Genomic DNA, 43,328 nt, shown 5'->3' on the forward strand with positions numbered 1-43,328 from the left:
TACTGGAATTTGTCTGTCTAGCATAACCTAAATAGACTGCCGTTAAAGCGATGAGAAAAGGATTTTATTAGCATACTGTAAGGATACTATGATGCTTAACCAGAAAAATTTTAAATTTAAAAAACTATTTAGTTATCTCAGTACTTTCTGCTTTATGACTGTTAGTGGTTCCGCCTCTGCGTTTTACGATGCCTACCCTGAAAGTGAGGGACCTTATACAAGTAGCACCGCTGAAAACCAACCTTGGTTAGGTGAAAACTTCGAAAGCTATCAAGACGCACAACTGCTTGAGTGTTCCAATAATAAATCTTCCATTCAACATTTTGATATCACTTCGGGTTGCCTATCTACAAAATCTGCCTCTGATGTGGCCAACGGTTGGCAGCAGGGTTGGACTGATGACAAAGTATTTCGTGTTGTTGCTATCGCTAAGGATAGCGAGGGTAATGAACTAAAATACAGCGATCAAACTAATCAATATCGCGCCAAAATTAAAGCGTGGAAAAACCAATCAAACATTCCTCTTTGGTCTGGCTTGCATGCCTTTACGCGTTACCAAACATCGGATGATCTCTATGTCGCCTCTGTCCGTTATGATGGAAATGTCACGATAAAGGTTAAGTATCAAGGCAGTTATACAACGCTTGGGCAAACAACGTTAAGCAATGGTGTTAAAACCTACCTTGATGAAAGTGGGCATTTAGCCGCTGGGCAGTGGTATAAAATTAAATTTTCAGCCATCGGTAGTGTATTGACCTTAAGCTTAGATGGCATTGAACTGTTATCGGTAAATAATGACTTGTTAAGCGAAGGCACTATTGGTATTCGCACCGATTATGTAAAAACTTATCTGGATGATTGGTTATTATTACCCACGGGTGTTGATGGCGTTATTACTCCGGTAAATCCTGATGTGCCGGCTATTCCTGATGTTGAAAAACCACTTCCTATTACTGAGTTTATTCCTGGCGAAAGTAAAATAGATAATGGTGATAGCATTTCTTATAACGGAAATTGTTACCAAGCCAAAAATAATCCAGGTATTTGGGAAATACCCAAAGCTAATTCCTGGTTCTGGTCTAATGTTGCCTGTGACGATAACCCGCCAGTCACTGCGCCTGTTATTCCTGTAGAACCCGTATTACCGGTGAAACCTGTAGAGCCGAGTCAGCCTAGTGATGCCAAGGAATTTGTTGTGGGTTCCACTAAAGCGAACAATGGCGAGCTGGTTATTTATAAAGGTAGCTGTTATCAAGCTAAAAATAACCCCGGTAGTTGGGAAACGCCCACCGCAAGCTCATGGTTTTGGGACCAAGTCAGTTGCTCGTAACGGCTTAGTTTAAGGTTTTTAAATCAATATAGAAAAATGAACGTCACGAGATCTCGGTGACGTTTTAGTTTGCGCTGGTGGAGTGATAAAAGCTTCTAGCTTCTAGCTTCTAGCTCGCAGTTCGCCACTCGTAGCTCTTAGCTCGCAGCTCTTAGCTCTTAGCTCGCAGCTCTTAGCTCTTAGCTCTTAGCTCGCAGCTCTTAGCTCTTAGCTCGCAGCTCTTAGCTCGCAGCTCTTAGCTCGCAGCTCTTAGCTCTTAGCTCTTAGCTCTTAGCTCTTAGCTCTTAGCTCGCCGCTCTTAGCTCTTAGCTCTTAGCTCGCCGCTCTTAGCTCTTAGCTCGCCGCTCTTAGCTCTTAGCTCGCCGCTCTTAGCTCTTAGCTCGCCGCTCTTAGCTCTTAGCTCGCCGCTCTTAGCTCGCAGCTCTTAGCTCTTAGCTCTTAGCTCGCCGCTCTTAGCTCGCCGCTCTTAGCTCGCAGCTCTTAGCTCTTAGCTCGCAGCTCTTAGTTATTGGTTGCGCTTGCACCGCTCACTTCACCTTCACTTTTTATCGCCTCATTCGCCAGTTCAACGACAGCATGACTGGCCGCTTCAATAGCTGCTAATCGTTCAATCTCAGCCTGTTTTTCAGCTTCTTCTTTTAATGCTTTCATTCGTTCATAAACAAACCAGTTTAGCGTCTCTAAATATTGGCGAATATTATTCACATAATGTTGTGCTTCTCGGCCTCGTGCATAACCATAACGGGTTTTTTTATACCATTTTTGTTGATGTAATAGCGGTAAATTATCTTTTACGTCAGACCATGAATTAGGGTTTTCTTTTTTCATCGCAGTGATGCGTCTGGCATCCATTAAATGGCCGTAACCAATATTGTAACTGGCTAAAGCAAACCACAATTTTTCATCTTCATGGATGCTATCGGGTAAGCGTTTTATCAATTGTGATAGATATTTTGCGCCACCTTTGATGCTTTGCGCCGGGTCAAGGCGATTCTTGATTCCCACATAATCTGCAGTGTCTAAGGTCAGCATCATCATGCCGCGAACACCTGTTGGAGAACGTGCATTAGGTTTCCAGTGCGACTCTTGGTAGCTGACTGCCGCCAGTAATTTCCAGGTTACTTCGCTATTTTCATACTTTTTAAACAACGCTTCATAGCGCGGTAATGTCTTTTTAATGCGTTTTAGAAAGATACGGGTATCGACATAATCAAAGTGACCAACATGACCAAAGTATTTTTCTTCAAGCTGTGCAATCGTTTGGTCATTATACTTATTACCGATGAACTCTATCATGCCCGAGTAAACGCTATCATCTTGATTTTTATTGATTAACCAAGCGACTGGTTGCTTTTCTGAAATTGTAAATGCTTCAGTAAGTGCAGGGTAATAACGCTGTTTTTGAGCCAGTGTTGAGCTGTCTACAATAGCAAATTTAACCTTTTTCTCTGCGATTTTACGTAATAAGGTTTCTTGATCTTCGTTATCAAGATAGTCAATTTCAAGATGTGAGTTTTCTTCTATCAATGCGTTCAATGTTTCGGCATGGCTACTGTCAGTTAATACAGTAATTGGTGCATTAACATCTGCAATCTTGCGTGGGCGGTAAGTCCCTTTGTGATAAACCAATTTCTGCGAGACATAATAATAAGGGGGAGAGCTACGATATTTTTCTGCTCGCTTTGGTGTCAGCGTGAGACCTGCGCCTGCAAAGTCTATTTGATTATTGTCGAGTGCTAAAAATAATTCATTAAGAGAATTGTAGGTTTTGATGGTTATTTTAACATCCAGGTAAGCTGCAAACTGTTTACCGAGTTCATAATCTAAACCACTATAAGTATTACCATCGTAACTATAAGTTAATGAGCTATTGATTGTGCCCATGATGATATCACCACGTTTTTGGATTTTTTCTAAGCTACTGGTTTGTACAAATGGATTACACGCAGCCAAGAAAAAAAGTGAAACGCTAATAAAAAATACTTTTATTACTCGGGAAAATAATTTAATGGGCATAACTGGGTCCAGATCTAAATTTTAAGACTGTTTTGATTGTTTTTTAATCAAAAAGTGCATTGAAGAACGAAATAAACTCTGACTATAGAGGGTTTCTGTTTAATAAAAAACGCTTTTTAAGTATAATCGCGAGCCTGAACCCAAGATCATTTTATTTATCCAACGAGAGAAATAACCTATGGAAATTTTGCGTGGGGCACCAGCCCTATCTACATTTCGTGTTAACCAGCTTTTAAAAAACTGTGAAGCATTAAATCTACCTGTTACGCAAATTTATGCAGAGTTTATGCATGCTGCTGATTTAACGGAAAACCTAGATGAGCAAGAGTTAGTTGTTTTACAAAAATTACTAACATATGGACCAAAAATTGCCGAGCACGATCCAATTGGTACGTTACTTTTTGTAACACCACGCCCAGGCACTATCTCTCCTTGGTCTTCAAAAGCAACGGACATTGCTAAAAACTGTGGTTTAAGCAAAGTTAAACGTTTAGAACGTGGTGTTGCTTATTACATTGAAACATCAGTCGAACTGTCAAATGAGCAAAGCAAACAACTTGCTGGTTTATTACATGACCGCATGATGGAAGTGGTATTTACTTCACTTGATGATGCTGCTCAACTCTTTGTACAGGGTACGCCTGGCAAAATGAGTAGTGTTGATATTATTGGCGAAGGTCGCAGTGCGTTAGTGGCTGCCAATATCAGCTTAGGTTTAGCGCTTGCTGATGATGAAATTGATTACTTGGTAGAAAACTTTATTTTGTTAGGCCGTAATCCTAACGATATTGAATTAATGATGTTTGCACAGGCAAACTCAGAGCATTGTCGCCATAAAATCTTCAATGCTGATTGGACAATCGATGGCCAAAAACAGCCTAAATCATTGTTCAAAATGATTCGTAATACCCATGAACTTCATCCTGAACATGTTTTATCTGCCTACAGCGATAACGCAGCAGTAATGGAAGGTTACAAAGCCGGTCGTTTCTTCCCAAGCGTTGATGATCGTGAATTTGGTTACCACCATGAAGATATCGATATCTTGATGAAAGTTGAAACACATAACCATCCAACTGCTATTTCACCATTCCCTGGTGCTGCGACGGGTTCTGGTGGCGAGATTCGTGATGAAGGCGCAACCGGTATTGGTTCTAAACCAAAAGCGGGTTTAGTGGGTTTCTCTGTTTCTAACTTACGTATTCCAAACTTTGAGCAACCATGGGAAACAGACTTTGGTAAACCAAGTCGTATTGTTTCTGCTCTTGATATTATGCTTGAAGCTCCACTAGGTGGCGCTGCATTCAATAATGAATTTGGTCGTCCAAACATTCTTGGTTACTTCCGTACTTACGAAGAGCAAGTAGAAAGCCATAACGGCAACGAAATCCGTGGTTACCACAAACCAATCATGTTGGCGGGTGGCCTAGGTAATATTCGTCGTGACCATGTACAGAAAAAAGAGATCCCAGTCGGCGCTAAGTTAGTTGTACTAGGTGGTCCAGCAATGAACATTGGTTTAGGTGGCGGTGCTGCTTCTTCAATGGATTCAGGTGCTTCTACGGAAGACTTAGATTTTGCTTCGGTACAACGTGAAAATCCAGAAATGGAACGTCGTTGTCAGGAAGTAATCGATCGTTGTTGGCAGATGGGTGATGATAACCCAATCCAATTTATTCACGATGTAGGCGCGGGTGGTTTATCAAACGCAATGCCTGAGCTTGTGAATGACGGTGGCCGTGGTGGTGTCTTCAATTTACGTGCTATTCCAAATGACGAAAACAGCATGGCACCACACGAAATCTGGTGTAATGAATCTCAAGAACGTTACGTAATGGCCGTTAAGCCTGAAAACCTAGCAACGTTTGAAGCAATCTGTAAACGTGAACGTGCGTTATACGCTGTGATCGGTGAAGCCACTGAAGAGATGCATTTAACACTTAACGATCCTGAGTTTGATAACAAACCAATCGATATGCCACTTGAAGTATTATTAGGTAAAGCACCTAAAATGCATCGTGAAGTGACAACACAATTAGCGAAAGGCAAAGCACTAGACCTATCTGGCGCAAGCATTAAAGATGCTGCAGAGCGTTTATTACGTCTGCCATCTATCGCTGAAAAAACATTTTTAATTACCATTGGTGATCGCTCTGTTACTGGTTTAGTAGCACGTGACCAAATGGTCGGTCCTTGGCAGGTTCCTGTTGCCGATTGTGCGGTAACCGCTGCAAGTTACGATACTTACTTCGGTGAGTCGATGGCACTGGGTGAACGTACGCCAGTTGCACTACTTAACTTTGGCGCTTCTGCTCGTTTGGCTGTAGCTGAATCAATCACTAACATCGCATGTTCTGATATTGGTGATTTCAAACGCATTAAACTTTCTGCTAACTGGATGTCTGCAACGGGTCACCCGGGCGAAGACGCTGGTTTATATGAAGCAGTTAAAGCGGTGGGCGAAGAGTTATGTCCTGAATTAGAGCTAACTATCCCAGTTGGTAAAGATTCAATGTCAATGAAGACACGCTGGCAAGAAGAAGATGGTAGTGAGAAAGAAGTTATCTCACCATTGTCTTTAATCATTACTGCCTTTGGTGCGGTACGTGATATCCGTAATACAGTAACGCCTCAATTGCGTACTGACCAAGGTGAAACAGATTTAATTCTAGTTGACCTAGGTAACGGCCAAAACCGTTTAGGTGGTTCATCACTGGCTCAAGTTTACAAACAGTTAGGTGAGTCGACACCGGATCTTGATAGCCCTGAGTTATTAAAAGGTTTCTTCAACTCAATGCAAACATTGGTTGCAGATAAAAAACTATTGGCTTACCACGATAGAAGTGATGGCGGTTTATTCTCTACGATTACAGAGATGGCATTTGCTGGTCACTGTGGTGTCACGGTTAAGCTTGATCAACTAGATAACGATGACTTTGCTGCCCTTTACTCGGAAGAGTTAGGTGCTGTTATTCAAGTTAAACGTGAAGATAAAGAAGCAGTATTAAACGTACTAGCAGGTCATGGTCTAACGTCTAACTCATTAGTGATTGGTTCATTAAATGAGACTGACTTAATTGAATTTACCCGTGATGGTAAAGATGTATTAGCGGCTAAACGTTCTGAATACCGTGGTATTTGGGCTGAAACGACGCTGAAAATGCAAGCATTACGTGATAACTCTGAATGTGCACAACAAGAGTTTGATCTTAAATTAGATGATAAAGATCCGGGTTTAAACACTAAGCTTACTTTTGATATCAACGAAGATGTAGCTGCACCTTATATTGCTACTGGCGTTTTACCACGCATGGCAATCATTCGTGAACAAGGTGTTAACTCTCAACAAGAGATGGCTGCTGCCTTTAATCGTGCGGGTTTCTCTGCGATTGATGTACACATGAGTGATATTTTAGCGGGTGATGTTCAGCTTGAAGACTTCGCTGGTTTAGTCGCTTGTGGTGGTTTCTCTTACGGTGACGTATTAGGCGCTGGTGAAGGTTGGGCTAAATCGATTCTGTTTAATGAACAGGCGCGTAACCAGTTCCAAACTTTCTTTGAACGTGAAAACTCGTTTGCATTAGGTGTGTGTAATGGTTGTCAGATGTTGTCTAACCTACATGAGCTAATTCCGGGTACTGATTTATGGCCTCGTTTTGTGCGTAATAACTCTGAACGTTTTGAAGCGCGTTTCAGTCTTGTTGAAGTACAAAAGAATAACTCGTTATTCTTAAATGATATGGCCGGTTCACATATGCCAATCGCAGTTTCTCACGGTGAAGGTCGTGTTGAAGTGAAAGATGCACAGCATTTAGCGGCTATCGAAGCGAGTGGCAATATCGCATTACGCTTTATTGATAACTACGGCAACAATACCCAAGCTTACCCGGCGAATCCAAATGGTTCACCAAACGGTATTACTGGTCTAACTTCTCAAGATGGGCGTGTAACAATCATGATGCCACATCCTGAGCGAGTATTTAGAACGGTTGCTAACTCATGGCATCCAGATGAATGGAAAGAAGATAGCCCATGGATGCGTATGTTTAGAAACGTGCGTAAACAACTAGGTTAGTCTGTTATAACGTATAAAAAGGGGATCAATTGATCCCCTTTTTTATTATTGGTCTAAACTGTGTTTTATTGCTTAAGGTATTGATTTAATAGCATAAATGAATTTTAAATAACTGAAAGGTGGTTTCTTTGTCTTTACTCGTCAAAAATGTTTTATATATTGGACGTAATGTTGCATTGGTCGAAGCGTTATTAGCTTCTCTAACAGATGACAACCAAGGTGTCTCTTATCATACAAAACATATGCTTAGCAGTAATGAAATATTAGCCGTATTAGCAGAGAGTAATTATCATCATTTTATAACTGAACAATATGTTCCTGATATTATTGTCGCTCAAGTCGAAAGCCTTTTCCCACAACTTCATGTTACTTATTTAAATCAATCCAAACCCGTTAACGAAAAAATACCGCCACTGAGCACTAAGAAGCTGATCAGTGACGATGTAAAAAATGCCCTCAACTATATAAATATCCCTATTTATTACAAAAGCAAAGATGGAAATATCATTGTCTGTAACAACAGCTTTGCAAATCATTTAGGGCTAACTTGTGATGATATTATTGGTAAGCATATTTCAGAAGTTTTACCCCCATCATTGCAAAAAGAAATTGAAAAAATAGATAGAAAGATGTTTAACGATCATCAAGTTCATCTTTTTGAATGCCAGTTACATGATGTCCATGGTTATCCCCGTGAAGTTGTTTTCCGCAAGGAGTTAATGGTCGATAGTGATATTCAAATTGGCATGATATTCGATGTTTCAGAATTAAATGAAGCTAAACGTCGCATTGAAAAAGAGCGTATTATGTTACGCGCAACGGCAAATATCTCGCCCGATTTAATCTTTTTCAAAGATTTAGAAAGCCGTTTCTTAGGGTGTAACAAGCAGTTTGAAAAGTTTATCGGACAACCAGAAAGAAACATTATAGGTAAAACGGACGATCAATTTTTTGAGCTTGAGCAGGCCAGTATGTGCCAGCAACAAGACAAAGATGTGATGTTCAATAATGAAACCTATTCAGGTGAAGAGCACCTGACCTACGTTGATGGTGAGCGTCATTTTATCGACATGAGAAAAGTGCCGTTATTGGATAGCAAAGGTGATGTGCAAGGGTTAATCGGCATCGGCCGAGATATTACGGCTAATCATCGCTTACAAAAACGCCTTAAAGTGGCTAACGCGGTATTTGAAAACAGCCAAGAAAATATTATTGTGACCGATCAAGCGGGCATCATTAATTCTGCTAATTTAGCGACTTGCCAATTAACTGGTTATAAACGATCTGAGTTATTAGGCTCTGATATTTCTATCTTATCGGCAGAAGAGCCCAATTCAACGCTCTATCAGCGAATAGAGGAAGGGCTAGAAAACAATAAACAGTGGAAAGGCGATATTACCTATCGGAACAAGCTGCAAGAGATACGTTTTGCATGGTTAGATGTTTACCGTGTTGAGTTAGAAAAGGGCATTAATAATCGTATTTATTCTTTTACTGACCTTAGCCAAAATAAGAATATCGAAAGTAAAATTCAATATTTATCCAAGCATGATCCGCTGACGGGGTTATCAAACCGTATTGCACTATTTGCCAAATTAGAAGATGCGATTCATCGTGCGAGTTTTAATGAAATAGCCATGGCCGTTGTGCTGATTGATATTAATGGTTTTAAAGCCGTTAATGACCAGTACGGGCACGATGCCGGCGATAAAGTCTTACAAGAGATCGCGGTGCGCTTGAAAAACTGTATTTTCGAAAAAGATACCATCGCACGTTTTGGTGATGATGAGTTTGTCATTATTGTTGATGGCCTTAAAAATGAACATGAAGCGGCCTTAGTTGCGCAACGAGTTGCTGAGCAATTTGAGCATAAATTTGAAATTTCTGGCATTGAGGCCTCATTGAGTGCAACGATCGGCATTAGTTTATGTCCCGATGACGGCGCCGATGTGGATACCTTATTGCTGAGTGCTGAAAAAGCGATGTGGCGTGCTAAATTAGACAAAAAAAGCCCTTACCATTTTTATACAGATCAACTTACCGAGTATTCTTCTAACCAGTTACAGTTAGAAACAGAGATGAAAATTGCGTTGCAGGAAGACCAATTTGAGCTTTATTACCAACCGCAATATGACCTTAATAAAAAGCTCATCGTTGCGATGGAAAGTTTGCTACGTTGGAATCACCCGACATATGGTGTGTTATTGCCTGATCGTTTTTTAAGTCTGGCCGAAGAAAGTGGTTTATTGATCCCAATCGGTTTGAAAATGTTAAATACCATTGCCATGCAAGCTGTTAAATGGAATAAAGCCAATATTCTCTTTGGGCGTATTGCGGTTAACTTATCAACGAGCCAACTTGAGCAAATTAGCTTTATTGCCGACATTCAAACTATTTTAAAAGACACTGGTTGTTCTGCTAAAGACATTGAGTTTGAAGTTTCTGAAAGCATTTTTGAAAGTAATAATTATACGATCCATGAAAACCTTTTTAATATTCACAAGTTAGGTATTGCCATCACTGTTGATGGTTTTGGTGCTGATATTCCTATTTTTCATTTTATTGAACCGTTAGGGATCGAAAAATTTAAAATAACGAAAAATTACATTCAAGGTGTACCGGGTCGCCTAGTCGGCGAAGCAATGATTAAGTCAGTGATGGTACTTGCAAGAGAGCTGGGTATTGACGTGGTGGGCTCGGGTATTGAAAACGCGGCGCAGGAAGATTACCTTAGAGATCAGCAAATATCGTCAGGCCAAGGGGAATTTCAAACCAAACCGATGAAAGTCAGTGAAGCCACTTTTCATTTACGTTGCCACAAGAAAAAATAACTGTTAATTTGACCTTTTTATAATACTTGTTGCTACTCAACGTGCAAAATAAAGCGCTTTGATTAGTAACAGTTATAGGTATCAAATAGATGGATTTTCTCACCTTTGAGCATGCTTGGCAGGACAGCACCATTTACGTGGTGCTTTCTGCAACGTTATACTTCTCTCTCTTATTAATGACTTCCCTACGTGTCATTATCAAACGCAAACCCATCGGTATTTCTCTTGCATGGTTATTTTTAATCTATGCAATTCCTCTGCTTGGCATTATTGGTTATTTCATTTTTGGCGAACTGCATTTAGGTAAAAAACGACAAAAACGCAGTGAATCGATGGCCATAGAGTTTAAAACTTGGTTAAAAAATGAAGTGCAAGAAAATCGCTTGCCTGAAGCACTGAGTTCTCCCTCTGTATTACCCATGCAACGCTTTGTGGAATCTTATACGGGTGTGCCTATGATGTTAGGCAATGATCACCATCTTCTTGACTCCACCCAGCAAATATTAATTGAGCTAACTGAGAAAATTAAAACAGCAAAAACACGTTGTTATTTAATGTTTTATATCTGTAATGAGGGTGGCTTAGTTGACCCGTTATTAGATGCCTTAATGCAAGCAGCTCAACGTGGCGTTGAATGTAAGTTATTGTTCGACTCTGTGGGTAGCCATGATTTTTTTAACGGGAAAAAACCACAAGCCTTAAGGCTCGCAGGCGTAGAAGTTGTAGAAGCCTTACCGGTGGGAGCCTTTCGGTTACTGTTTCAACGACAAGATTTACGTATGCATCGTAAGTTAGTGTGCATTGATGATGATGTTGCTTATACCGGTAGTATGAATCTTGTGGATCCCGCTTATTTTAAAAAAGACAAAGAACTTGGAGAGTGGGTTGATATTATGGTGCGTTGTAAAGGGCCTATTATCCAACAGATGCAGGGACTCTTTAGTTGGGATTGGTATCTTGAAACGAATCAAAAAATTCCATTGCCAAGTGCCGAGGCAGAGCGCTTCCCTATTTGTGGCAAACAAAACTCGCAGCTTATCCCTTCTGGCCCAGGTTTTGGGCGGGCGAGTATTCACCAAGTTTTATTAACCGCTATTTACGAAGCCAAATATAGCTTGGTATTAACCACCCCCTATTTTGTACCCGATGAAAGTTTATTAGCGGCATTACAGGTCGCTGCATTACGTGGTGTAGATGTGAAGGTTATTGTACCGGCTAAAAATGATTCTTTTATGGTGAAGTATGCCTCGCGCGCTTTCTTTGAAGAGTTACTGACCTCTGGTGTGAAAATCTATAAATTCCATGGCGGTCTATTACATACAAAAAGCATTGTCGTGGATGAAAAAATTGCCTTAGTAGGCACGGTGAATTTAGATCGACGTAGCTTTTGGTTAAACTTTGAAATGACCATGTTAGTAGACGATCATGAGTTTGCCGGTGAGCTACTAACCACACAGATGCATTACCTTTTAGCTTCGAAACCGTTATCACTTAATGAATGGAATAAACGCAGCTATTTTAAAAAACTACTAGAAAGCACTGTCTACCTTTTTAGCCCTTTATTGTAATAGTGTTACACAAATGATTTTAGTGTAACGAGCTTAATAAAAATAACGAGATCATAATGAACAACACTGACCAAATAGCGGCTGAGCAGTTGCTTAATAACCGCATCAAAACACCTAAAAAATTACGTTTAGCCACTGAACTAAGACCACAAAACAGTGAACAAGCATTACAGATTCAAAGTGAAACGATAAAATTACGCAGTGATGAAGTCGCGGGTTGGAAGTGTTCGTTACCGTTAAATGAAGATCAGCTGATCGTGGCGCCACTCTTTAGCGATACCGTGCAATCGGGCCAACAATGTAGCTTATTTTCTGAAAATGGAAAAGCGCGTGTTGAGCCTGAAATTGCGTTTATATTAGGCGCGGATTTACCTGCATCAACAAACGGATATAGTGAAGCAGAGATTGATGCAGCTGTTGATCGTTGTCATATGGCCCTTGAACTGATGCAAGATCGTTTTAGTGGCCAAAGTGATGTTTCATTCTATGAAAAACTAGCAGATTGCTTAGTGAATCAAGGTTTATTTATAGGCCCTGAAATCGATAAAGCGAGCGCTTATTTAGCGAATGAATTTACCATCACCTTCAATCAGGAAAAAAATAAACAGCGCTTTGCGGGAAAACACCCAAATCAATTACCACAAAAGCCATTACATTGGTTAATTAACTACATGAGCCAGCGTGGTGTTAGTTTTACAGCAGGCCAAGCCATCATTACTGGGTCTTATGCTGGCGTGGTTGAGGTTGATTTTAATTGCTTAACAGAAATCGAATATGAAGGCTTAGGAAAATACCAAGTTACTTTTATTGAAGATTCAGTATAAAAGGGGCAGTACAGAAAAATCAGCATCAGTATCAATAAATTAATTTACTCAGAAAAGGATTTTCAATGAACGACACTTTATCTATTGTGGATGGCGTATTAAGCCTAAGCTCTTTTTTCACCGTGACCATTGGCATTATTGTGTTGTTTGTTGGGCGACGAATTAATAGCGCATCAACATTATTACAGGAATTTAGTATTCCTGAACCTGTGACGGGCGGGATTCTGTTTTCTGTTTTGATTACATTGTTATTTGTATTAACGGATATCGAGATTCAATTTGATTTAACCGCGCGCGATATTCTGCTGGTCTACTTCTTTACTACTATCGGTATCAATGCAAGTTTGAAAGACTTGATAACGGGTGGTAAACCTCTGGTGATTTTATTATGTATTACTATTGCTTACATGATTCTACAAAACTTCACCGGTATTAGTGTGGCGCAGTTGCTAGGTCAAGATCCTGCTGTTGGTTTACTCGGTGGTAGTGTTTCTCTTATTGGTGGTCATGGTACTGCGATTGCTTGGGCGCCACGTATTGGTGAAGAATATGGCGTGAATAGCGCGATGGAAATTGGTATTGCCAGTGCAACTTTTGGTCTGATTTTAGCCAGTTTAATGGGCGGGCCTATTGCCAAATATTTAATCACGCGTAATAACTTAAAACCGGCTGAAGAGATTGATGCTGTTTGCTCAAAACAGGAAAAAGCAGCGGAAAAAGGGATCAATAGTTTTGAGTTCTTAGATGCGGTTTTTGCTATCCATATTTGCGCTATTTTTGGTTTTATTCTCAATGAAGTGGTTGCTGAAATGGGCTTACAACTACCTCTTTTTGTAACGTGTTTGTTTGCAGGTATTGTTATCACTAACTTATTACCTAAAAAGAAACGTCTTATTACGGGAACGCATTGGCCGACAGGCAGCCCTGCAATTACCTTAATCGCTGATATATCCTTAGGTACTTTCTTAGCGATGTCGTTAATGAGTATGCAGTTATGGACACTTGTTGATTTAGCGGGCCCTATTTTTGCCATCTTAGGCGCGCAGTTTATTATTGCGATTTTAGTAAACCTATATATCGTTTTTCCTGCGATGGGTAAAAATTATGATGCCGCTGTTGTGTGTGCTGGTTTTGGTGGAATATCACTTGGCTCGACACCCACGGCGATGGCCAATATGTCCGCTGTCTCGCAAAAGTATGGGTATTCAAAACAAGCATTTATTATTGTGCCGTTAGTGTGTGCCTTTTTTATCGACTTAGTGAATGCAGTGATGATTCCATTCTTCCTAAGCACGTTCGCTTAACCCTGCCTATTAGCGCTATTTAGATAAAAACCTTCAATTAAACGCATTAATAGCACCAACATTAACAATAGTTAATGTTGGTGCAACCTTCGCTTAACACGTCATTATTTATACTAGCCTCGAAATTTAATTTTAATCATTGAGGGTAAGTTATGAGCGCATTAGGTTACATGCAAAAAGTCGGTAAAGCGTTAATGGTGCCAGTGGCAACATTACCAGCCGCCGCTATTTTGATGGGTATTGGTTACTGGATTGATCCTGTTGGTTGGGGTAGCGAAAGCATTTTTGCAGCTTTCTTGATTAAGTCGGGTGCTGCGATTATCGATAACATGGCATTGCTGTTTGCTATCGGTGTGGCATTTGGTTTAAGTAAAGACAAAAGTGGTAACGCTGCACTATCTGGTTTTGTTGCATTTATGGTATTAACAACATTACTTTCGCCTGAAACGGTTGCGCAGTTAGAAGGTATTGATATTAGTGAAGTACCAGCTGCATTTGGCAGTATCGGTAATCAGTTTATCGGTATTCTAATCGGTATCGTATCGGCAGAAATTTATAATAAATTTTCAGCGGTAGAATTACCTAAAGCCTTAGCGTTCTTCAGTGGTAAGCGTTTAGTACCAATATTGACGTCTATTGCGGGTATGTTATTAGCCTTTGTATTCCTTTATGTTTGGCCTGTTATTTTTGAAGGTCTAAGCATCTTTGGTCAATACTTACAGTCACTTGATGCATTGGGTGCAGGTCTGTTTGGTTTCTTTAACCGTTTATTATTAATGGTTGGCATGCATCACGCCCTATACCCTGTGTTTTGGTTTGATGTTGTTGGTATTAACGATATCCCGAACTTCTTAGGTGGCGCTCAGTCTATCGCAAATGGTACTGCTATTGTCGGTAAAACGGGTATGTATCAAGCGGGTTTCTTCCCTATCATGATGTTTGGTCTACCAGGTGCTGCACTTGCTATGTACCACTGTGCAGAGCCTCGTAACAAAGATAAAGTATTCTCAATTATGATTGCAGCTGCCATGGCTTCTTTCTTCACGGGTATTACTGAACCACTTGAATTCAGCTTCATGTTCTTAGCGCCTGCACTGTATGTTGTGCATGCGGTATTAACCGGTCTGTCTTTATACATTGCTGCAAGTATGCAGTGGATGGCTGGTTTTGGTTTCTCAGCAGGTATGGTTGATTTTGTATTATCAAGCCAAAACCCATTAGCGACACAATGGTATATGCTGATTGCTCAAGGGCTTGTTTTCTTTGCTATTTATTACTTCTTATTCCGCTTTATCATTCAGAAATTCAACTTAAACACGCCTGGACGTGGTGAAGATATGAATGCTGGCGAAGAGAAAGAAGTGAATATGTCTGAACTAGCAGCCGCTTACATCAAAGAGATTGGTGGCAGTGAAAATATCGTTGAAGTTGATAACTGTATTACTCGTTTACGTTTAACTGTAAAAGACTCATCTGTTGCTAACCAAGCTGGCTTAAAAGCGCTGGGTGCTATTGCGATTGTCCCAATGGGTAAAGATGGCTTACAGGTTATCATTGGTCTTGGTAAAGTAGACAAAGTTGCTGATGCAATGAAAATTATTTTAAAAAAATAGTTGTACTCTCCTAGCTAAATCTACCGCTAGTCGGTTTAATTTAGTGAGTAATTAAAGGTGACCTTCGGGTCGCCTTTTTTGTTACTATTATTTTATCTCTCTGCTTTATTTAAACCATCATGATGGGATGAAGCGCTATAGATATTATCCGTAAAGTAATAAAGCGTATATTTTGCTAAAGGAAGCACAATGAAAATATTAGTCGTCGAAGATGACCAAACAACACGTGAATTTGTTGTTAAAGCATTAACACAACAAGGTTTTGTGGTTGATAGTGCGGGTGATGGAAAAGAGGCGCTGATGATGGTGATTAGTTGTGAATACCAATTGGTTATCTTAGATCGTATGTTACCCAGTTTAGATGGATTGAAAGTACTAGCCGCAATGCGTGCAACGGGTAATACCACACCCGTGTTAATTTTAAGTGCTTTAGACAGTGTTGAACAAAGAGTTGAGGGGTTAACGGCGGGTAGCGATGATTACCTTACTAAGCCATTTGCGTTGGCTGAGTTATTAGCGCGGGTAAATATTATTTTACGCCGTCATACGCCAACTAAGGTTAACAATAAAATCGAAATAGGCGGGTTAGTGTTAAACCTGTTGTCACAAAAAGTCACTTACCACGAACAGCCGGTTTTATTGCAAAACAAAGAGTTCATTCTACTCAGTTATCTAATGCAACATGCCGATGAGGTGGTTTCTCGTATGCGTCTTTTTGAAGCCGTATGGGATTATCATTTTGATCCAAAAACAAATGTGATTGATGTGCATATTGCTAAATTGCGTAAGAAATTAGAAAGCCAGGGGTTTAGCTCGCCGATCGAAACAGTACGTGGAGCAGGTTATGTTATTCGACAGCCGTAAGGAGCTCTCTAGTTCATCGATTTTAAAATGGCTGGTCTCATTTGCGATCGTGCTATTTCTAATGATGAGCCTGTTAATGTATCAGCTTTACCATCGCTCAGTGGAACTTTATAACGCGAATCTTGATCAGTGGCTTATTGGTGAATCAGAACAATTAGCACAAATATCTGAAGTGGATGGGCAATTAGCCCTGCAGGAAAATATTCAGGAATTAAGAAAAGATAAACGCTACATTTATCATTTTACCGGTGAGAAAAGACGCAAGATAGAACCTAGCAATAATTACCCGACTATTGCACAAATTGATACTCAGGCGGAGCCGTTACAGACAGTACAAGATTACCCTACTATGCGTGCGACAAAAGTCATACTCGCAGATGGTCGTGAATTAGTGGTGGGTATTAATCGCGAACAGTATCAGCAATTTAAAAAGGATTTGGATATATCGATTGTTTGGAGCACTTTTTATCCTTTTCTAGCGTTATTTGTGATGGCCACATGGATAGCGATGCACCTCTTAAATCGCCTTAACTTAGTTAATCAAACCATGAATCGTGTCATGGATGGCGAGCGAGGCGTGCGTTTAAGTGTGAGTAAAAAAGGAGATGAGTTTGATGCCTTAGCGACACACCTTAATAACATGTTAGACCAATTAGAAAAGAGTGAATCTAAGCTTAAATCGTTAACTGTTGATATTGCCCATGATTTGCGCACACCCATGGGGCGCATTAAGTTACGTATTGAAGACTTATTAAATAGTGGCCAATTTTTGCCTAAAAATGAATTACTGTTATCTGAAATTCAGCAAGATTTCTCGCTACTTATCGATACTTTTAGCGGCATGATGGAGCTTTACAACTTAGAAACAGGACGAGTGCCGGTTGCTAAAAAGAGCTGTGATCTCAATAAAATAGTCAATGATGTATTAGATTTTACCGAGCCATTAGCGCTGGATAAAAATCAGGAAATATACATCACCGTTGATATGCCGTGTATTTTACAGGGTAACCCGAGTTTACTGTTTAGAGCTGTGTTTAATCTGCTTGATAATGCCATTAAATACACACCTGAAAATGGTGTTATAGAGATCATTATTGACTGTTTTGGGGTGGTGATTGCTGATAATGGCAAAGGTATTAAAGCAGAAGACAGGGAGCGTGCGTTAGACCAATTGGTACGTTTAGACCCCAGCCGCTCAGTACATGGTTTTGGTTTAGGTTTGGCGTTAGTCAATACTGTGATGAAAATTCACGATGGGCAGATTGGACTAAGCAATAACTACCCTGGATTACGTGCGCGATTATTTTTTAATGAGTTAGCAGGTTAAGATCAGCTTCGAGTCTCGAGCTTCGAACTTCTATCTCGCAGCTAATCTCTCGCTACTCGTAGCTCGCTAATCCATAAACAACATTAATAACTCATTCAAATAACGATGGCCCAAATCAGTCATTAACCAATGATCACTATGTTTAATCAATAGCTGTTTATCAATCGCTTGCTGTATGGGTAATGCAATTGCATCAATGCTTAACCCTGTATATTGCTCAAACTCAGCAAAAGGAATCGGTGCAATCAAACGCATACGATTCATCATATATTCAAAGGCTAAATCTTCCTGCGCGACAGTTTGTAAATCATCTAAAAAAGGACGACTCTCGTCTAAATAACCTTTTGGATGTTTGATTTTTGTGGTGCGTATTATTTTGTTTTCTAGCGGTAACGTTAACTTACCGTGCGCCCCACAACCAATACCTAAGTAGTCTGAAAATGACCAGTAGTTAATGTTATGTTGGCACTCAAAACCTACTTGCGTATAACCTGAAATTTCATACTGGCGATAACCATGTTCAGCGAGTAGTTTTTGTCCGGCTTCTTGAATCTCCCAGAGCAATTCATCTTCTGGTAATTTAGGCGGATGTGAAAAATATTGGGTATTTGGCTCGATGGTTAATTGATACCAAGAAAGATGTGTTGGTTTTAGATCAATGGCCGTTTGCAGGTCAAACAACGCATCCTCAAGACTTTGATCAGGTAAACCATGCATCAAGTCTAGGTTGAACGTGCTTACACCACTTTCTTTTGCTTGTAGCGCTGCAGATTTGGCTTCATCAACGCCATGTATTCGACCTAAACGGGTTAGTTTCTCTTGCTGAAAGCTTTGTACACCAAAAGAAAAACGGCTAACACCCGCTTTATAAAACTCTGCTATTTTACTGTTTTCAATGGCGCCAGGGTTTGCTTCTAAGGTGATCTCTATATTTTCCTTAAACGGAATTAACTGCTCTACTTCTTTTAATAACCAGCCGATACCTTGTGCTGAAATAAGACTCGGCGTACCACCACCAATAAAAATAGTGTCTAGGATCCTGCCCTGAACATAAAAAAGATCGGTTTTAAGATCTTTTAGTAAGGCTTCTAGGTAAGCTTGCTCGGGGATTTCTCCACGTAATTTATGAGAATTAAAATCGCAATATGGGCACTTTTCAATACACCAAGGAATATGAATATAAAGACTAAGTGGTGGCAGTTGTAACATGGAGTGCCTATTTTATTGTAGGTGATTAAGGCAAGGCTAAAGCCTCACAGCCAATAACAGATGTTATATTTTGGGAAGTGAGGCTTTAGCCTTGCATGTTTTTATTTTGCTTTCTTGATTAGCCTAACTGGGCTTGTAACTGTTCAACTAATAACGCCAGTGCTTTACCGCGATGACTTAACTCACCTTTACGTTGTTTACTCAGTTGTGCCGATGAACAGTTTTCTGAAGCAACCCAAAAAACAGGGTCGTAACCAAAACCATTTTCACCATTTTGTTGCTGCGTAATCATACCTTCCCACGTGCCTTGGCAAATGATCGGTGTCGGGTCTAATTCGTGGCGCATATAAATCAATACACATTGGAAACGTGCGCTACGCTGTGCCTCACCAACACCTTCTAACTTGCTTAGTAGCAGGTCAATGTTATCTTGATCGCTGGCATTTTCACCTGCAAAACGTGCTGAGTAAATACCAGGTTGGCCACTGATAAAATCAACTTCTAAGCCAGAGTCATCTGCAATAGCAGGTAAACCGGTTACTTTTGCAGCGTGGCGCGCTTTGATAATCGCATTTTCGACAAAGGTAGTGCCTGTTTCTGGCACTTCACTGACATCAAAGTGGCTTTGTGGCAACACTTCGATTGAGAAGCTATTAAGTAGCTCACTCATCTCTTTCACTTTGCCTTTGTTACCTGTTGCTAATACCCATTGCTTGTTCATTTATAACTCCTAGAAAATACCCGCTGTTAGCTTGTTTTGTTTATTCTACGTAAAATTTGTGTTGAAATTTCAAGCGATGTGTTTTGTTTTGTGCTTTTATTTGCACATCAAACTTTACTATCTCTTCATTAGTAAACGGGTAAGTTGCGATGTAATAAATCGATTTACCCTCTTTAATCTTTTTGAATTTAAGCTGTTCAATTTGCCCGATTAGATTGCGTCCACTACCAATAAGGTTGGCTTCAATGGGCATGGATTGCTGATTTTTATCTAATACTGAAATATTCACCAAACCAGTATATTTACTGCGTTTTAAGCCGTACTGAGTGGCGATATAAGGTTCTATAAAGGTGGAAGGCAGGGCGATGTAATGCACTTCTAGATTGGAGAAGTCTTGCTTTTGCTCGGCAGTTGCAGGAAGGGCAAGAGTGGAAAAAAATATGGCAAGGATAATTTTAAACATATCAGCTCCTTAAATAGCGTCTGGTATTTGTTTAGGATTTTTTATACGTACCAATTTATGGCGATTGAGTTGGCCCTTTTCAACAATAATAGACCCCTTGGGGACTTTAAATTGTTTACTTAAGAACTTGATAAGGTGTTTATTTGCCTGTCCATCAACGGGTGGTGCGGTAATTGCGACTTTTAACTCATCACCGAGCAACCCAACAAAGGCATCACGGCTGGATTTAGGTTGTAAAACAAGACGCAGTAATAAATCATCTGCGTCTTGTTTTAGGTAAGGTTTGTTTTCAGGCAAAGAATCCATCGATAACAAGCGGCTTAAAAGAGCTTGCTTAACAGGTCATTGACTAACAATTCAACAAATTGTAAACCTAATAAAACTACGATCATCGACAGATCTAATCCACCAATCGCAGGAATAACACGGCGTACGGGTGCCAATAAAGGTTCGCTTAACTGAATCATCACAGCTTCAATTGGATTATTACCTTGGCTTACCCAGCTTAAAATAGCGCGTAATACCAATACCCAGAAAATCAGTTTAAAGACTGCAGTTAATAAAATAACGAGACCTGATATTGCAATCACCATTGGGTTAAGTGCGCTATTCATCATCAAACTAAGAGTGATGATTTTTGCACAAGCAATAACAAAACCAAATAAAATGGTCGCGCTATCCCAGCCGCCTAAACTAGGGATAACTCGGCGTAATGGCCCAACAATAGGTTGTGTGGCTTTTACAACAAATTGGCTAAATGGGTTATAAAAGTCCGCACGTGCAACTTGTAACCAAACGCGTAATAAAATGACCATGATGTATAGGTCAAATAAGGTATTCACTAAAAAATTAACTGAGCTCATAGTTCTGTTTATCCTGTTTTTAAAAAAGTTTTTCCATCTCTGCACCACGATCAGCGGCTGCTTGCATCGATTTTGCAACGATTTCTGTTAAGCCTAACTCATTAAAAGAGTTTAGCGCAGCGGCTGTTGTGCCACCTTTTGATGTTACATTTTCACGCAGTGTGCCAATGCTAATATCGGGATTATGTTTTACCATTTCAGCGCTACCTAATGCGGTTTGTAAAACAAGCTGTCTTGCTTGTTCCTCACTAAAGCCCATTTGTTGTGCTTTTGCCTGCATCGCTTCCATAAATAAGAAAAAGTAAGCGGGTGCAGATCCTGATGTTGCCGTTACAGCATCGATCATTGATTCTTCTTCAACCCAAAGCATTTCACCAACGGCTTGCATTAATTGCCCTGCAAAGTCTTTATTTTCGGCGTTAACTTGTGGTGATGCAAATAACCCTGTCATGCCTTTTTGTAATAATGCAGGCGTGTTTGGCATAGTGCGGATGACGGGGGTATTTTCACCTAATAATGATTGTAAGCGTCTCACTGAAACGCCAGCTGCAATCGAAAGTACTAATTTATTACTAAAATCCACACCGCTATCAACAAGCGCTTGGCACACAATCGCCATGATTTGTGGCTTAACTGACAATACAATCACGTCAGCCCACTGAGCAGAAGCTGTATTATCTTGGCTGCCTTTAACTGCAAACTGTGTTACCAATTTATCGGTCGCTTGTGCATTAGGCTCACTTGCACAAATAGCATCAGCTGGATAACCGTCTTTAACTAAACCGCTGATAATGCTTGATGCCATGTTGCCTGCACCGATAAAGGTAATCTTTTTATGTAACATGAATATTTCCCTATTTATTATATATATGCCCATGTGACTTCAATATGCAAAGTCAGCAAGGAAAATTGTGCCTAGATACCAGGCATAAAATTGAAGCCTAGTCATTCTAAGTCGATATTTTATAACGACGTAGATGGGTGCAAGTTACCTTGCCCTACGGGGCGCAAGCTCGCTTCTTGTTCAACCATGGCAGCCCCGCGTTACAACAATTGAAAAGTGATAACAATAAAGGGTTAAGTCCTTTATTTAACCCTACCGACAGAAGATTAACGTAGTTAAACTTCGATAGGTTACCTCATGTTGTGCCTTGCTCTGGTTATCGAGCTTGTACCTGACAAAGCATCTTGAGGTGACATGGGTATAAAGCAGGTCGGTTGTCATTGATGCCATCATTATATTACTTGCGTAAATAAAGACGGAAAAACGCTTTTAGTTTCTTGCGCCAAAAATGTCGGTGCCAATACGCACCATTGTGCTCCCGCATTTTATCGCACTGTGCAGGTCACCACTCATGCCCATCGACAGTGTATCAACTTCTGGATATAAGGTTTGTAATTTCTTGAAAATGAAATGGAGTTCATTAAGTTGTTTTTCAAGGTGTGCCACATCGTCTGTTTTTTCTGGAATGGCCATTATGCCACGTAGTTTTAAGCGAGGTAGATCACTAACTTGAGATGCGAGTTCAATAACTTGCGATAAAGTAGTACCTGATTTGCTCGCTTCTCCGCTAATATTAACCTGCAAACAAATATTAAGCTCAGGTAAGTCATTTGGACGCTGATCATTAAGGCGTTGTGCTATTTTTAAACGCTCAACACTTTGTACCCAATCAAAATTTTCTGCCACTGGGCGTGTTTTATTCGATTGCAGTGGACCAATAAAGTACCAAATAATTGGCTCTTTAAAATCACCATCAAGTTTGATTTGTTGAATCTTTTCAACGCTCTCTTGTACATAGTTTTCACCAAAATGGCGAAGCCCAGCAAGGTATGCTTGTTTAATCAAACTGACAGGTTTGGTTTTACTGACTGCTAATAGCTGAATTTGATGCGCATTACGTTGTACTTGCGCTGCCGCATGAGCTATTTTTTGAGTAACGTTATTTATTTGTTTTTGTATATTAGTCATTTCAATAGGATTTTAAGTTATGGATATCACGGAATTATTAGCTTTTAGTGTAAAGCATAATGCATCAGATCTACACCTTTCTGCAGGTGTTCCCCCAATGATTCGAGTAGATGGTGAAGTGCGTAAGGTAAATGTACCTGCATTAGAGCATAAAGAGGTGCATAGCCTAATTTATGACATCATGAATGATAAGCAGCGTAAAGATTTCGAAGAAAAATTAGAAACGGATTTCTCATTTGAGATTCCTGAATTAGCACGTTTTCGTGTTAATGCTTTTAATCAAAATCGTGGTGCAGGTGCAGTATTTCGTACCATCCCAAGTAAAGTTTTAACCCTAGACGATTTAAACGCGCCTGATATTTTCAAAAAAATATCGGAATACCCGCGTGGTTTGGTATTGGTAACTGGGCCAACGGGTTCTGGTAAATCAACAACCTTGGCCGCTATGATCGATTATATCAATGACAGTCGTCATGAACATATTTTGACCATTGAAGATCCTATCGAGTTTGTACATGAAACTAAAAAGTCGCTCATTAATCAGCGTGAAGTTTTTAAAGATACCTTGAGCTTCGATGCTGCCTTGCGTAGTGCATTGCGTGAAGATCCCGATGTTATTCTGGTGGGTGAGTTACGTGATTTGGAAACGATTCGTTTAGCATTAACCGCGGCAGAAACAGGGCATTTGGTTTTTGGTACGTTACATACAACCTCAGCGGCTAAAACCATTGACCGTGTTATTGATGTATTCCCCGCTGAAGAAAAAAGTATGGTGCGTTCAATGTTATCGGAATCACTACGTGCTGTTATTTCGCAAACGTTACTGAAAAAGAACGGTGGTGGACGAATCGCAGCCCATGAAATTATGATCGGTATTCCGGCTATTCGTAACTTAGTACGTGAAGACAAAGTGGCGCAGATGTATTCTGTTATCCAAACTGGGATGGTGCATGGTATGCAAACACTCGATCAATGTTTACGTAATATGGTTAGCAGAGGTGAAGTATCACATGCCGATGCTGCCAAAAAAGCCGCTGACCCTAAAACATTTTAATGTTTGATATTCGAACTTAAGGGAATAAGGAGAATCATTGTGTTACAGAAGTTATTAGTAAAAGTTGATGAGTTAAAAGCGTCGGATCTTTATGTATCTGTTGGTTTACCAGCGACCATTAAATTAAATGGTCGCTTAGAGTCTTTAACTAAAAAGAGTCTAAATAGAGATGAAGTGAGTGCCTTGCTAAAAGAGGCCATGGGAGAACAGCGCTTTGCTGAGTTCCTACAAACTAAAGAAGCAAACTATGCGGTAAATAGTGATAGTGCTGGGCGTTTCCGTGTCAGTGCTTTTATGCAAAAAGAAGAGCCAGGTATGGTGATTCGTCGTATTGAAGGTAAAATTCCAAGTTTCGAGGAGTTGCGTTTACCCATGCAACTTAAAGAAACTTGCATGGCAAATCGTGGTTTAATTCTGTTTGTAGGAGCAACGGGGTCGGGTAAATCAACGACCCAAGCTGCTATGATTGGATACCGTAATCAAAACTCATCGGGACATATTTTAACCATTGAAGATCCGATTGAATTTGTACATGAACATGGCGCTTCGGTTATTACCCAACGTGAAGTGGGGATTGATACAGATTCTTTTGAAGAAGCATTAAGAAACTCGTTACGCCAAGCACCAGATGTTATTCTGATTGGTGAGATTCGTACCCGTGAAACAATGGAATTTGCTATCATTTTTGCTGAAACAGGGCATCTTTGTATGGCGACATTACATTCAAATAATGCCAATCAAGCGTTAGAGCGTATTTTGCATCTTGTACCCAAAGACAGGCATCGTCAGTTCCTCTTTGATTTATCCGTCAATTTAAGGGCCATTGTTGCACAGCAATTAATTCCAACTGTGGATGGCAAAGCGAGGCGTGCGGCGTTTGAAATTTTATACAATACACCCACAATGGCAGAAGCTATCCGTAAAGGTGAATTGCATACATTAAAAGATATAATGAAAAATTCATCTGAACACGGCATGCAGACGTTTGATAAAGCCTTGTTTAATCTTTATGAGCAGGGCGTTATCGGTTATACCGAAGCACTCGCGCATGCCGATTCTGCGAATGATGTGCGCCTTATGATTAAACTCGATTCGACAGAAGGACGTAAATCGCTCGGCGGTCATATGCTGGATGATATAACACTTGATTATTGAAGCGAGATAATGATTAATAAGGGCTAACAATTCTCTGTTATAAATAAACGCCTTAAGAAGGCGTTTTTGCTTTAGGAATAAAAATGCTTATTGTACTTTCCCCTGCTAAAACCCTCGATTTTGAAACTATCGCGCCGACACCTGAGTATTCACAGGCATCATTATTATCACAAAGTGAATTGTTGATTGATCGTTGCCAAAAGTTATCGATGCAAGATATTGCGTCACTAATGAAAGTCAGTGATAAAATTGCAGGTTTGAACGTGGCTCGCTTCGCTGACTGGCAACAGCCGTTAACGCTTGATAACGCTAAACAAGCGCTGTTTGCGTTTAAAGGCGATGTTTATACTGGGTTACAGGCAGAAACGCTTGCACCCTCTGTATTAACTTATGCACAACAGCATTTACGTATTCTCTCTGGTTTATATGGCTTATTAAAACCATTAGATTTAATGCTCGCATATCGTTTAGAGATGGGCACGAAACTAGATAACTTCCGTGGTGCTAATCTTTATCAATTCTGGGGCTCTATGGTGACCTCTGAAGTCAATAAAGCACTGCAAGAACAGGGTGACTCAATATTGGTTAATCTTGCTTCTAATGAATACTTTAAAGCAGTGAAGAAAAAAGAACTTCTAGGTCAGATCATTACACCGATTTTTAAAGATCAAAAAAATGGCCAATATAAAGTCATTAGTTTTTATGCAAAAAAAGCACGTGGTTTGATGGCGCGTTATATTTTAGAAAATGAAATTACAGAGGTTGAACAGCTAAAAGAGTTTGATGTGGATGGTTATTATTTTTTACCCGCAGATTCGAGCGTTACAGATTTAGTTTTTTACAGAGATGAAAAGTAATTAAGCTGTAAGCTTTCGGCTATCAGCCGTCAGTTTTTACTGACAGCTGATAGCTAATGGCTGATAGCTGTTTTTTTATTCGCTTTCAGGTTCTACTTTAGGTCCGTTACCAGCCCAGCTTGGTTTGCCTTTGGCTTTCTTAGTACGGTGACGTTGCTTACCCATATCTTCTTTTTTCTTCTGACGCTTCGCTTTCTGCTGTTCTTTTAGCTCTTGCTCGCGTGCTCTGCCTTTTTTAGTAACCGGTTTTTTAGACTTACGCTGACTAACTTTTGCTTCTTTATTTTCAGGGCGTAAAGACTTGATAACACGACGTTTTAATACTTGGTCAGTATAACGCTCAATCTTACTTAACATATCAGCGTCATGCGCTTCAATTAGCGAGATTGCTGTTCCTTTTTTACCGCCACGTGCAGTACGGCCGATACGGTGAACGTAAATGTCTGCGCTACGTGGAAGGTCGTAGTTAATTACATGAGTAATATCAGGAACATCAATACCACGTGCGGCTACATCAGTGGCGATTAAGATATTAATCGAACCTTCTTTAAACTGACGTAATGACTCGTTACGTTTTTCTTGATCCATTTCACCACGTAGGTAATTACATGAGATTTTTAGCTCTGCAAGTTGTGCTACAAGTTCAGTTAAACGATCACGTGTTTTAACAAACACAATCATCTTCTGCTCTTGTTCACCTTCATGAACAGGTTCTTGTTGTAAAATGAAAGCCAGTAATTTTAATTTGTGCGCACCATCATCGGCAAGGTGAGCCCATTGCATTATTTTTCCACTTTCACGGCGTGATACTTCAGCTGTTAGTTGAGCTGGATTGTCTAAAATATCGCGTGAGAACTCACGTAAACCCTTACCTTCTAATGTCGCAGAAAATAGAGAGGTATGTTTGCGCCAGCGAGTTTCACCAGCAATTCTGTCCATTGTATCGATAAAGCCCATATCAAGCATACGATCGGCTTCATCAAGTACTAATGTTTCAACTTCACGACAGTCAAAGGCTTCAGCATCAATGTATTCCATTAAACGACCCGGTGTCGCGATAACGATATCAACATTAGACATGATGACATCTTCTTGTGCTTCGTAAGAAATACCACCAATGATATTGCCGACAACAAGTTCAGTCCCTTTACATAGGTTTTGTGCTACTTCGCTTATTTGAACAGCGAGTTCACGTGTTGGTGTTAATACCAAAATACGTGCTGAACCACCTTTACGGCGTGGGAAATCAATTAAGCGTTGCACGGCAGGTAGTAAAAAAGCCAGTGTTTTACCGGTACCCGTTGGCGCGCTTGCCATAATGTCTTGCTCATCCATTGCAACAGGAATGGCGAGTGTTTGAATGCTTGTTGGGCGTGTATGTCCCATGTTATCTAGGGCATTTAATAGGTGTTGGTCGAGATCAAGCGATTCAAAAGACATGGGTACTTCCAGTAATAAAAGGGGAAAAATAATATTATACCGATTGGAGTAAGTCGGTTATCTAAATTTTACGCAGAGAAAATGGCTTAATTCAAGGCGAAAGTTGACGTAAATGGTTGTTCCCTTTACGAAATTTTTAACGAAGAAGTAAGATATTTTAACCAGTAAAATAGATCAACTATTTATTCCGATTGGTATTAGAGGGTATTATAAAACAAATCCCGAGAGAATCGGGATTTTTAATGTGAAAAACGCAGATTAATTAAACACGTCTTTATATCGTTCATTTACCGAAATAATTTGGTTCTGATGTTTCCTAAAAGCAGCCACAACAAGTGGGTCAAAATGCAGTCCTTCTTGGTCGTTTATAAACTGAACTACTTCTTCCATCGGCCAGGCTTTTTTATAACAACGGTCATGCGCAAGTGCATCAAATACATCGGCAAGTGAGGCAATACGACCCACTAAATCAATCTCTTCACCTTTTAAACCATTAGGATAACCAGTGCCGTCCCACTTTTCATGATGCTGATAACTGATTAGCGCAGCATATTTCAAGATATCTTGATTTGAGTAACGCACCAATTCATAACCAATCTCAACATGAGACTGCATGATCTTCCACTCTTCTGGTGTAAATGAACCCGGCTTGTGCAGGATATGATCCGGAATACCAATTTTACCCAAGTCATGTAGTGGAGACGCTGATTTTATTTTCTCAGATTCTGGCACGCTGTAACCTAGCTCGAGCGCTAAAATACGTGAAATTTCAGCAACTCGACGGATGTGGTTACCTGTTTCTTTCGACTTATGCTCAATCGCTTCACCGAGAAGGTAGACAATTTCACGTTGCCCTTCATCGAGTTCATGGCGCAGTTCTTCATTATCAAAAGAGGTTTTAGTATTGCTGGCAAAAAGTTCTACTAAGGAAATATCTTGTTTTGAAAGCTGTGAGAAACCTTCAAAATAAAATATAACGGTTTTAGCTGAGCTACTTTGCATATTCAAAACAAATGCATTTTCATTATAGATATGACGTTGCTGTGCAATACTTTGCGATATTAAAATAGAAGCTTGATCTGGGATCTTATCTATATCATCAATATGGTTGAGGTGTGAAAAATCGCCACGTGCCTCAAGCAGTTGGAATACAGACTGATCACAATAAATACCGAGTGCAGAAAGGTTATATGCTGGTGTTTGAGTGCATTGCTTGACTAATTTACCGAGGTAATTAATCGTTTCATCAACTAACGACTCATAAGTCATCGCATCAAAAAGGGCGCTAGATGATTCAATAACAAGCTCTAAGCCTTTCTGGTTTTTTCTTAAGTTAATGATGTTCTGATAAGAACGTAATGTGGTACACATTAACGTATCAAGTTTAATGCCACTGAGTTCTGTTTTGTTTTTATAATCAGAAATTTCATATTCACGAATTATCTTACGCTCAGGCGCTTGCCCAGGCTGACCAGTACGTAATACGATACGTGTTGCTGTGTTATTAAATTCATTACGAATAGTTTCGATTAAACGTAAACCCGCGTCATCGGTTTCCATAACAACATCAATCAATGCAACGGCAATATCATCATGCTCTAAAAAAAGCTGTTCAGCTTCGTAAGCGGAGTAAGCACTGATAAAATGTAAGGGAGTGTCATCCCATTCAAAATTCGACAGAACGAGTTTTGTAACCGCGTGGACTTCTTCGTCATCATCGACAATCAAGACTTTCCAGGGTGAAAGGTGAAGTGACAGTGGCTCATCCACATTTGTTACATCATCTTCTATAAAAAGAAGATCATTATCATTCATAAATATATCTCGGAAACATTATTTAAAACTCGAAAAACAGGCTTAGAATCAAAAAAATCAGATAGCCTAGAAGATATAGTTGCTGAAATGCAACTCACGAATCATTATCATTGTATTTTAAAATTGTAATAGTGATTTGTGTACGCTTTTATTATAGTTTGTGATTAATTTCATATCTTATTCTATGTAATATTAATCCTAGTCTGAATTTTAGACGCTTTTTTAGTTACTGCCAGAATATATTTAAAAAAGGACTCATCGTGTTTGTTATTAATTCATTAATGAAGCAATTACCTCTCGAATTTCTTGATAATGTTAAACAAGTCATTGACTTGAAAACAAAACCTCAAGGAAGTCTGGGGGCTTTAGAAGGTCTGGCAAGTAAAATTGCACATATTCAGCATAGTATATCGCCTGTATTAAAAAATCCTTGTTTAATTATTTTTGCCGCTGATCACGGTATTGCTGATCAAGGTGTTAGTTTGTTTCCCAAAGCTGTTACCGAGCAAATGGTGCTGAATTTTTTAGCGGGCGGGGCTGCCATTAACTGTTTTTCTCGACAACATGATTTAGATCTCAATATTGTTAATGCAGGTGTTTGTGCAGATTTTAATATTAGTGATGCTCATTTTATTAATGCGCCGATTGCCAAAGGTACCAATAATTTTTTAGAAACCCAGGCAATGAGTGAAGCTCAATGTCAGCAAGCCTTAAATCAGGGTGCCGAAATAGTGGTTAATAAATTCAACGCGGGTTGTAATGTGATTGGTTTTGGCGAAATGGGCATTGCAAACACCACTTCTGCGGCAGCCATTATGGCGGCTCTGTTAAACCTATCGGGCGAAGCATGTGCAGGAAGAGGAACCGGGGTTGATGACAAAGGTGTTACCTTTAAAGCAAAAGTTATTGAACAAGCGCTTGAATTGCATCAATTAAGAGGTGCAACTGTAGTGCAAATATTACAAAAAGTGGGGGGCTTTGAAATTGTAATGATGGTTGGCGCGATGTTAAAAGCGGCTGAACTTTCAATGTTAGTGTTAGTTGATGGTTTTATTTGTTCGGTTGCTGCATTAGCCGCCAGTAAAATGAATGAACACTTTATTGATTACACACAGTTTTGCCACCAATCTAACGAGCAAGCGCATCAACGGGTATTGGAACATTTAGGTGTGCAACCTTTGCTTAATTTAGGATTACGTTTAGGTGAGGGCTCGGGAGTCGCTATTGCTTATCCTCTCATTGTTTCTGCTGTTACGTTTTTTAATGAGATGGCCTCTTTTGCCGATGCAGGTGTCTCTGAAAGCGAGTAATATTTTTAATTACAAAGGATTGGTCATGTTGAAATTATTAAAAAAGCAGTTAACGCTGATCTTTTATGCGCTTTCTTATTTCACTCGAGTGCCTATTCCTGCTTCTATCGAGTTTGATAACCAACAGTTTCATAAAGCGAACGCCTATTTACCTTTTATAGGACTGTTTGTTGCGATTGTAATGAGTGTGATCTTTTATCTTTGCCTACAATTATTTTCCGTTCCAGTCAGTATCATTTTGATGCTAGTGACTTCCCTATTATTAACAGGCGCATTACATGAAGATGGTTTTGCCGACTGTTGCGATGGACTTGGCGGTGGGTATGACGCAACACAGCGTTTAAAAATAATGAAAGACAGCCAAATAGGCACTTATGGTGGCATTGGTTTAATTCTGCTTTTTTTGTTGAAATTTAATTTATTAATTGAATTAGCAGATATAAGTTTTGAAACCTTAATAATTAGTTTATTGGTCGCACATACGCTAAGCCGCTATGGAGCACTTTGTATCATGCAAGCCATGCCTTATGTGCGTCTAGCAGAAGCAGGTAAAGTACAAAGTTTGACGAATAAATTAAACAGCAAGTATTTCGTTTTTGCATCATTGGTAACGGCAGTGTTAACAGTATTGTTATTATTCAGCCTTTCAAAAATAAACACATTCATCGATATTGCTGTTGTAGCGCCAATAGTTACGTTGATAGTTGCCGTGATAGTCGCTAGCTTATATAAGCTATTTGATAAAAATTTAGCAGGTTATACCGGAGACTGTTTAGGGTTTACGCAACAAAGCTTAGAGCTGTCGATTTTATTAGCATTAACCGTGCTACTTGCAAGATGAGCAATACACTCGAGTTATATCTAATTCGCCATACTGAGCCGTTAATTGAAAAGGGCGTTTGTTATGGACAGCTTGATTGTGATGTCACAGCTGATTATGCAAAACAGCTAAAAAAGATCGGGGCGTATTTTAACGATAAAGACATTCATGCTATTTATAGCAGCCCCTTGTTACGTTGTGCAAAACTGGCGGAAGATTTGACCGCGTTACATCCTCCTTTGTCTGTTACCTATAAAGAAGACTTTAAAGAGATTAACTTTGGTGAGTGGGAAGGTGTTAAATGGAATGACATCAATCGTGGAAAAATAGATGAGTGGAATAACAATCGTTTAGACTTTCAGTTTCCCGGGGGCGAAACACCTTCGTCATTTCATTCTCGTGTCATTCAGGCACTCTGTGAAATTACCGATGAAACTCAGTGTGATAATACAAGCCATAAGGTTTTAGTGATTGCACATGCTGGAGTAATCCGCAGTATTCTTTGCCATTATTTACATATCCCATTTTATCATTCAACAGGATTAAACATCGATTATGCGAGTATATCCAAAGTGACTTTATTAGGAAATGTTGCTTCATGTCGCTTTGTTAACAGTGTGTTGTAGTGATTGTCCCTGCTAAACAGAAGAAGCTACGTACTTGGGCTGTTAGTTCTCTAAAATAGCGATAAATCTATCCTCATCATTATTCTGCCAGTAATCATTTAGGTTGTTTTTACATCGCCAGCCTAAAAAAACTCCTTTTTCTATTTGATATATCTTCAATTCAAAGTCAACTCAATAAATAGTTAAAACCTTAATTCGCCATAAAAATAAAGGCAACATCATTTAGGCTGTTTTAACGGATGATCTGGCTCACAGAATGCCTTGTAAATTTGATCTCAAACGTATAAAAACATCAAAACATAAGCATTTTAACTGCAAGCTATTGTTTTTTAAAGGCGTTGTTTTTGGTTTAATATAATATTGTGATCAACCTCTTTTTTTGAACGGCTAGATGCTGAATTCAATTGATAATTTGCACCACGAAGGTAGTATCGGTTTCAAGCAGACAGGTTGAGGTTCATTACTTAGTCTGTCGAAGTTAAAAAGAAATGGTTCGCTTTTTAACTCAACTTATTTTCATTGAGAATGTGGTGTTCGGATGAAAATAAAGCAATTTCTAACAATACAATTTGGCTTCATGGATTTATGGAATAAGGAAGCCAATAAACAATTATGTTTATTTAAAGGATATTATTATGTTTAAGAAAACACTTATAGCCGCTGCACTTACAACAGTTGCATTTTCTGCATCAGCTTATGAAATCGGCGTTAATGATGAAATAGCTGTAGAAGTTTACGGTGTAGCAGCTATTTCAGCAGTCAGCCTTAACGTAGGCGATAATAATCAAGAACTTCGTTACCCTAAAACAGATGCAGACGATAAGGTTACACAAACTCATACTGAATCGACAGGCTATGAATTAGAAAATGAATCTCGCATCGGTTTCCGTGCAGGTAAAAACATGACGGATAGTATTCATGTTTTCATGCAAGTTGAATCTGGTTACGTTGGTAACTTTAAAAATGGTGGCGCAGGTGCTTCGGGTAAATTAGGTGTACGTGATACATTTATTGGTTTAGGTGGTGATTGGGGTAAAGTACGTTTCGGTCGAGTTTTAACGCCGATGTATGAACTTATCGATTGGCCATATTCTAATCCTGGTCTAGGTATTGTATTTGACTGGGGCGGTAGTGTTAAAGGTTACAATGATCGCCATTCTGACCAAGTGCGTTATGACTCTCCAACATGGGGTGGTTTTAACTTTGCAGCTTCTACCGGTCGTGGAGACTCAACATCATCTGATTCTTATTTTTATGGCTTAAACGCAAAATATACATTCAGCACTGTAACATTAATGGCTGGTATGGAGTCTAACCAAGACTTTAAAGGCTACGAAGATATGGATGTACTGACATATTTAGTTGGTTTTGAAGCTGGTTTACCTGGTGGCTTTAGCGTAGCGGGTGCTTTCAAACAAGCTGATTCATCAAATAGCTTTGTTAATGCTAACTGGAAAGAGCAAGCTGGAGATGCAAGCCAAGGTTCATACTCTTTAATTGCGCAATACTGGAATGGTCCATTAGGACTTAAAGCGGGTTATGCTGCAACATTAGATTCTGAATTAAATGGACAAACTCAAAATGATGCAGATACTGTTGTATCATTCCAAGTAATGGGTGCTGTTAATGGTTTTGTTCCTTATGTACGTGTTGCTGGTCGTACATTAGAGTCAGTATATGTCGACGCTGATACTGATATTGTAGTACGTGTTGGTCTTGAATACGGTTTCTAAATTAAACAAATAATATTGTTTTTTATCAAACGCCAGCTTATGCTGGCGTTTTTTTTATTCTCTAAAAGGTCATATATCATGCTTAAAAAAATAATTTTATTAAGTTCTGTACTCATTCTATCTGCTTGTGCAACAAATCCAGAAGGCATCAGTAGCGAGCAGTTTGCAACAAGTGCAAAATTAACTAAAGGTTATAATTTCACGCAAGTAACAGGTGAAAAAATTCGTCCTATCAACTTGACTGAAAAAAATGGTTTATTGGTGATGAGTGCAGAGGCTACGCTGGGGCTGATGATCGGTGAGGCGCAAACATCAACACTGGCACTCAATTTAAAGTTTCTTGAAAATTATCAGAAATATTATTTTGCGAGAATTAATGATGTAAACCAAAAAATAACCCAACGTAAAGAAACCGTTAGACAATGTGATGATCAGTGTTCGATTACCCAATATATGCTTATTAATATAAAAACTGATGACTTGCTTGCAGCAAGAGAGCAAGGTTTAGTTTTTTCAATCAATAAAACAGATAACAATACTGATTTTATTTTTAAAATTCCAAGTAACTATATAGATGGTTTATTAAAGAGATATGAAATTGAGCATACAGTCCCTAATACACCGATAAATACGCTTGTAAGTACGTCTGTTGAAGAAAGTAAAGCCACTGAAATGACGCAATATTGGTTTAATAAACTAGATAGCGAAGAGCAGATTGCTTTTTCAACTTGGGCAATTAAAAGCAGTAAAAAAGAGTTAACCTTTATAGATGGCAGTAAAAATCTTGAGAAACTGCATTATTGGTATCAAGAAGCAACTAAAGTTGAACAGAAAAATTTACGAACTTGGGCTGTTGGTAATCTAAAATAGCGATAAATTTATCCTGATCATTATTCTGCCTGTAATCATTTAGGTTGGTTTTTAATTACCAATCTAAAAAACTTCTTTTTCTATCGATGTATCTTAAATATCAATTCAACTCGTGAACTGTAAAAATATTGATTTTTCATAAAATGAAGTAAATGTCATTTGCATTGGTTTTCTTGATGATCTAGTTACAAAACACCCTCTAAATTTGATTTCAAAGTGTTTAAACATCAAAAAACTATGTGTTTTAACTTAACTTATTGTTTTAAAGTGGTTGTAATTGGATCCCAATAATATTGGGATCGACCTCTTTTTTTGAACGACCAAATGCTAAATTCCATTGGTAATTTGCACCACGAAGGTAGTCTTAATTTCAAGCAGACAGGTTGATGTTCATTACTTAGCCTGTCTAAGCTAAAAAGAAATGGTTCGCTTTTTAGCTTAACTTTTTTATTTAGGACATGATGTTTTGGTAAAAGGTAAAAGGTAAAAGGTAAAAGGTAAAAGGTAAAAGTAAAAAATCAGAGCAATATCTGAAGAAACTAGCAATGGAATTTGATGCGGGGGAAGTTAATCTTAAAAGTTATGATCTATCATATCAAACTGCGTTAGATGAATGTTGTAAGTTAGAGAATGCGTTTATATTAGGCATGTTAGGGCAATAATATTTATAGTGAATACTCAGATGGTTTGGAGTTTTATAGCCTCTGGGATGCGGGGCGAAGAGCAGGCTCGGTTCCAAATATGTAAATGCATAATTATCTTCGCATTTTAAAGATGATTATCAGCAAATTATATTGAAAATTTATTGCCTGTGATATATTCAGCACTACTTGCCTGAATCAACTGGAAATATCATGTTCAAAAAATTATCAATTATTAGCTCATTCGCTTTACTTGCAGCTTGTTCATCAAATCCTGTTTCTGATAACTATGTTGATGATGTTGTTATTCAGAAAAATAGCCATGACACGTATACACAGATTGTGGGTAAAGAGATAATCCCTGTTGATCTACTTGAGCATAATCTTGCGCTAAAAGTTTCTGTACTTGATGTTGTTGCTAATATTGCCAATGACAGTACACAGTCGGTGGAATCTGTTGTTAATTTTGATATCCAATACAGCGAAGCTAAAAACGAAACAAATACTGAAAAAAATGAACAACAAGATTTTGTTAAGTATGATTTAGTCACCGTGACTGAAATGCCAATCACACTTGAGTCTACCTCTGCTTCTCGTGATTGTGATGATAAAATTTGTACGGTAACACAAAGCTTTTCTTTTCCTATTGCAACGGAATTATTACAAAACGGTCAACAAGACGGTGTAAAATTCTTATTAGAGCAAAATGAAAACGGCGAGCTACAGTTAGAAACAATGATCCCTGGTCGTTACTTAACCGCACTTTTCGCTCAATAATATTGACTATTTAACCTACGGAAAGCGATCTCCGTAGGTCTTCGCTAATCTCGCTAAAACGCCTGTTTTTCTGACACTTTATGCCCCTTTTTACGTGACATCCAAATTTAGTTCCCCGCTTCCTTTTACTGCTGTTGTTCATCATAGCGCTGTGCTAAAATCGCGCGAAATTATTACCCATGATACTTCAAGATACAAAGTCAGCAAGGCAAATTATGCCTAGATGCTAGGCATAAAATTGAAGCCTAGTAGTCTAAGTCGAAATTTTATAACGACGTAGATAGGTACAAGTTGCATTGCCCTATGGGGCGTAAGCTCGAAAACCAGCTCTGCGTTACAACAATCGAAAAGTGAATAACAATTACCTCATGTTGTGCCTTGAGCTGATTGTCGAGCTTGCGCCTGACAAAGCATCTTGAGGTAACATGGGTATAGCCATCATATTATTAACTTATTCATTTTCTTTAAGGAAGATAGAAATGTTACACAAATCTAAACCGTTAAGTGTTTTGTTAACGCTTATTGCTGTTTTTTTCTCGCCTGCGTTATTTGCAAGTAACGGTGGCGCAATAGATTTAACTTCACACAGTATCGGTTATGCCTCTTTACTCGTTTTTGGTATCGCGTATTGCTTGGTAATGCTGGAGGATGTTATTCATCTTCGTAAATCTAAACCTGTTTTAGTTGCTGCTGGTATTATCTGGGCAATGATCGGTTTCTATTACACGCAAAATGGCATGAGCCATGAAGCTGAAGCTGCATTTCGTCATAACTTATTAGAATATGCAGAACTATTCTTCTTCTTATTGGTAGCAATGACATATATCAATGCGATGGAAGAACGTCAATTGTTCGATGCATTACGAGCTTGGATGGTAAACAAAGGTTTTACACTACGTAATATTTTTTGGCTAACGGGTATATTAGCGTTCTTTATCTCTCCGATTGCCGATAACTTAACAACTGCGTTATTAATGTGTGCGGTTGTCATGAAAGTGGGTGGCTCAAACCACAAGTTTATCGCTATAGCGTGTATCAACATCGTTGTGGCAGCGAACGCCGGTGGTGCATTTAGCCCATTTGGTGATATTACAACCTTGATGGTTTGGCAGAAAGGCATGGTGCCGTTTGCTGATTTCTTCAAGTTATTCCTTCCTTCAGCGGTTAACTTCCTTATTCCTGCCATTATCATGAGCTTCTATATCTCGAAAGAAGTTGCTCAAGGTGACGGTGAAGTTGTACATATGAAACCAGGTGCTAAGCGCATCGTTGGTCTATTCTTACTGACTATATTCAGTGCCGTAATGGGACACTCATTCCTAGGTATGCCACCTGTATTAGGCATGATGACCGGTCTTGGTTTCTTACAATTCTTCGCTTTTTACTTACGTAAAACCCATAAAAAACATTACGATGAAGCAATCGCACATACGAGTGATGTAAAAGAGCATGAGCGTTTACGTACACTAGGCGACGGCGCACCGTTTGATATCTTTGGTAAAGTTGCTAAAGCAGAGTGGGATACCTTGTTATTCTTCTACGGTGTTGTTGTTTGTGTCGGTGGTCTTGGTTTTATCGGTTACTTAGGCATGGTTTCTCATGCTATGTACGCAGACCCAGCCTTTATTACTTGGGCAAATATTCTTGTTGGTGTTCTCTCTGCTATCGTAGATAACATTCCGGTCATGTTTGCGGTATTAAGCATGGAACCTGTAATGAGTGAAGGTCAATGGTTATTGGTAACATTAACAGCAGGTGTCGGTGGTAGTATGTTATCAATTGGTTCTGCTGCGGGTGTTGCACTAATGGGGCAAGCACGCGGCATTTATACTTTTGGTGTGCATATGAAATGGATGCCGGTTATTGCACTCGGTTATGCTGCTAGTATCCTGACTCACCTTTGGTGGAATGCTGACTTGTTTATGCATTAAAAGTATCAATTAAGCCGAGCTAAATCGGTTTAATAGATAACTAACAACGCGAGATATGGCTTTTGTCTATCTCGCGTTTTTGTTACTGGGGTTAAAAAACGATTCACCACAGAGCCGCTACGCTACACAGAGAAAACGAAGAAAACGAAGAAAACAGAATCGATGTTTATTGGTTTGCCTCCCTTTTCCTTTGTGCCTCTGTGGTAGCGATGTTTTGAAGTTAGTTTTTGGATTTTCTCCTTTCATCTTTGTGGTTAATCGCTTTTGTTAAGCTTTAATCAGTCAGAGCTTTAGCCTTGAGCGTTTTTGTTTTAATATTCATCACTCACTATTTCCTCCTTTTGGATAAACAATGAAACTCAACCCCGGGCAAGACGCCGCTGTAAAAATGATCTCTGGCCCCTGTTTAGTCCTCGCGGGTGCGGGAAGTGGTAAAACACGTGTGATCACCAATAAAATTGCGCACTTAGTGCAAAACTGTGATTATTTAGCAAAAAACATTGCTGCTGTTACCTTTACGAATAAAGCAGCCCGTGAGATGAAAGAGCGTGTAAGCCAAACCTTAGGTCGTAAAGAATCGCGTGGTTTGATCGTGTCCACCTTTCACTCTTTAGGCTTGGATATTATTAAACGCGAAGTTAAAACCCTAGGTATGAAAGCGGGATTTACACTGTTTGATGATCAAGATAGTTTGGCACTGTTAAAAGAACTAACCGAGAAGCAACTGCAAGAAGATAAAGACCTGCTAAAAGCATTAATGTCACAAATTTCAAATTGGAAAAATGCGCTTATTTTACCGCCTCAAGCGATCAAACAAGCGAAAGGCGAACAAGAGATTATTTTTGCGCATAGCTATGATCTTTATCAACGCCAATTAAAAGCGTATAACGCTCTCGATTTTGATGATCTTATTGTATTACCCACATTATTGCTTTCTCATAAAGAGGAAGTGCGATTACGCTGGCAGAAGAAGATTCGTTATCTATTAGTTGATGAATACCAAGATACCAATACCAGCCAATATGAGTTAATTAAAGCTTTAGTGGGTGAACGTGCACGTTTTACCGTGGTAGGAGATGACGATCAGTCTATCTATTCATGGCGTGGTGCACGTCCTGAAAACTTAACCATGTTACAGGCCGATTTCCCGCAATTGAAAGTGATTAAACTTGAGCAAAACTACCGTTCAAGTCAGCGAATATTGAAGTCTGCTAATGTATTAATCGCTAATAATCCGCATGAGTTTGAAAAACGTCTATTTAGTGAATTAGCCTATGGCGAACCCTTAAAAGTATTAACCGCTAAAGATGAAAAGCAGGAAGCGGAACGTGTAGTGATGGAGATCTCTGGGCATAAATTTATGAATGGCAGTGGATTCAAAGATTATGCCGTGTTATATCGAGGAAATCATCAAAGTCGTTTACTTGAAAAAGTGATGATGGAAAATCGTATTCCCTACAAGATAAGTGGCGGCACCTCTTTCTTTGCCCGTGCAGAAGTAAAAGATATTATGGCTTACCTTAAAATACTGGTAAATCATGATGACGAAAATGCCTTTATCCGTATCGTTAACAAGCCACCTCGTGGTATCGGTGCGGTGAGCCGTGAAAAACTCGGTAACTACGCGAATTTACGTCATATCAGTATGTTTGCTGCTAGTTTTGAAATGGGGCTAGAGCAAACACTTAATGGTAAAGGTTTATTATCGATTCAAGCGTTTACACGTTGGTTAGTGGAATTAAACGATCGCTTAAAACGTGAAGAGCCAATTGATGTGGTACGTGATTTGATTCGTGATATTGGTTACGAAGATTGGCTCTATGAAAGTAGTCCAAGCCCGAAAGCCGCTGAAATGCAGATGAAAAATGTCTCGATGTTATTTAAGTGGGTCACTGAGATGTTGAAAGGCGATTCGCTCGATGAACCGATGACACTAGAGCAGGTTGTGGCGCGTTTAACGCTACGTGACATGTTATCGCGTAACGAAGAAGACGAAGAGTTAGACCAAGTACAGCTGATGACGTTGCATGCTTCGAAAGGGCTTGAGTTCCCGTATGTTTATTTAATCGGTATGGAAGAGGGAATCTTACCTCATCAAGTGAGTATCGATGAAGATAACGTGGAAGAAGAGCGCCGTCTTGCTTATGTAGGCATTACACGTGCGCAAAAAGAGCTGACTTTTATTATGGCTAAAGAGCGTAATCAATATGGTGAAACAATTAACCCAACACCAAGTCGATTCTTATTAGAACTACCACAAGACGATTTAGATTGGGAAAGTGGACCGCGCAAGAAAACAACAGAGCAGAAAAAAGCCGTTGCAGACAAAGGTGTTGCCAGTTTAAAAGCGCTATTCGATTAAGGAAAAGTAGTTTTAAGTGATTAGCCTTCAGCTGTCAGTTAAGTCAAAAACGGTGTTTTCCTTCGTGTTCTCTATGTAACGAAGTGGTTTCGTGGTTAATTTTTTGTTGTTTATGTTTAAGCTTAATTAATCCCTAATTTGTGATCAAGGTAGTCAGTAATTACTGATTTTAATTAATCTGAAATAATTCTGAACTATCATTATCATTCGCAGCCAAACGTAGGTCATATTAAGTGTTGTTAGTGAAAATCGTTTGATTGCTATTAACTATTGAACTTATAGATTTAAACGATTTTACCTATTTAAAGGTTTTGCGCATAATGCACCCATCAAAACGAAACGCGGTTTACGAAAACATGTTTTGTTAAAAAATTCATAATCAGTTAATTCAATAATATAAATACTCAGGAGTTTCAAATGTTAAATAATATCGAAGGTCAAAGCGTTCCAAATGTAACTTTCCCTACTCGCCAAGGTGATGAATGGGTAAATGTAACAACTGACCAACTATTTAAAGGCAAAACAGTTGCTGTATTCGCATTACCGGGTGCATTCACACCAACTTGTTCTTCTACTCATCTACCTCGTTACAATGAGTTAGCAGATGTATTAAAAGAAAACGGCGTTGATGAAGTGGTATGTATCAGTGTAAACGATACGTTTGTAATGAACGCATGGCTTGCTGACCAAGAAGCTGAAAACATTACTGTTGTTCCTGATGGTAACGGCGAATTCACAGATGGCATGGGCATGTTAGTTGACAAGTCTGACATCGGTTTTGGCAAGCGTACTTGGCGTTACAGCATGTTAGTAAAAGATGGCGTAATTGAAAAAATGTTCATCGAGCCAAACCAGCCAGGCGACCCGTTTGAAGTTTCTGACGCTGATACAATGCTTAACTACGTTAATGCAAATGCAAAAGCGCCAGAAGCAGTAAGCTTATTCACTAAACCTGGTTGTCCTTTCTGTGCTAAAGCGAAAGCCGCTTTAAAAGAAAACAACGTGCGTTTTGAAGAAATTGTTTTAGGTACTGATGCAACGACAGTTAGCTTACGTGCAATTACAGGCCAAACAACAGTGCCACAACTGTTTGTTGGTGGTAAGCATATTGGTGATAGTGAAGCAGTAACAGCTTACTTCGCTAAATAAACCCTTAGCTATCAGCTGTCAGTTATCAGCTGTTAGTGAGTGAAATCGAATAGGGCACAGTTTGAATCATTTAAGCTGTGCTTTTTTTTACCTAAAAATTAGTTTTTATGCCTATTTGCTTAATGACTTGAACAAATAAGCATCAAAACTGCCCTTAATTGGAGTATTAAAATGAAAAATATAAATGTAGAAGTGGCAGTCATTGGTGGTGGAACCGCTGGTTTAGCATCATACCGCGCAGCAAAAGAATATACAGATTCAGTATTGTTAATCGAAGGCGAGCAGTTCGGAACAACCTGTGCCCGCGTAGGCTGTATGCCAAGTAAATTATTAATTGCAGCCGCAGAGAGCGCACATAGCGCGCAACACACTGCACCGTTTGGTGTATTTGTTGATGGTAATGTACGTATTGATGGTCAAAAAGTAATGCAACGTGTACGTGATGAACGTGATCGTTTTGTCGGTTTTGTTGTTGAAGCGGTTGATGGTATTAACCAAGCGGATAAATTAATGGGTAAAGCCACCTTTGTTGATAAAAATACACTGATTATCGGCGACCATACTAAAGTAACTGCTGAACGCATTGTTATTGCAACAGGCTCTCGCCCTGCTTACCCGGGTGTATGGAATGAGTTAGGTGATAACTTGATTATCAATGATGATCTCTTTGACTGGACTGACTTACCAAAATCAGTGGCTGTATTTGGTCCTGGTGTTATTGGATTAGAATTAGGGCAATCATTGCATCGTTTAGGTGTTGAAGTCTTGATGTTTGGTATGGGCGGACAAGTTGGACCATTCACTGATCCGGACGTAATGGCTTATGCACAAAAAACGTTTTCAGATGAGTTTTATTTAGATGCAGATGCAAACGTGACAGAGATGATTCGTAAGCATGGTCAAGTTCAAATTACTTATATCGACAAACAAGGTGTTGAGCAAGTTAAGCTGGTTGAATACGTTTTAGCAGCAACGGGTCGCCGTCCTAATGTTGATAACCTAGGCTTAGAGAGTGTAGGTTTGGAAAATGATGCTCGTGGAGTGCCGATTGCAGACCCATTTACCATGCAGACATCCGTTGAGAATATATTTATTGCCGGTGATGCAAGTAATCAAATTCCGCTTCTACATGAAGCCGCCGACCAAGGAAAAATCGCAGGTAGTAATGCGGGACGTTTCCCTGACATCCGTGTCGGCCTACGTAGAACTTCTATTGCGGCTGTATTTACAGATCCACAATTAGCAATGGTTGGTCTAAGCCGTAAACAAGTAATGGAAAAGCTAGGCAGTTGTGGCTGTTTTGAAACAGGCACTGTTTCCTTTGAAGATCAAGGCCGTAGCCGAGTCATGCTAAAAAACAAAGGCCTGTTACATATTTATGCAGAGCACGGTACTGGACGTTTATTAGGTGCAGAAATGATTGGTCCGCAAGCAGAACATTTAGCGCATCTATTAGCATGGGCACATCAGAACAGAATGACTATCTCACAAATGTTAGATATGCCATTTTACCATCCCGTGATCGAAGAAGGTGTAAGAACCGCATTACGCGACTTGAATGCCAAGCTAAAACTAGGCACCGCAATGATCAACCAATGCATGGAATGTGGCCCAGGTTGTTAGTTGTAGGGAATAAATAAAAATAATTCTCCGTCATTCCGAGTACTACCACCATCGTCATTCCCGAGTTGTTTTATCGGGAATCTCAGTGAGTAGCTATTAGCCAAATCAGATCCTCGATAAACCACTTCGAGGGTGACGGCAAGGGGCATTGCCCTCATACACGGCCCGTCATTCCCGAGTTTTTT

General features: G+C 39.4%; 33 protein-coding genes. 22 read left to right on the forward strand and 11 right to left on the reverse strand.

Features of this window, described 5'->3' with window-relative positions; genetic code table 11:
• Positions 1–91 precede the first annotated feature (91 nt).
• A complete protein-coding gene (locus tag CXF74_RS11550; RefSeq protein ID WP_101082598.1) occupies positions 92–1,330 on the forward strand; it encodes a hypothetical protein in 1,239 nt (412 codons plus the stop codon).
• 501 nt (positions 1,331–1,831) lie between these two features.
• On the opposite strand, the gene mltF is transcribed toward CXF74_RS11550, so the two are convergent.
• Positions 1,832–3,346 carry a membrane-bound lytic murein transglycosylase MltF gene (gene mltF, locus CXF74_RS11555; protein WP_101082599.1) on the reverse strand — a complete coding sequence of 505 codons (1,515 nt, stop codon included), beginning with the start codon at positions 3,344–3,346 and terminating at the stop codon, positions 1,832–1,834.
• A 178-nt stretch (positions 3,347–3,524) separates the two neighbouring features.
• Here mltF and purL point away from each other — a divergent pair, with 178 nt between their 5' ends.
• From purL to CXF74_RS11595, 8 genes are all read left to right on the forward strand, one after another.
• Positions 3,525–7,421, forward strand: coding sequence for a phosphoribosylformylglycinamidine synthase (gene purL / locus CXF74_RS11560; protein ID WP_101082600.1), 3,897 nt, complete (start codon positions 3,525–3,527; stop codon positions 7,419–7,421).
• Positions 7,422–7,540: 119 nt separating this feature from the next.
• Entirely contained in the window at positions 7,541–10,252 is a 2,712-nt protein-coding gene (locus tag CXF74_RS11565) for a sensor domain-containing protein (RefSeq protein ID WP_232772504.1), read from the forward strand.
• Between the two features lie 89 nt (positions 10,253–10,341).
• Complete coding sequence (cls, locus tag CXF74_RS11570) at positions 10,342–11,820, forward strand: cardiolipin synthase (protein ID WP_101082602.1); 1,479 nt, start codon at positions 10,342–10,344, stop codon at positions 11,818–11,820.
• Positions 11,821–11,876: 56 nt separating this feature from the next.
• Positions 11,877–12,644: a hydratase gene (locus CXF74_RS11575; RefSeq protein WP_101082603.1), complete on the forward strand. Its 768-nt coding sequence runs from the start codon at positions 11,877–11,879 to the stop codon at positions 12,642–12,644.
• Between the two features lie 65 nt (positions 12,645–12,709).
• Positions 12,710–13,948 (forward strand): sodium/glutamate symporter, encoded by a 1,239-nt coding sequence (gene gltS / locus CXF74_RS11580; protein ID WP_101082604.1) that lies wholly within the window; start codon positions 12,710–12,712, stop codon positions 13,946–13,948.
• A gap of 152 nt (positions 13,949–14,100) precedes the next feature.
• On the forward strand, positions 14,101–15,561 hold the full coding sequence (nagE, locus tag CXF74_RS11585) for an N-acetylglucosamine-specific PTS transporter subunit IIBC (RefSeq protein WP_101082605.1): 1,461 nt from the start codon (positions 14,101–14,103) through the stop codon (positions 15,559–15,561).
• A 189-nt stretch (positions 15,562–15,750) separates the two neighbouring features.
• The gene (locus CXF74_RS11590; protein ID WP_101082606.1) at positions 15,751–16,425 is read left to right on the forward strand and encodes a response regulator transcription factor; all 675 of its coding nucleotides are present in this window, start codon (positions 15,751–15,753) and stop codon (positions 16,423–16,425) included.
• Positions 16,406–17,752 carry a HAMP domain-containing sensor histidine kinase gene (locus tag CXF74_RS11595; RefSeq protein ID WP_101082607.1) on the forward strand — a complete coding sequence of 449 codons (1,347 nt, stop codon included), beginning with the start codon at positions 16,406–16,408 and terminating at the stop codon, positions 17,750–17,752. The genes CXF74_RS11590 and CXF74_RS11595 overlap by 20 nt, the downstream gene beginning before the upstream one ends.
• Positions 17,753–17,818: 66 nt before the next feature.
• Here the strand turns inward: CXF74_RS11595 and hemW are convergent, their stop codons facing one another.
• The 7 genes from hemW to CXF74_RS11630 form a co-directional block, all read right to left on the reverse strand.
• Positions 17,819–18,961 (reverse strand): radical SAM family heme chaperone HemW, encoded by a 1,143-nt coding sequence (gene hemW, locus CXF74_RS11600; RefSeq protein WP_101082608.1) that lies wholly within the window; start codon positions 18,959–18,961, stop codon positions 17,819–17,821.
• 118 nt (positions 18,962–19,079) lie between these two features.
• On the reverse strand, positions 19,080–19,682 hold the full coding sequence (gene rdgB, locus CXF74_RS11605) for an RdgB/HAM1 family non-canonical purine NTP pyrophosphatase (RefSeq protein ID WP_101082609.1): 603 nt from the start codon (positions 19,680–19,682) through the stop codon (positions 19,080–19,082).
• A gap of 40 nt (positions 19,683–19,722) precedes the next feature.
• Positions 19,723–20,145: a DUF4426 domain-containing protein gene (locus CXF74_RS11610; protein WP_101082610.1), complete on the reverse strand. Its 423-nt coding sequence runs from the start codon at positions 20,143–20,145 to the stop codon at positions 19,723–19,725.
• A 9-nt stretch (positions 20,146–20,154) separates the two neighbouring features.
• Positions 20,155–20,442 carry a DUF167 family protein YggU gene (gene yggU / locus CXF74_RS11615; protein ID WP_232772505.1) on the reverse strand — a complete coding sequence of 96 codons (288 nt, stop codon included), beginning with the start codon at positions 20,440–20,442 and terminating at the stop codon, positions 20,155–20,157.
• A gap of 23 nt (positions 20,443–20,465) precedes the next feature.
• Positions 20,466–21,008 (reverse strand): YggT family protein, encoded by a 543-nt coding sequence (locus CXF74_RS11620; protein WP_101082612.1) that lies wholly within the window; start codon positions 21,006–21,008, stop codon positions 20,466–20,468.
• Positions 21,009–21,027: 19 nt separating this feature from the next.
• A complete protein-coding gene (gene proC, locus CXF74_RS11625; RefSeq protein ID WP_101082613.1) occupies positions 21,028–21,852 on the reverse strand; it encodes a pyrroline-5-carboxylate reductase in 825 nt (274 codons plus the stop codon).
• A gap of 429 nt (positions 21,853–22,281) precedes the next feature.
• On the reverse strand, positions 22,282–22,980 hold the full coding sequence (locus CXF74_RS11630; RefSeq protein WP_101082614.1) for a YggS family pyridoxal phosphate-dependent enzyme: 699 nt from the start codon (positions 22,978–22,980) through the stop codon (positions 22,282–22,284).
• A 19-nt stretch (positions 22,981–22,999) separates the two neighbouring features.
• Between CXF74_RS11630 and CXF74_RS11635 the strand changes: the two genes are divergently transcribed.
• The 3 genes from CXF74_RS11635 to yaaA all read left to right on the forward strand — a co-directional run bounded on the left by CXF74_RS11635 (position 23,000) and on the right by yaaA (position 26,046).
• Positions 23,000–24,034: a type IV pilus twitching motility protein PilT gene (locus CXF74_RS11635; RefSeq protein WP_101082615.1), complete on the forward strand. Its 1,035-nt coding sequence runs from the start codon at positions 23,000–23,002 to the stop codon at positions 24,032–24,034.
• A 39-nt stretch (positions 24,035–24,073) separates the two neighbouring features.
• The gene (locus tag CXF74_RS11640; RefSeq protein WP_269800769.1) at positions 24,074–25,189 is read left to right on the forward strand and encodes a PilT/PilU family type 4a pilus ATPase; all 1,116 of its coding nucleotides are present in this window, start codon (positions 24,074–24,076) and stop codon (positions 25,187–25,189) included.
• 83 nt (positions 25,190–25,272) lie between these two features.
• Entirely contained in the window at positions 25,273–26,046 is a 774-nt protein-coding gene (gene yaaA, locus CXF74_RS11645; protein WP_101082616.1) for a peroxide stress protein YaaA, read from the forward strand.
• Positions 26,047–26,121: 75 nt separating this feature from the next.
• On the opposite strand, the gene srmB is transcribed toward yaaA, so the two are convergent.
• Both srmB and CXF74_RS11655 read right to left on the reverse strand, forming a co-directional pair.
• A complete protein-coding gene (gene srmB / locus CXF74_RS11650) occupies positions 26,122–27,486 on the reverse strand; it encodes an ATP-dependent RNA helicase SrmB (protein WP_101082617.1) in 1,365 nt (454 codons plus the stop codon).
• Between the two features lie 258 nt (positions 27,487–27,744).
• Positions 27,745–29,301, reverse strand: coding sequence for a response regulator (locus tag CXF74_RS11655; RefSeq protein ID WP_101082618.1), 1,557 nt, complete (start codon positions 29,299–29,301; stop codon positions 27,745–27,747).
• A gap of 260 nt (positions 29,302–29,561) precedes the next feature.
• Between CXF74_RS11655 and cobT the strand changes: the two genes are divergently transcribed.
• From cobT to CXF74_RS11705, 10 genes are all read left to right on the forward strand, one after another.
• Positions 29,562–30,611 carry a nicotinate-nucleotide--dimethylbenzimidazole phosphoribosyltransferase gene (gene cobT / locus CXF74_RS11660; RefSeq protein ID WP_232772506.1) on the forward strand — a complete coding sequence of 350 codons (1,050 nt, stop codon included), beginning with the start codon at positions 29,562–29,564 and terminating at the stop codon, positions 30,609–30,611.
• Between the two features lie 25 nt (positions 30,612–30,636).
• Positions 30,637–31,452 carry an adenosylcobinamide-GDP ribazoletransferase gene (gene cobS, locus CXF74_RS11665; protein WP_157822391.1) on the forward strand — a complete coding sequence of 272 codons (816 nt, stop codon included), beginning with the start codon at positions 30,637–30,639 and terminating at the stop codon, positions 31,450–31,452.
• Entirely contained in the window at positions 31,449–32,057 is a 609-nt protein-coding gene (gene cobC / locus CXF74_RS11670; protein ID WP_101082620.1) for an alpha-ribazole phosphatase family protein, read from the forward strand. Before cobS ends, cobC begins: the two co-directional genes overlap by 4 nt.
• A gap of 635 nt (positions 32,058–32,692) precedes the next feature.
• The gene (locus tag CXF74_RS11675) at positions 32,693–33,790 is read left to right on the forward strand and encodes a porin (protein ID WP_101082621.1); all 1,098 of its coding nucleotides are present in this window, start codon (positions 32,693–32,695) and stop codon (positions 33,788–33,790) included.
• A gap of 78 nt (positions 33,791–33,868) precedes the next feature.
• Positions 33,869–34,660, forward strand: a complete 792-nt coding sequence (locus CXF74_RS11680) for a hypothetical protein (protein WP_101082622.1) — start codon at positions 33,869–33,871, stop codon at positions 34,658–34,660.
• An 854-nt stretch (positions 34,661–35,514) separates the two neighbouring features.
• Entirely contained in the window at positions 35,515–36,078 is a 564-nt protein-coding gene (locus tag CXF74_RS11685) for a hypothetical protein (RefSeq protein ID WP_101082623.1), read from the forward strand.
• A 479-nt stretch (positions 36,079–36,557) separates the two neighbouring features.
• On the forward strand, positions 36,558–38,009 hold the full coding sequence (nhaD, locus tag CXF74_RS11690) for a sodium:proton antiporter NhaD (RefSeq protein WP_101082624.1): 1,452 nt from the start codon (positions 36,558–36,560) through the stop codon (positions 38,007–38,009).
• Between the two features lie 352 nt (positions 38,010–38,361).
• A complete protein-coding gene (rep, locus tag CXF74_RS11695) occupies positions 38,362–40,371 on the forward strand; it encodes a DNA helicase Rep (RefSeq protein WP_101082625.1) in 2,010 nt (669 codons plus the stop codon).
• Between the two features lie 417 nt (positions 40,372–40,788).
• Entirely contained in the window at positions 40,789–41,520 is a 732-nt protein-coding gene (locus CXF74_RS11700) for a glutathione peroxidase (protein WP_101082626.1), read from the forward strand.
• Between the two features lie 171 nt (positions 41,521–41,691).
• On the forward strand, positions 41,692–43,143 hold the full coding sequence (locus CXF74_RS11705) for a dihydrolipoyl dehydrogenase (protein ID WP_101082627.1): 1,452 nt from the start codon (positions 41,692–41,694) through the stop codon (positions 43,141–43,143).
• Here CXF74_RS11705 and CXF74_RS22535 read toward each other — a convergent pair.
• The coding region (locus tag CXF74_RS22535) for a hypothetical protein (RefSeq protein ID WP_232772507.1) at positions 43,140–43,328 on the reverse strand (189 nt) is incomplete at its 5' end. The two genes, CXF74_RS11705 and CXF74_RS22535, sit on opposite strands and share 4 nt — an antisense overlap.

Source organism: Psychromonas sp. Urea-02u-13 (assembly GCF_002835995.1).
Taxonomy (GTDB): Bacteria; Pseudomonadota; Gammaproteobacteria; order Enterobacterales; family Psychromonadaceae; genus Psychromonas.

Excerpts from the sequence above, each read along its gene's own strand:
- CXF74_RS11550 (WP_101082598.1), top strand. The coding sequence starts at position 92 with ATGCTTAACCAGAAAAATTTTAAATTTAAAAAACTATTTAGTTATCTC.
- mltF (WP_101082599.1), bottom strand. The coding sequence starts at position 3,346 with ATGCCCATTAAATTATTTTCCCGAGTAATAAAAGTATTTTTTATTAGC.
- purL (WP_101082600.1), top strand. The coding sequence starts at position 3,525 with ATGGAAATTTTGCGTGGGGCACCAGCCCTATCTACATTTCGTGTTAAC.
- cls (WP_101082602.1), top strand. The coding sequence starts at position 10,342 with ATGGATTTTCTCACCTTTGAGCATGCTTGGCAGGACAGCACCATTTAC.
- CXF74_RS11575 (WP_101082603.1), top strand. The coding sequence starts at position 11,877 with ATGAACAACACTGACCAAATAGCGGCTGAGCAGTTGCTTAATAACCGC.
- gltS (WP_101082604.1), top strand. The coding sequence starts at position 12,710 with ATGAACGACACTTTATCTATTGTGGATGGCGTATTAAGCCTAAGCTCT.
- nagE (WP_101082605.1), top strand. The coding sequence starts at position 14,101 with ATGAGCGCATTAGGTTACATGCAAAAAGTCGGTAAAGCGTTAATGGTG.
- CXF74_RS11590 (WP_101082606.1), top strand. The coding sequence starts at position 15,751 with ATGAAAATATTAGTCGTCGAAGATGACCAAACAACACGTGAATTTGTT.
- CXF74_RS11595 (WP_101082607.1), top strand. The coding sequence starts at position 16,406 with ATGTTATTCGACAGCCGTAAGGAGCTCTCTAGTTCATCGATTTTAAAA.
- hemW (WP_101082608.1), bottom strand. The coding sequence starts at position 18,961 with ATGTTACAACTGCCACCACTTAGTCTTTATATTCATATTCCTTGGTGT.
- rdgB (WP_101082609.1), bottom strand. The coding sequence starts at position 19,682 with ATGAACAAGCAATGGGTATTAGCAACAGGTAACAAAGGCAAAGTGAAA.
- CXF74_RS11610 (WP_101082610.1), bottom strand. The coding sequence starts at position 20,145 with ATGTTTAAAATTATCCTTGCCATATTTTTTTCCACTCTTGCCCTTCCT.
- CXF74_RS11620 (WP_101082612.1), bottom strand. The coding sequence starts at position 21,008 with ATGAGCTCAGTTAATTTTTTAGTGAATACCTTATTTGACCTATACATC.
- proC (WP_101082613.1), bottom strand. The coding sequence starts at position 21,852 with ATGTTACATAAAAAGATTACCTTTATCGGTGCAGGCAACATGGCATCA.
- CXF74_RS11630 (WP_101082614.1), bottom strand. The coding sequence starts at position 22,980 with ATGACTAATATACAAAAACAAATAAATAACGTTACTCAAAAAATAGCT.
- CXF74_RS11635 (WP_101082615.1), top strand. The coding sequence starts at position 23,000 with ATGGATATCACGGAATTATTAGCTTTTAGTGTAAAGCATAATGCATCA.
- yaaA (WP_101082616.1), top strand. The coding sequence starts at position 25,273 with ATGCTTATTGTACTTTCCCCTGCTAAAACCCTCGATTTTGAAACTATC.
- srmB (WP_101082617.1), bottom strand. The coding sequence starts at position 27,486 with ATGTCTTTTGAATCGCTTGATCTCGACCAACACCTATTAAATGCCCTA.
- CXF74_RS11655 (WP_101082618.1), bottom strand. The coding sequence starts at position 29,301 with ATGAATGATAATGATCTTCTTTTTATAGAAGATGATGTAACAAATGTG.
- cobS (WP_157822391.1), top strand. The coding sequence starts at position 30,637 with ATGTTGAAATTATTAAAAAAGCAGTTAACGCTGATCTTTTATGCGCTT.
- cobC (WP_101082620.1), top strand. The coding sequence starts at position 31,449 with ATGAGCAATACACTCGAGTTATATCTAATTCGCCATACTGAGCCGTTA.
- CXF74_RS11675 (WP_101082621.1), top strand. The coding sequence starts at position 32,693 with ATGTTTAAGAAAACACTTATAGCCGCTGCACTTACAACAGTTGCATTT.
- CXF74_RS11680 (WP_101082622.1), top strand. The coding sequence starts at position 33,869 with ATGCTTAAAAAAATAATTTTATTAAGTTCTGTACTCATTCTATCTGCT.
- CXF74_RS11685 (WP_101082623.1), top strand. The coding sequence starts at position 35,515 with ATGTTCAAAAAATTATCAATTATTAGCTCATTCGCTTTACTTGCAGCT.
- nhaD (WP_101082624.1), top strand. The coding sequence starts at position 36,558 with ATGTTACACAAATCTAAACCGTTAAGTGTTTTGTTAACGCTTATTGCT.
- rep (WP_101082625.1), top strand. The coding sequence starts at position 38,362 with ATGAAACTCAACCCCGGGCAAGACGCCGCTGTAAAAATGATCTCTGGC.
- CXF74_RS11700 (WP_101082626.1), top strand. The coding sequence starts at position 40,789 with ATGTTAAATAATATCGAAGGTCAAAGCGTTCCAAATGTAACTTTCCCT.
- CXF74_RS11705 (WP_101082627.1), top strand. The coding sequence starts at position 41,692 with ATGAAAAATATAAATGTAGAAGTGGCAGTCATTGGTGGTGGAACCGCT.